The organism is Rhizobium sp. 01L419 (genome assembly GCF_056400025.1).
Genome location: NZ_JBFTSM010000001.1, coordinates 447320 through 501955, shown reverse-complemented (window position 1 = coordinate 501955; position 54636 = coordinate 447320). Strand labels below are relative to the sequence as shown.

60 protein-coding genes, 1 tRNA gene and 1 pseudogene (2 of these 62 only partly in view) are annotated in these 54636 nt (G+C 59.4%); 19 read left to right on the top strand and 43 right to left on the bottom strand.

Annotation, left to right across the window (positions count from 1 at the left end; all coding sequences use genetic code 11):
* Positions 1-785 carry the 3' portion of a DMT family transporter gene (locus AC1DUP_RS02520; protein WP_477831995.1) on the top strand. Its footprint begins 94 nt before the window's first position, so 785 of the gene's 879 nt are visible here — the last part of the coding sequence; its start codon lies off the left edge, out of view; the stop codon is at positions 783-785.
* 52 nt (positions 786-837) lie between these two features.
* Here the strand turns inward: AC1DUP_RS02520 and AC1DUP_RS02515 are convergent, their stop codons facing one another.
* From AC1DUP_RS02515 to AC1DUP_RS02495, 5 genes are all read right to left on the bottom strand, one after another.
* Positions 838-1839: an ABC transporter ATP-binding protein gene (locus AC1DUP_RS02515; protein ID WP_477831994.1), complete on the bottom strand. Its 1002-nt coding sequence runs from the start codon at positions 1837-1839 to the stop codon at positions 838-840.
* Between the two features lie 10 nt (positions 1840-1849).
* Positions 1850-2917 (bottom strand): Gfo/Idh/MocA family protein, encoded by a 1068-nt coding sequence (locus AC1DUP_RS02510; protein ID WP_113300058.1) that lies wholly within the window; start codon positions 2915-2917, stop codon positions 1850-1852.
* Complete coding sequence (locus AC1DUP_RS02505; RefSeq protein WP_113300057.1) at positions 2914-3756, bottom strand: carbohydrate ABC transporter permease; 843 nt, start codon at positions 3754-3756, stop codon at positions 2914-2916. The genes AC1DUP_RS02510 and AC1DUP_RS02505 overlap by 4 nt, the downstream gene beginning before the upstream one ends.
* Positions 3757-3769: 13 nt before the next feature.
* On the bottom strand, positions 3770-4714 hold the full coding sequence (locus AC1DUP_RS02500) for a carbohydrate ABC transporter permease (protein ID WP_477831993.1): 945 nt from the start codon (positions 4712-4714) through the stop codon (positions 3770-3772).
* Between the two features lie 189 nt (positions 4715-4903).
* The gene (locus AC1DUP_RS02495; protein WP_477831992.1) at positions 4904-6163 is read right to left on the bottom strand and encodes an ABC transporter substrate-binding protein; all 1260 of its coding nucleotides are present in this window, start codon (positions 6161-6163) and stop codon (positions 4904-4906) included.
* Between the two features lie 529 nt (positions 6164-6692).
* On the opposite strand from AC1DUP_RS02495, the gene AC1DUP_RS02490 reads away from it, so the two are divergent.
* A complete protein-coding gene (locus AC1DUP_RS02490) occupies positions 6693-7577 on the top strand; it encodes a glucosamine kinase nucleotide-binding domain-containing protein (RefSeq protein ID WP_477831991.1) in 885 nt (294 codons plus the stop codon).
* Positions 7574-8338 carry a GntR family transcriptional regulator gene (locus AC1DUP_RS02485; protein ID WP_113308039.1) on the top strand — a complete coding sequence of 255 codons (765 nt, stop codon included), beginning with the start codon at positions 7574-7576 and terminating at the stop codon, positions 8336-8338. Before AC1DUP_RS02490 ends, AC1DUP_RS02485 begins: the two co-directional genes overlap by 4 nt.
* Positions 8339-8465: 127 nt before the next feature.
* On the opposite strand, the gene metH is transcribed toward AC1DUP_RS02485, so the two are convergent.
* Positions 8466-12239: a methionine synthase gene (gene metH, locus AC1DUP_RS02480; protein ID WP_477831990.1), complete on the bottom strand. Its 3774-nt coding sequence runs from the start codon at positions 12237-12239 to the stop codon at positions 8466-8468.
* Between the two features lie 173 nt (positions 12240-12412).
* Here metH and AC1DUP_RS02475 point away from each other — a divergent pair, with 173 nt between their 5' ends.
* Positions 12413-13657, top strand: a complete 1245-nt coding sequence (locus tag AC1DUP_RS02475) for an AGE family epimerase/isomerase (protein WP_477831989.1) — start codon at positions 12413-12415, stop codon at positions 13655-13657.
* A gap of 9 nt (positions 13658-13666) precedes the next feature.
* Here the strand turns inward: AC1DUP_RS02475 and AC1DUP_RS02470 are convergent, their stop codons facing one another.
* The 8 genes from AC1DUP_RS02470 to AC1DUP_RS02435 form a co-directional block, all read right to left on the bottom strand.
* A complete protein-coding gene (locus AC1DUP_RS02470) occupies positions 13667-14290 on the bottom strand; it encodes a DUF2799 domain-containing protein (RefSeq protein WP_113300050.1) in 624 nt (207 codons plus the stop codon).
* 120 nt (positions 14291-14410) lie between these two features.
* Entirely contained in the window at positions 14411-14899 is a 489-nt protein-coding gene (locus AC1DUP_RS02465) for a heme-degrading domain-containing protein (RefSeq protein ID WP_113300049.1), read from the bottom strand.
* Between the two features lie 90 nt (positions 14900-14989).
* Positions 14990-15601, bottom strand: a complete 612-nt coding sequence (locus AC1DUP_RS02460) for a flavin reductase family protein (RefSeq protein WP_113300048.1) — start codon at positions 15599-15601, stop codon at positions 14990-14992.
* 2 nt (positions 15602-15603) lie between these two features.
* Positions 15604-16347, bottom strand: a complete 744-nt coding sequence (locus AC1DUP_RS02455) for an aspartate/glutamate racemase family protein (RefSeq protein WP_477831988.1) — start codon at positions 16345-16347, stop codon at positions 15604-15606.
* Between the two features lies 1 nt (position 16348).
* Entirely contained in the window at positions 16349-17170 is an 822-nt protein-coding gene (locus AC1DUP_RS02450) for an ABC transporter permease (RefSeq protein WP_115034366.1), read from the bottom strand.
* 1 nt (position 17171) lies between these two features.
* Positions 17172-18083, bottom strand: a complete 912-nt coding sequence (locus AC1DUP_RS02445) for an ABC transporter permease (RefSeq protein WP_113300045.1) — start codon at positions 18081-18083, stop codon at positions 17172-17174.
* A 162-nt stretch (positions 18084-18245) separates the two neighbouring features.
* Positions 18246-19544, bottom strand: coding sequence for an ABC transporter substrate-binding protein (locus tag AC1DUP_RS02440; RefSeq protein WP_113300044.1), 1299 nt, complete (start codon positions 19542-19544; stop codon positions 18246-18248).
* A 29-nt stretch (positions 19545-19573) separates the two neighbouring features.
* Complete coding sequence (locus tag AC1DUP_RS02435) at positions 19574-20662, bottom strand: ABC transporter ATP-binding protein (protein ID WP_113300043.1); 1089 nt, start codon at positions 20660-20662, stop codon at positions 19574-19576.
* 266 nt (positions 20663-20928) lie between these two features.
* Here AC1DUP_RS02435 and AC1DUP_RS02430 point away from each other — a divergent pair, with 266 nt between their 5' ends.
* Positions 20929-21639: a GntR family transcriptional regulator gene (locus tag AC1DUP_RS02430; protein WP_115034365.1), complete on the top strand. Its 711-nt coding sequence runs from the start codon at positions 20929-20931 to the stop codon at positions 21637-21639.
* Positions 21640-21643: 4 nt separating this feature from the next.
* On the opposite strand, the gene AC1DUP_RS02425 is transcribed toward AC1DUP_RS02430, so the two are convergent.
* Positions 21644-22051, bottom strand: coding sequence for a DUF4174 domain-containing protein (locus AC1DUP_RS02425; protein ID WP_115036416.1), 408 nt, complete (start codon positions 22049-22051; stop codon positions 21644-21646).
* A 96-nt stretch (positions 22052-22147) separates the two neighbouring features.
* On the bottom strand, positions 22148-22531 hold the full coding sequence (locus tag AC1DUP_RS02420; RefSeq protein WP_113300041.1) for a BRA0787 family protein: 384 nt from the start codon (positions 22529-22531) through the stop codon (positions 22148-22150).
* A gap of 320 nt (positions 22532-22851) precedes the next feature.
* Here AC1DUP_RS02420 and AC1DUP_RS02415 point away from each other — a divergent pair, with 320 nt between their 5' ends.
* From AC1DUP_RS02415 to AC1DUP_RS02405, 3 genes are all read left to right on the top strand, one after another.
* Complete coding sequence (locus AC1DUP_RS02415; RefSeq protein ID WP_115034364.1) at positions 22852-23058, top strand: hypothetical protein; 207 nt, start codon at positions 22852-22854, stop codon at positions 23056-23058.
* Positions 23059-23067: 9 nt separating this feature from the next.
* The gene (locus tag AC1DUP_RS02410; RefSeq protein ID WP_477831987.1) at positions 23068-23283 is read left to right on the top strand and encodes a hypothetical protein; all 216 of its coding nucleotides are present in this window, start codon (positions 23068-23070) and stop codon (positions 23281-23283) included.
* A 223-nt stretch (positions 23284-23506) separates the two neighbouring features.
* Positions 23507-23755 (top strand): DUF2934 domain-containing protein, encoded by a 249-nt coding sequence (locus AC1DUP_RS02405; protein WP_115034363.1) that lies wholly within the window; start codon positions 23507-23509, stop codon positions 23753-23755.
* 8 nt (positions 23756-23763) lie between these two features.
* On the opposite strand, the gene AC1DUP_RS02400 is transcribed toward AC1DUP_RS02405, so the two are convergent.
* A complete protein-coding gene (locus AC1DUP_RS02400; protein ID WP_477831986.1) occupies positions 23764-25695 on the bottom strand; it encodes a DUF5054 domain-containing protein in 1932 nt (643 codons plus the stop codon).
* Positions 25696-26080: 385 nt separating this feature from the next.
* Here AC1DUP_RS02400 and AC1DUP_RS02395 point away from each other — a divergent pair, with 385 nt between their 5' ends.
* Positions 26081-26263 carry a hypothetical protein gene (locus tag AC1DUP_RS02395; RefSeq protein ID WP_113300037.1) on the top strand — a complete coding sequence of 61 codons (183 nt, stop codon included), beginning with the start codon at positions 26081-26083 and terminating at the stop codon, positions 26261-26263.
* An 89-nt stretch (positions 26264-26352) separates the two neighbouring features.
* Here AC1DUP_RS02395 and AC1DUP_RS02390 read toward each other — a convergent pair whose 3' ends face one another.
* Complete coding sequence (locus AC1DUP_RS02390) at positions 26353-26538, bottom strand: hypothetical protein (protein ID WP_113300036.1); 186 nt, start codon at positions 26536-26538, stop codon at positions 26353-26355.
* A gap of 126 nt (positions 26539-26664) precedes the next feature.
* Between AC1DUP_RS02390 and AC1DUP_RS02385 the strand changes: the two genes are divergently transcribed.
* The 4 genes from AC1DUP_RS02385 to AC1DUP_RS02370 all read left to right on the top strand — a co-directional run bounded on the left by AC1DUP_RS02385 (position 26665) and on the right by AC1DUP_RS02370 (position 28678).
* Positions 26665-27390, top strand: a complete 726-nt coding sequence (locus tag AC1DUP_RS02385) for a LuxR family transcriptional regulator (RefSeq protein WP_113300035.1) — start codon at positions 26665-26667, stop codon at positions 27388-27390.
* 184 nt (positions 27391-27574) lie between these two features.
* Positions 27575-28240 carry an acyl-homoserine-lactone synthase gene (locus tag AC1DUP_RS02380; RefSeq protein ID WP_113308028.1) on the top strand — a complete coding sequence of 222 codons (666 nt, stop codon included), beginning with the start codon at positions 27575-27577 and terminating at the stop codon, positions 28238-28240.
* Positions 28237-28428, top strand: a complete 192-nt coding sequence (locus tag AC1DUP_RS02375) for a hypothetical protein (protein ID WP_007824152.1) — start codon at positions 28237-28239, stop codon at positions 28426-28428. The genes AC1DUP_RS02380 and AC1DUP_RS02375 overlap by 4 nt, the downstream gene beginning before the upstream one ends.
* Before the next feature lie 142 nt (positions 28429-28570).
* Positions 28571-28678, top strand: coding sequence for a DUF2934 domain-containing protein (locus tag AC1DUP_RS02370; RefSeq protein ID WP_477831985.1), 108 nt, complete (start codon positions 28571-28573; stop codon positions 28676-28678).
* A gap of 96 nt (positions 28679-28774) precedes the next feature.
* On the opposite strand, the gene AC1DUP_RS02365 is transcribed toward AC1DUP_RS02370, so the two are convergent.
* Positions 28775-29143 (bottom strand): response regulator, encoded by a 369-nt coding sequence (locus tag AC1DUP_RS02365; protein ID WP_113510742.1) that lies wholly within the window; start codon positions 29141-29143, stop codon positions 28775-28777.
* Positions 29144-29335: 192 nt separating this feature from the next.
* On the opposite strand from AC1DUP_RS02365, the gene AC1DUP_RS02360 reads away from it, so the two are divergent.
* The 4 genes from AC1DUP_RS02360 (at position 29336) to AC1DUP_RS02345 (ending at position 31231) form a co-directional block, all read left to right on the top strand.
* A tRNA-Ile gene (locus AC1DUP_RS02360) sits at positions 29336-29411 on the top strand.
* A gap of 267 nt (positions 29412-29678) precedes the next feature.
* A complete protein-coding gene (locus AC1DUP_RS02355; RefSeq protein WP_113300032.1) occupies positions 29679-29888 on the top strand; it encodes a hypothetical protein in 210 nt (69 codons plus the stop codon).
* Positions 29889-30097: 209 nt separating this feature from the next.
* The gene (locus tag AC1DUP_RS02350; protein WP_477831984.1) at positions 30098-30688 is read left to right on the top strand and encodes an ankyrin repeat domain-containing protein; all 591 of its coding nucleotides are present in this window, start codon (positions 30098-30100) and stop codon (positions 30686-30688) included.
* Positions 30689-30739: 51 nt separating this feature from the next.
* Positions 30740-31231, top strand: a complete 492-nt coding sequence (locus tag AC1DUP_RS02345) for a YHS domain-containing (seleno)protein (protein ID WP_477831983.1) — start codon at positions 30740-30742, stop codon at positions 31229-31231.
* Positions 31232-31271: 40 nt separating this feature from the next.
* On the opposite strand, the gene AC1DUP_RS02340 is transcribed toward AC1DUP_RS02345, so the two are convergent.
* The 4 genes from AC1DUP_RS02340 to AC1DUP_RS02325 all read right to left on the bottom strand — a co-directional run bounded on the left by AC1DUP_RS02340 (position 31272) and on the right by AC1DUP_RS02325 (position 35893).
* Positions 31272-33488 (bottom strand): adenylate/guanylate cyclase domain-containing protein, encoded by a 2217-nt coding sequence (locus AC1DUP_RS02340; protein ID WP_477831982.1) that lies wholly within the window; start codon positions 33486-33488, stop codon positions 31272-31274.
* 199 nt (positions 33489-33687) lie between these two features.
* Positions 33688-33834, bottom strand: a complete 147-nt coding sequence (locus AC1DUP_RS02335) for a hypothetical protein (protein WP_477831981.1) — start codon at positions 33832-33834, stop codon at positions 33688-33690.
* A 92-nt stretch (positions 33835-33926) separates the two neighbouring features.
* Positions 33927-35270, bottom strand: a complete 1344-nt coding sequence (locus AC1DUP_RS02330) for an O-antigen ligase family protein (RefSeq protein WP_477831980.1) — start codon at positions 35268-35270, stop codon at positions 33927-33929.
* Positions 35264-35893, bottom strand: a complete 630-nt coding sequence (locus AC1DUP_RS02325; protein ID WP_477831979.1) for a glycosyltransferase family 25 protein — start codon at positions 35891-35893, stop codon at positions 35264-35266. The genes AC1DUP_RS02330 and AC1DUP_RS02325 overlap by 7 nt, the downstream gene beginning before the upstream one ends.
* Before the next feature lie 336 nt (positions 35894-36229).
* On the opposite strand from AC1DUP_RS02325, the gene AC1DUP_RS02320 reads away from it, so the two are divergent.
* Positions 36230-36973 carry an SIMPL domain-containing protein gene (locus AC1DUP_RS02320; RefSeq protein WP_477831978.1) on the top strand — a complete coding sequence of 248 codons (744 nt, stop codon included), beginning with the start codon at positions 36230-36232 and terminating at the stop codon, positions 36971-36973.
* Between the two features lie 211 nt (positions 36974-37184).
* On the opposite strand, the gene AC1DUP_RS02315 is transcribed toward AC1DUP_RS02320, so the two are convergent.
* From AC1DUP_RS02315 to AC1DUP_RS02280, 8 genes and pseudogenes are all read right to left on the bottom strand, one after another.
* Complete coding sequence (locus AC1DUP_RS02315; protein WP_113300025.1) at positions 37185-37556, bottom strand: hypothetical protein; 372 nt, start codon at positions 37554-37556, stop codon at positions 37185-37187.
* A 183-nt stretch (positions 37557-37739) separates the two neighbouring features.
* On the bottom strand, positions 37740-38045 hold the full coding sequence (locus AC1DUP_RS02310) for a hypothetical protein (RefSeq protein WP_477831977.1): 306 nt from the start codon (positions 38043-38045) through the stop codon (positions 37740-37742).
* Positions 38046-38211: 166 nt separating this feature from the next.
* A complete protein-coding gene (locus tag AC1DUP_RS02305) occupies positions 38212-38634 on the bottom strand; it encodes a secondary thiamine-phosphate synthase enzyme YjbQ (RefSeq protein ID WP_477831976.1) in 423 nt (140 codons plus the stop codon).
* A 73-nt stretch (positions 38635-38707) separates the two neighbouring features.
* Positions 38708-39061, bottom strand: coding sequence for a DUF1428 family protein (locus tag AC1DUP_RS02300; protein ID WP_113300022.1), 354 nt, complete (start codon positions 39059-39061; stop codon positions 38708-38710).
* A gap of 106 nt (positions 39062-39167) precedes the next feature.
* Positions 39168-40391 (bottom strand): MFS transporter, encoded by a 1224-nt coding sequence (locus AC1DUP_RS02295; RefSeq protein WP_113311776.1) that lies wholly within the window; start codon positions 40389-40391, stop codon positions 39168-39170.
* Positions 40392-40514: 123 nt separating this feature from the next.
* Positions 40515-41171: a hypothetical protein gene (locus AC1DUP_RS02290; RefSeq protein WP_113510569.1), complete on the bottom strand. Its 657-nt coding sequence runs from the start codon at positions 41169-41171 to the stop codon at positions 40515-40517.
* A 137-nt stretch (positions 41172-41308) separates the two neighbouring features.
* Positions 41309-41706, bottom strand: a pseudogene (locus tag AC1DUP_RS02285) (DUF427 domain-containing protein).
* Positions 41707-41931: 225 nt separating this feature from the next.
* Positions 41932-42867: a phytanoyl-CoA dioxygenase family protein gene (locus AC1DUP_RS02280; protein WP_477831975.1), complete on the bottom strand. Its 936-nt coding sequence runs from the start codon at positions 42865-42867 to the stop codon at positions 41932-41934.
* A gap of 136 nt (positions 42868-43003) precedes the next feature.
* On the opposite strand from AC1DUP_RS02280, the gene AC1DUP_RS02275 reads away from it, so the two are divergent.
* Complete coding sequence (locus tag AC1DUP_RS02275) at positions 43004-43867, top strand: helix-turn-helix domain-containing protein (RefSeq protein WP_477831974.1); 864 nt, start codon at positions 43004-43006, stop codon at positions 43865-43867.
* Here AC1DUP_RS02275 and AC1DUP_RS02270 read toward each other — a convergent pair.
* The 12 genes from AC1DUP_RS02270 to AC1DUP_RS02215 form a co-directional block, all read right to left on the bottom strand.
* A complete protein-coding gene (locus AC1DUP_RS02270) occupies positions 43864-44751 on the bottom strand; it encodes a DMT family transporter (RefSeq protein ID WP_477831973.1) in 888 nt (295 codons plus the stop codon). The genes AC1DUP_RS02275 and AC1DUP_RS02270 overlap by 4 nt on opposite strands.
* Before the next feature lie 71 nt (positions 44752-44822).
* On the bottom strand, positions 44823-45623 hold the full coding sequence (locus tag AC1DUP_RS02265; RefSeq protein ID WP_477831972.1) for an AraC family transcriptional regulator: 801 nt from the start codon (positions 45621-45623) through the stop codon (positions 44823-44825).
* 53 nt (positions 45624-45676) lie between these two features.
* Entirely contained in the window at positions 45677-46474 is a 798-nt protein-coding gene (locus AC1DUP_RS02260; protein ID WP_477831971.1) for an APH(3')-II family aminoglycoside O-phosphotransferase, read from the bottom strand.
* A 49-nt stretch (positions 46475-46523) separates the two neighbouring features.
* Positions 46524-46685 (bottom strand): hypothetical protein, encoded by a 162-nt coding sequence (locus AC1DUP_RS02255; protein WP_477831970.1) that lies wholly within the window; start codon positions 46683-46685, stop codon positions 46524-46526.
* A 104-nt stretch (positions 46686-46789) separates the two neighbouring features.
* The gene (locus tag AC1DUP_RS02250; RefSeq protein ID WP_477831969.1) at positions 46790-47899 is read right to left on the bottom strand and encodes a DUF930 domain-containing protein; all 1110 of its coding nucleotides are present in this window, start codon (positions 47897-47899) and stop codon (positions 46790-46792) included.
* Positions 47900-47933: 34 nt separating this feature from the next.
* Positions 47934-48671, bottom strand: a complete 738-nt coding sequence (locus AC1DUP_RS02245) for a DUF930 domain-containing protein (protein ID WP_477831968.1) — start codon at positions 48669-48671, stop codon at positions 47934-47936.
* A 108-nt stretch (positions 48672-48779) separates the two neighbouring features.
* Entirely contained in the window at positions 48780-49073 is a 294-nt protein-coding gene (locus AC1DUP_RS02240; protein ID WP_113297635.1) for a GYD domain-containing protein, read from the bottom strand.
* Positions 49074-49349: 276 nt separating this feature from the next.
* On the bottom strand, positions 49350-51404 hold the full coding sequence (gene rpoD, locus AC1DUP_RS02235) for an RNA polymerase sigma factor RpoD (RefSeq protein WP_113297634.1): 2055 nt from the start codon (positions 51402-51404) through the stop codon (positions 49350-49352).
* Positions 51405-51849: 445 nt separating this feature from the next.
* On the bottom strand, positions 51850-52197 hold the full coding sequence (locus AC1DUP_RS02230) for a GFA family protein (RefSeq protein WP_477831967.1): 348 nt from the start codon (positions 52195-52197) through the stop codon (positions 51850-51852).
* A 10-nt stretch (positions 52198-52207) separates the two neighbouring features.
* The gene (gene tdh / locus AC1DUP_RS02225) at positions 52208-53245 is read right to left on the bottom strand and encodes an L-threonine 3-dehydrogenase (protein WP_113297632.1); all 1038 of its coding nucleotides are present in this window, start codon (positions 53243-53245) and stop codon (positions 52208-52210) included.
* Between the two features lie 21 nt (positions 53246-53266).
* On the bottom strand, positions 53267-54454 hold the full coding sequence (locus tag AC1DUP_RS02220) for a glycine C-acetyltransferase (protein ID WP_477831966.1): 1188 nt from the start codon (positions 54452-54454) through the stop codon (positions 53267-53269).
* Positions 54455-54520: 66 nt separating this feature from the next.
* Positions 54521-54636 carry the 3' portion of a class I SAM-dependent methyltransferase gene (locus AC1DUP_RS02215; RefSeq protein WP_477831965.1) on the bottom strand. The gene runs 613 nt beyond the window's last position, so the window shows 116 of its 729 coding nt (coding positions 614-729); its start codon lies beyond the right edge, outside the window; its stop codon occupies positions 54521-54523.

Sequence of the window (54636 nt, the reverse complement as noted above, 5' to 3'; positions counted from 1 at the left end):
CTTTGGCACTCGTGCTTTATCGCGTGGCGATTGCCGCGCTGGTCCTGCATCTCTGGTTAAGGTTGCGAGGCATTTCCTTCGCGCCCGTTCTTGCCCGGCCCGGCTCTTTCCTGTGTCTCGCCCTGCTCAACAACGTCATTCCGTTCTCGCTGATCTTCACTGGCCAAACGGAAATCGGCGCCGGCCTCGCCTCGGTGTTCTATGCAACAACACCTCTTTGGACGATCCTCGTAGCAAACGCGCTGACACAGGATGAAAAGATCTCAACCCCGAAGATCGCAGGCGTCGCGATCGGCATCGCAGGCGCCGCCGTCATGATCGGCCCTGGGCTTCTATCCAATCTTGGCGGCCCCACATGGGCAAAACTCGCAGTCATCGGAGCCGCCGTCTCCTACGCCTTAGCCGTGGTCTACGCCAAGCGCTTCAAAGGCATAAGCCCGACGGTGGTCGCGACCGGCCAACTGACAGGCTCCACCATCCTCATGCTGCCGATCGTTTTCTTTCTCTACAGCCCGGCCGACATCGTCACATCGTCTGTTCCGATATGGATGGCCGTGCTGGTTCTCGCGATCCTCACCACCGCCTTCGCCTTCATTCTGTATTTCAATCTTATCGCCTCGGCCGGAGCGACCAATGCTTCCCTAGTGACGCTGCTGGTGCCGATCAGCGCGATTTTACTGGGCACGGTCTTTCTCGGCGAAAAACTTGAGACGTTCGAGTTTGGCGGAATGATCCTGATCATGGCGAGCCTGATCATCATCGATGGCAGGCTTTTGCGGCGTTGACTCGAACGAAAAAGCCCCGCTCTCCAGCAGGGCTATTTCATTCCGGTTGCAATCAGCGGATTGCCTGATCGTTCGCATCGAAACGATGGACGTGACTTCCGTCAGGCGTAGCATAGACGATCTCATCCGGCTCATACTTGTGCTCGCCGAAGAGGCGCGCGGTCAGCAGGCCGCACTGCTCGGATTCCAGATAGACGATGGTGTCAGCGCCAAGATGCTCGACATGCACGGTCTTTGCCTTCCAGGTGCCGCTGTCGCGCGACAGCGTCAGATGCTCGGGACGAATGCCGACCGTCTTTGCCTCTGCATCGCTGACCTTGTCGCCAGGGATGAAATTCATCTGCGGCGAGCCGATGAAGCCCGCAACGAAGGTATTGGCCGGTCGATTGTAAAGCTCCATAGGCGAACCGATCTGCTCGATTGCGCCGGCATTCAGCACCACGATCTTGTCAGCAAGCGTCATGGCTTCGACCTGGTCATGGGTGACGTAGATCATCGTCGCCTTGAGACTGCGGTGCAGGCGGGCGATCTCAAGGCGGGTCTGCACGCGCAGCGCCGCATCAAGATTGGAGAGCGGCTCATCGAACAGGAAGAGTTCCGGTTCGCGCACGATCGCGCGGCCGATCGCCACGCGCTGGCGCTGGCCACCCGAAAGTTCGGCTGGGCGGCGGGCCAGATATTGTTCCAGCGACAGCATCGAGGACGCCTCGGAGACGCGCTTTTCGATTTCGTCCTTCGCAGTACCCGCCTGCTTGAGGCCAAGGCCCATATTGTCCTTCACCGTGAGGTGCGGATAAAGCGCATAGGACTGGAACACCATGGCAATACCGCGCTTGGCCGGCGGTGTCAGTGTCTCATCACGTCCGTTGATGATGACGGCACCCGAGGTCACATCTTCCAGACCGGCAATGCTGCGCAGCAGGGTCGATTTTCCGCAGCCGGAAGGGCCGACGAAGATGACGAATTCGCCGTCCTGGACCTCGAGGTCGATGCCCTTCAGCACTTCGTGCTTGCCATAGGCCTTGCGGATGGATTTGAGTTGAAGCGATCCCACTAGTCTTTCCTTATAGTCTAACCGGTCGGCCGGTGCGCACGCTTTCGTCAGCGGCAAGGCAGATGCGCAGCGAGGCCACGGCGTCATCCATATGGCGGTTAAGGTCCAGATCCTCGCGGATGGCGCGCAGCATGAAGGCCTGTTCCAAGTCGCACAGCGCCTGGTGACCGGGCTCGCCTTCCATCGTCATGTCCTGATCGGGACGGATGAACTTGCCGTCAGGCCCGGTCTCTGCCGTGTGCAGCCGGATGACGGAGGTCTTGGTATGCGTGTCGATATCATCCGACTTCGCCTTCGGATCCATGACGATGGAAACGGCGCCATTTGGCGACATCACATCCTTCACGAAGAAGGCGGTCTCGGAGATCATCGGTCCCCAGCCGGCCTCGTACCAGCCGACCGAACCGTCTTCATACAGCACCTGCAGGTGACCGTAATTATACATGTCGGGCGCGATCTCGTTCGACAGGCGCAGGCCCATGCCACGCACCTCGACCGCCTTGGCATCGGTGATCTGGCACATGACGTCGACATAGTGGACGCCGCAATCGACGATCGGCGAAGTCGTCTGCATCAGCGACTTGTGCGTCGCCCAGGTCGGCCCGCTGGACTGCTGATTGAGGTTCATGCGGAAGACATAGGGGCCGCCGAGCTTCCTTGCTTCCTCGATCAGCTTCTTCCAGGATGGATGATGGCGGAGGATATAGCCGATGACCAGCTTCTTGCCGGCCTTCTTCGCCGCAGCCACGACGCGTTCCGCATCGGCAACGGTTGTTGCCAGCGGCTTTTCAACGAACACGTCACAGCCTGCCTCGAAGGCGGCAACGGCGTAATCGGCGTGGCTGTCGGAATAGGTATTGATCGAGCAGAGATCCGGCTTCAATTCGACAAGTGCGCCCATGAAGTCAGGATGGATCGTGTACTGTTCGAGTTCCGGCGCAAGCTGCGACGGCTTGGAGCGGTTGACGAGACCGACGATCTCGAAGCCCGGATTGTTGTGATAGGCGAGTGCATGGCTGCGGCCCATATTGCCGAGGCCGGCGACGAGAACGCGGATCGGCTTTTCGGATTGGCTCACTTGACGGCTCCCGAGGTAATGCCGCGGATCAGCTGCCGCGAGAAGATGACATAAAGGACGAGGATCGGCAGGATCGCCAGCGACAGCGCCGCCAGAACCGCGTTCCAGTTGGTGACGAACTGGCCGATGAAAATCTGGGAGCCGAGTGTCACGGTCTTGGTGGCTTCCGACGGCGCCAGGATCAGCGGGAACCACAGGTCGTTCCAGATCGGGATCATCGTGAAGACGGCAACCGTCGCCATGGCCGGCCGCACCAGCGGCAGCACGAGGCGGAAGAAGATCGCATATTCCGAGAGGCCGTCGATGCGTCCGGCATTTTTCAGGTCGTCGGACACGGTGCGCATGAATTCTGACAGGATGAAGATAGCAAGCGGTATCCCCTGCGCCGTATAGACGAGGATCAGCGCCGTCAGCGTGTTGACGAGGCCGCTCGCGACCATGCCCTGCAGGATGGCGACCGTGCCAAGGCGGATCGGGATCATGATGCCGATCGCCATGTAGAGGCCCATCACCATATTACCGCGGAAACGGTATTCCGACAGCGCAAAGGCAGCCATCGCCCCGAACAGCAGCACGAGGAAGATCGCGACGATCGTCACGATGAAGCTGTTCTGGAAATAGGCGGCAAAATCGCCCTGCCCCAGCACCGTCTGATAGCCGACGAGGCTGAAAGTGGAAGGCGTCGGCACCTGCAGCGGCGACCGGAAGATCGCGTTGCGGTCCTTGAGCGAATTGATGATCGTCAGGAACACCGGGAAGATGGCGATCAGCGTGTAGCCGATCAGCGCCAGATGCACGAGGCCGGTGCGGATGGGGGATGTGCGCGCTCTGTTCGACATGGGCTCACACTCCTCAGAACTGGTAGCGGCGCATGCGCCGCTGGATAGCGAAAAGGTAGAAGGACACGCCGGCTAAGATGATGAGGAACATCACCGTCGCGATCGTCGCACCCATGGAGCGGTCGCCGAGCTGCAACTGGAACCCGAAGAAAGTGCGATAAAGCAGCGTCCCCAGAATATCCGTCGACATATCAGGGCCGGCAAGCGCACCCTGCACCGTATAGATCAAGTCGAAAGCATTGAAATTGCCGACGAAGGTCAGGATCGAGATGATACCGATTGCCGGCAGGATCAGCGGCAGCTTGATCTTCCAGAACTGCGCCCAGCCGGTAATGCCGTCGCATTCGGCAGCCTCGATAACTTCCTCGGGAATGCTGAGAAGAGCCGCATAGATCAGCATCATCGGAATGCCGATATATTGCCAATTGGAGATCAGCGACACCGCGACGAGCGCCGGACCGGACTGGCCGAGCCAGGGCGCAAAGGCCCATTTCATACCGACGAGGCTCATCAGCCAGGGCGCAACACCCCATATCGGAGAGAGGATCAGCTTCCAGATGAAGCCGACGATGACGAAGGACAGCAGCGTCGGCAGGAAGATCGCCGTTCGGTAAAAGGCAACGAAGCGCAGCTTCGGTGTCGAAAGGAGTGCCGCAAGCGCAATCCCGATCGGATTCTGCACGCACATATGAATGGCGAAGAAGATCAGGTTATTGCGGAGTGCGTTCCAGAAATCATGTGCCCAGCGCGCATCGCCGAAGAGAACCTTGTAATTGGCAAAGCCAACGAAGGCAGGGGCGCCATCGACCGTATTGTAGAAGGAGAGCCGGAGCGTTTCGATCAGCGGCAGGACCATGATCGCCGAATAGACGATGAATGCCGGAAGAAGGAAGATTCCGATATGCCGGCGTACGGGACGCTTGATCGGTTCAGGAATTGCCGATGTCTGATCGGTCATTACTTGGCTCGCTTTTGGCTTCGTTCTCTCCCTCATCCCTGCTTGTGACAGGGATCGAGCAGCACCGCTTCAGCGGTGCGGGAGACTCTTTCACGCGAAAGACTTTGCGTGGCTAGGTTCCTGCGGCATCCCACGAGGATACAGGAACGAGGGCGGCAACCGGATTGCCACCCTCCTTCATGCTTTGGCTTACTTGGCCGGCTTGTACCAGCTGTCGAGGCCCTTCTGGAGCTTTTCGGCAGCAACGGCCGGGGTGTCCGTGCCGTTGATGACGTTAGCCGATTCAACCCAGGTCTCGTTTTCGAGGTTCGGCGTGCCGCGCGACAGGATCTGGTAGGTCGAGCGAACGGTCGACTTGTACGGGCCGCGCCAGGAAACGAATTCCTGAGCGAGCGGGTCCGTCATCTTGACCGGGTTGGAGTTCAGGCTGAAGAAGCCCGGTAGCGCATTGGCGTAGATATCCGCGAACTCGGGCGAAGCAACCCAGGCAAGGAACTTCCTGGCTTCTTCCTGGTGCGTGCTCTTCGCGTTCAGGGCAACGCCGATATCCGGATGGTCGGAGATGTAGCCCTGATCGCCAGCCTTCGGAACCGGCGGCGGGAAGGCGCCCATCTTGAACTGCGCCTGCGTGTTGAACAACGCGATTTCCCACGAACCGGCCGGATAGATCGCAGCACGGCCGAGCGTGAAGAGGTTCTGGCTGTCCGAATAGGTCTGCGCTTCGAAACCATCGCCGAGATAGGGCTTCCACTTGGCTAGCTCTTCGTAAGGCTTGACCCAGTCGGCATCGGTCAGCTTCTGCTTGCCGGCGATGAGAGCTTCACGGCCGTCCTCGCCCTTCCAGTAGTTCGGGCCGATGTTCTGGTAGCCCATGGTGGCAGCTTCCCAGAGATCCTTCGTGCCCATGGCGAGCGGAATGTAGGTGCCGTCAGCCTTGATCTTGTCGAGGGCTGCGAAGAATTCGTCTTCCGTCTTCGGAATGGCGATTCCGAGCTTGTCGAAGGCATCCTTGTTGTAGATGAAGCCGTGGATGACCGAAGCCATCGGCACGCAGAAGGTCGACTTGCCGTCGTCGGTCGTCCAGGCGGCCTTCGCCACCGGCGAAAAGTTCTCCATCCCCGGCAGATCGTTCAAGCTTGTCAAATTACCGTTCTTAAACAGCGCCAGCGACTTGTCGAAGGGGCGGCAGGTGATGATGTCACCGGCGCTGCCCGCATCGATCTTGGCAGAGGTTGCAGCATCGTATTCTGTCGGCGCGGTCGGCGAGAAGACGAGCTTGATGCCCGGGTTCTTGGCTTCGAAAGCCGGGATGATCTTCTCCTGCCAGATCTGCAGGTCATCGTTACGCCAGCTTTCGATCGTCAGCGTGACATCGGCGGCATGAACGAGACCGGCTGACGACAGCAGGCTGGAGGCCAGCAGCAAGCTTTTCAGAGCAGTATTTTTCATTTCCCTCTCCTGTTTTAAGCGCCGCTAGGCGCTGTTTTCGATCTGAAACAAGCAATTGGGGTGTCTGAGGAAGCACCCAACGTCCCTTTTAGAGCCGCCAAGATTGCCGGCCCGAAGCTCTATCGACACGGAAGATGATCCCTTCCGGCCTGATGATGCGCCCTCCCGATACGCTGAACCGGGCGCCTGAAAAATAAGAGAAAAGCTAAAGATGCCTCGCATATCCGCAAGCCTTGCCGGCCCTGCGGATCGCTGTCTGCACCTTCCTCGAAACCTGGCCGGCGCTATTTTTCTTTGCCGGTTTTCACATGCCTCGATACGCTGTTCCCTTTTCCGGAATTAAGGCCAAAAAAATACCAATTGTCTAGCCGAAATTAACTTCTGGACGCGAGAAAATTCATAAAAAATTTTTATTGTTTAAAATCAACTGGATAAAAACAAAGAATTTCCCTGACCATTTCCGCTTGGTAAATGGTATTTTTTTGGTATTGTATGAAAAACACAAGGGAACAGCGTATCCGGAGGTCCGATGACGGAACTTGCAATCGGCATAGATGGCGGCGGAACAAGCTGCAGAGCCGCAGTCGCGGACAGAATGGGCAAGGTCATCGGCCACGGCAAAGCCGGGCCTGCCAATATCCTTTCCGATCTGGAAAACTCTCTCGTCAATATCGTCGAATCCGCCCGAGCGGCTCTCAGCAACGCAGGATTCGAAAGTGAAACCGTTTCCACCGTCTCGGCAGTGGTCGGCGTCGCTGGCGCCAATGTCGGCGATTACGCCAAGCGCATCGAAAAGGCCCTGCCCTTCAACAACGGCAAGGTCGTCACCGATGCGCTGATTTCTCTGCAGGGAGCGCTCGGTGACGCCGACGGCATTGTCGGTGCTTTAGGAACCGGCACAGTCTACAACGCGCGCCGTAACGGCAAACTGCATGGTATCGGCGGCTGGGGCTCGATCGTCGGCGATCAGGCAAGCGGCGCCCGCCTCGGCCGCGATCTCCTGGAAAAGTCCTTGCTCGCCTATGACAAGGTTCGCCCCGCCTCATCGCTGACGGACAAGCTCATGGCAGAATACGGCAACGATCCGGAACGCATCGTCGAATTTGCCCATACGGCCCGGCCGGCGGATTTCGCCCGTTACGCCCCCATGGTCTTCGAAGGCGCTCAGGCCGGCGATGCCACTGCAATCGAGATCGTCAAGGAGGCGGCCCGCGCCATCGACGGAAGCCTCGATGCACTGTCATGGGCGGAATGCCCCTCCATCTGCCTGCTTGGCGGACTGGCGAAAGCCTATCATTCCTGGCTTGGCGATCGGCACAAGGCGCTTCTCGCAGAGCCGAAGGCCGATGCGCAACAGGGCGCCGTCGACCTTGCCTTAAAACTTCTGAACGAACGGCAGAGAGGTGCGGCATGACCGACGATCTCGCCTCCATCCTTTCGCCGGAACGCTTGCAGGCCGGCGGCACCGGCCCGCTCTATGTGAAGCTGCGCCGCACGTTGGAAGACGCCGTCCGTACCGGCACGCTCGCCCATGGCGATGCCCTGCCCCCGGAACGCGACATCGCGGAATTTGCAGCCGTCAGCCGCGTTACTGTGCGCAAGGCGATCGATGAACTTGTTGCCGACGGCCTGCTGGTGCGCCGCCACGGCTCCGGCACCTTCGTCGCAAAACCGGTTTCGAAAGTCGAACAGCGCCTGTCGCAGTTGACCTCCTTCACCGAGGATATGGCCCGGCGCGGCATGACCGCCCGCTCCGAATGGCTGCACAAGGGCATCCACACGCCATCGCCCGACGAGATGATGATCCTCGGCCTCGGCACCGACATCAAGGTGTCGCGCCTGTCGCGCCTGCGTATTGCCGACGACGAACCGCTGGCGATCGAACATGCAAGCGTCTCCGGCGAATTCCTGCCCGATCCCTCCTCCGTCACCAACTCGCTCTATGCCGAGCTGGAGCGCCTCGGCGTGCGCCCCGTGCGCGCCGTGCAGCGGATTTCGGCGACCAACATGAAGGAAGCCGACGCCCATCTGCTCGGCGTCCCCGTCGGCCAGGCAGGGCTTTCCATCGAACGTATTTCCTATCTCGGCTCCGGCCGCGCGGTGGAATTCACCCGCTCGCTCTATCGCGGCGACGCCTATGATTTCGTGGCCGAGCTGACGATCGGCGCGACCTGATTTCCGGCCTGGAAATTGCTTCGTTTTCAAAAAGATAAAGCCGGAAAGTGAATCACTTTCCGGCTTTAGCATTCAACTCAATCGACGTTCAAACTGCCGCGCCTAACCGGCGGCGAAGACTCGGTTTTCAGGCCGCGTCTTCGATCTCCTCGTCCACCTTGCGCGGCACATAGTTGAGCACCGGCCCAAGCCAACGTTCGATCTCTGATATCCCCATGCCCTTTCGCTTGGCATAGTCTTCCACCTGATCGCGCTCCACCTTGGCGACGCCGAAGTAATAGGAGTCCGGGTGGCCGATATAGATGCCAGATACGGACGAGCCAGGCCACATCGCATAGCTTTCCGTCAGCTTCACGCCGGCGGCATTCTCCGCATCGAGAAGGGCAAACAGCGTTTTCTTCTCGGTGTGATCGGGCTGTGCCGGATAGCCGGGGGCCGGGCGGATACCGGCATAGGTTTCGGTGATGAGATCTTCGTTAGAGAGCGTCTCGTCCTTGGCATAACCCCAATATTCGCGCCGCACGCGCTCATGCATGCGTTCGGCGAAGGCTTCCGCGAAGCGGTCAGCAAGCGCCTTGACGAGGATCGAGGAATAGTCGTCGTTCGAACGCTCGAAGCGCTCGGCAATGGCGATCTCCTCAAAGCCGGCCGTCACCACGAAGCCGCCAACATAATCCTGCACGCCGCTATCGACAGGTGCCACGAAATCCGAAAGCGCTACGTTCGGGCGGCCATCACGCTTGGAAAGCTGCTGACGCAACGTATAGAAGGTTGCGAGATCCTCCTTGCGGGCTTCATCCTTGAAGAGGCGGATATCGTCGCCGACGGCGCCAGCCGGCCAGAAGCCGATGACGGCACGAGGCCGGAACCACTTCTCGTCGATGATCTTCTTCAGCATCGCTTGGGCGTCGGCCCAGAGAGCCCGCGCAGCTTCACCCTGCTTCTCGTCTTCGAGGATCGCCGGATAGCGGCCGCGCAACTCCCAGGTCTGGAAGAACGGCGTCCAGTCGATGTACTTTGCGAGCTCGGCCAGATCATAATCTTCGAACACCTTGGTGCCGAGGAAACCAGGCCTGGTCGGCTTGTAGGCAGCCCAATCGACCTTCTGCGCATTCTCGCGAGCCCGCGACAAAGGCAGGCGCACCTTTTCGGCTTCGCTGCGCGCATGGGCGGCAGCAACCTTGGCATATTCGGCTCTGATATCGTCGATGTAGCCCTGGCGGTTTTCCGGCGACAGCAGCGAGGAGACGACGCCTACGGCGCGGCTGGCATCCGTCACGTAAATCGTCTGGCCCTTGTTATAGCCCGGATGGATCTTGACGGCGGTGTGAACACGGCTGGTCGTCGCGCCGCCGATCAGCAGCGGGATGTTGAAGCCCTCCCGCTCCATTTCGGCTGCCACATGCACCATCTCGTCGAGCGACGGCGTGATGAGGCCGGAAAGACCGATGACATCGACCTTCTCGGCAACAGCCGTTTCGAGGATCTTCGTTGCCGGCACCATGACGCCGAGGTCGATGATCTCGTAATTGTTGCAGGCGAGCACGACGCCGACGATGTTCTTGCCGATATCGTGCACGTCGCCCTTGACGGTCGCCATCAGGATCTTGCCGGCAGACTTGCGCTCTTCACCACCATTCTGGCGCTTCTCCTCTTCCATGTAGGGGAGGAGAACGGCAACGGCCTGTTTCATGACGCGAGCGGACTTCACCACCTGCGGCAGGAACATTTTGCCCGAGCCGAAGAGATCGCCGACCACGTTCATGCCGGCCATCAGCGGGCCTTCGATCACGTGCAGTGGGCGCGCCGCCTGCTGGCGGGCTTCCTCGGTATCGGCCTCGATATATTCGGTAATGCCGTTGACCAGTGCGTGCTCGAGGCGCTTCTCGACGCTCCACTCGCGCCAGGAGAGATCCTGAACGCGGCCTTCGCGTGCCGCGCCGCCACGGAATTTCTCCGCAACTTCGAGCAGCCACTCGGTGCCATCGGGACGGCGGTTCAGCACCACGTCCTCGCAGGCCTCGCGCAGCTCCGGATCGATATTGTCGTAGACGGCAAGCTGACCGGCATTGACGATGCCCATGTCCATGCCCGCCTGGATGGCGTGGTACAGGAATACGGCATGCATCGCCTCGCGCACCGGCTCATTGCCGCGGAAGGAGAAAGAGAGGTTCGACACACCGCCCGAGATATGGACGAGCGGCATGGTCTTGCGGATCGTGCGCGTCGCCTCGATGAAGTCGACGCCGTAATTATTGTGCTCCTCGATACCGGTCGCGACCGCGAAGATGTTCGGGTCGAAGATGATATCTTCTGGCGGGAAACCGACCTTCTCGGTCAACAGCTTGTAGGCGCGGGTGCAGATGTCCACCTTGCGCTGATAGCTGTCCGCCTGCCCTGTTTCATCGAAGGCCATGACGACCACGGCCGCACCATAATTGTGCACCAGGCGCGCCTGGGCGAGGAAATTCTCCTCCCCTTCCTTAAGCGAGATAGAGTTGACGATCGCCTTGCCCTGCACCCGCTTCAGGCCGGATTCGATGATCGAGAATTTCGACGAGTCGATCATCACGGGCACACGGGCAATGTCCGGTTCGGCAGCGATGAGGTTCAGGAACTCGACCATCGCCTTCTCGGAATCGATCAGGCCTTCGTCCATGTTGATGTCGATCACCTGCGCGCCGTTCTCGACCTGGTCGCGGGCGACGTCGAGCGCTGCCGTAAAATCGGCATTGGTGATCAGCTTGCGGAAGCGGGCCGAACCCGTGACGTTGGTGCGCTCGCCGACATTGACGAAGGGAATGTCCTTGGTCAGCTCGAAGGGCTCGAGGCCCGACAGCGACATGAAGGGCCGGTGCTCGGGAATCGGCCGCGGCTTGTACTTGGCCACCGTCTCGGCGATCATCTTGATATGCTCGGGCGTCGAGCCGCAGCAGCCGCCGACGATATTGACCAGGCCTTCGCGGGCAAAGCTGTCGATCTGTGCCGCCATCAGTTCCGGCGTCTCGTCATACTGACCGAACTCGTTCGGCAGGCCGGCATTCGGGTAAGCGCAGATAAAAGTATCTGCAACGCCCGAAAGCTCCTGCAAATGCGGGCGCATCGCATTTGCGCCGAGCGCGCAGTTGAGGCCGATCGTGAACGGGTTGGCGTGCTGCACCGAGTTCCAGAAGGCCGTCGGTGTCTGGCCTGACAGTGTGCGGCCCGAGAGATCGGTGATCGTACCTGATATCATCACAGGCAGGCGAATGCCCTTGGCCTCGAAACGCTCCTCGCAGGCAAAGATCGCCGCCTTGGCATTCAGCGTATCGAAGATCGTCTCGATGAGGATGATATCGGCGCCGCCATCGATCAGGCCGTCGATCTGTTCGGCATAGGCATCGCGCAGATCGTCGAAGGTAACGGCGCGGAAGCCCGGATTGTTGACGTCGGGCGAAATCGAAGCGGTGCGGTTCGTCGGGCCGATGGCACCGGCGACGAAGCGGCGCTTGCCGTCCTCGCGCTCGGCGCGCTGCGCAGCCCGGCGCACGATTTCGGCGCCTTCCTTGTTCAGCGCATAGACCTCACCTTCCATCGCGTAGTCCGCCTGCGCGATGCGGGTTGAGGAGAAAGTATTGGTTTCCAAGATATCGGCGCCGGCCTTGGCGTATTTATAGTGGATTTCCTCGATCGCATCCGGCTGCGACAGGATCAAGAGGTCGTTATTGCCCTTCTGATGGCAGGCGCAGCCGATGAAACGGTCGCCGCGGAAATGGTCCTCATCGTAGCCCAGACCCTGGATCTGCGTGCCCATGGCCCCGTCAAGAACGAGGATGCGTTCGCTGGCTGCTTGCCTCAGCGCCGCAAACACTTCACTGCCATCACGCTTGCCCCCATCGGGACCAAAGAGATTGTCGAACACGGGAAGGCTCCTTGACGTCATAAGATCGGAAAAGACAAATCACATAAAGATATCTTTATGTCAACATATGCCTGTTGCTTTTAGCCATTACAAGCCTTGGCGGATGACAGACTCGCCCGACCCCTATATAGGCGTTTTCCTAAAGGCATTGTGCACGAATTCGGAGGAGTATCATGGCACCTGCACTCGGCAACTGGTCCACTCGCGCCTATCATCGCGGCTGGCTGCTTTCGCAGGCCAACGGCCTCTTCGATTTCTTCCAGCACAATTCCATCAATCCCAAGGGCGGTTTCTACGACCTTGACGATGCCGGCAAGCCGCTCAATGCCGCAGGCCAGGTGCGGCCGCTCCATATTGCCTCGCGCGCCGTGCACTGCTTCTCGATCGGCACGCTTATCGGCCGCCCGGGTGCCGCCGATGTGGTCGATCACGGCATGAACTACATCTGGAACCACCATCGCGACCGCAAGAACGGCGGTTATTTCTGGTCGCTGGATAACAACGGTCCTGTCGATTCCAACAAGCAGGGTTACGGCCACGCCTTCGTGCTGCTCGCAGCCTCCTCGGCAAAAACGATCGGCCATCCGCTCGCTGACGGCATGCTCGCCGATATCACCGAGGTCCTGAACACGAAGTTCTGGGAAGCCAAGCACGGCGCCATCGCCGAAGAATTCACCGCCGACTGGCAGCCGCTCGATGGCGGCACCTATCGCGGCCAGAACTCCAACATGCATCTGACCGAAGCGCTGATGGCCGCCTTCGAAGCGACCGGCGACCGGGACTACCTGGCCAAGGCCGAAAGCATCACCGACCTCGTTATCCGCCGCTCGGCAGGCTCCGTCGACTGGCGCGTCGCCGAGCATTTCGATGCCGAATGGAACCTCGACAAGGATTACTACCATCCGAACGAAATGTTCCGGCCGGCCGGCACGACACCCGGCCACTGGCTGGAATGGACACGCCTCATCCTGCAGCTCTGGGTACTCGGCGGCAAACGCCTCGAATGGATGCCGGATGCTGCCAAGGCCCTTTTCGAGCAATCCATGGCTCTCGGCTGGGACAATGACAAGGGCGGTTTCTTTTACACGCTCGACTGGGCAGACAAGCCTGCCAAGCGCAACAAGCTCTGGTGGCCGGCCTGTGAGGGTGCGGCTGCCGCGCACTTCCTGAACGAGCACCTGCCGAGTGATTATCACGAGGAAAGCTACCGCAAGATCTGGAATGTGATCGAGCGCAGCTTCATCGATCACGAGAACGGCGGCTGGCATGAGGAACTGACGGAAGACCTCGTGCCCTCGCACTCGCTCTTCCCCGGCAAGGGCGACATCTACCACGCCCTGCAGGCCTGCCTCATCCCGCTTTTCCCGGCGACGGGCAGCCTGACCAAGGGCATTAGCGAAGCCGGCGGCAAGCTCTGAGGCGAAGACTTAGTAGCCCGGCACGACCGGCGGCGCTGCGTTGGGGTTCTGCTGGAACCACTGCACCTCGGCGCTCGCGTCATCGAGTTCGTCCTCGACGTCGCGCTGCTCTCTGCGAATGCGGCGCATATCGTCTTCGAGATCGTCCATCCGCCGGCGGATATCATGCCGGTCTGCATCGGGTGCATCCTTGAGCTTGCGCGACAGCTCGTCGATCTCGGCTTCCTTCGATCCATAATCGCTCTGCAGCGAGCTTAGCCGTGATTGCACCGAATGCTGACGGTTCCCGAGCGTATAGCCTCGCAGGAAGCCTGCAGCCGTCTGCGGCGGGCAGACATTGGAGTAGCCGTGGCCCGCCTGCCCGTGCATCAGGCCGCTCATCGGCGTGCAGTAGCGCACCAGGCCTGCCTGAAAGCCCTGATACCAGATGGTCTGGTCGGGCACAATCTTCACCCGCTCGCAGGATTTGGCGTGCGCGGCAAAACGCTCCTGCGGCTCATAGCCGGCGGCCCCGTCGGATTCGCCGATCACCCGCCAATCGGCGGCGACGCATTCCTCTTTCGAGAGCGTATTGCAGGAGGCGAGGAAGAGGCTGAAACCAATGGCAGCAAAGGCAAAGAGCAAACGTAACATGGTGTCCCGGCGGCAAGTTACAAAACCGGGCGCACCTTATCGTCACGAAATATAATCGTCACCGGGAACGGATCGCGACCTTGCAGTTTTCGTGGCTTTTATTTGTCAAAAATGAGGCACTCAGGCGAGCCTCAGCGTATCCAGATCCTTCGCCAGCATCAGCGCCAGGGCCTCGACCGCGAGATTGTGGTCGTCCCGCTGCGGCAGGCCGGATACGGTGACGGCGCCGATGCAGCCCGTGCCCCTGACGTTGATCGGGAAACTGCCGCCATGCGGCGCATAGTCGGCGCCGGAAAGCCCGTTATCTTCCACCGTCTTGCCCTCCTTCTGCAGCTTCAGCCCGGAAGCGTAGCTGCTGCGGAAATAGCGGAACACCATGTTGCGCTTGCGACGGACCCAATGAACGTTGTCGGGCGTCACACCCGGAAGCGCCGCATAGAAGACCGGCATGGAATGCAGCGTGATATCGATGGCAATGCCGAGGCCGCGCTCTGTGGCAAGTTCCTGCAGGAGCTTGCCGAGCTGCCATGCAGTCGTCAGATCGAAGGCATCGAAGCTCAGCGCCTTTTCCTGTTCCGCGATACGGATCAGATCTTCTTCGATCGACATGGCACGGCTCTCCTCTCAGCGTGATGGTCGGCAGTGACCATTCTCACCCAAAGGGAAAAAGTAAAGCAGAAACTTGGCACTATGCACCGCTCAAAGTTTCGGCGTCAGCATCTCGAAACGGTCGCGGACCGTCGAGCACGTATCGCCACCGAGCCGCGCAATGGCATCGACCATGGCGGGATCCACATGCAATCGCTCGGGGTCGACCACCCCGTCGCGGTAATGCGCATAGACGATCTCGCCCATGATGATCTGCCGTGATTTGCCGAGTTCGAGCGTTATATGCCGGCGGCATTCGAAGGCGGCCGGCGCCTCCTCGACCCAGGGCGAAGCAACCTTCACGCCAGGCATCGCCGTCAGACCCGCCTCTTTCAGCTCATCGACACCACGCGGATATTTGGCGCCGCAGATATGCATGGCCTCGGCAATGGCGAAAGAGACGATGTTGACCGTAAAGACCTCGGTCACGCGGATATTGTGACCCGTATCCTTGAAGGCCATGTCCGGATGGTTTTCAACTCCGATGGCGAGGATCGGCGGATCGGCCGACAGGCAGTTGAAGAAGGAGAAAGGTGCGGCATTGATGCGCCCGTTTTCATCCACCGTCGTCACCAGCGCGATCGGTCGGGGAATGATCGTGCCGATCATCAGCTTGTAGCGCTCGCGCTCGGTCAGCGCGGTGAAATCAAAGGAAACGGACATGTTCAGCCGACCGCCAGAATTGGCGCAAAACCGCTCATCGCACCGGTAAAAGACTTCGGCAGCGGCGAGGCATAGGAGCCGCGCTTGCTGGTGGAGAGCCCCAGCGATACCAGCGCCTCCGCCTGCTTGACGGCAGCAGCCACGCCGTCGATGACGGGCACGCCGTAGAACTCCTGCAGTTCGCGCGCCAGATCCGTCATGCCGGCGCAGCCGAGCACGATCGCCTCTGCGCCATCTTCCGACAGCGCCCTCTCGATTTCCGCCTTCAGCTTGCCGATCGCTCCCGATGCCGCGTCTTCCAGTTCCAGTACCGGAATATCAGAGGCCCTGACCTTCGCCCGCCCGCCCATGCCGTAGCGGCGCACGAGATTGTCGATCAGCACCCGCGAGCGCTCCAGCGTCGTCACGACCGTGAAGCGCTGCGCAAGGAAGCCAGCGGTCGCAACGGCGGATTCGCAGAGACCGAGAACCGGCACATTGGCAAAGGTGCGTGCCGCATCAAGGCCGGTGTCATCGAAACACGCGACGATTGCCGCCTCATAGCCGGTCTGCTGACGCTCTTTCAGCTCCGTCAAGAGGCCGGGGATGGCAAGAGCCCCGTCATAATGCCCCTCGATGGAAACAGGCCCCATGCGCGAGGTCGCGACGATGATCTCGGTGCCGGCGGCGGCAACCGCGCGTGCAGCGGTCGCCGCCTTCTCCGTCATGGAAGCAGTGGTATTGGGATTGACGATCAATATGCGCATGTCAGCTTGTCTTTGCCTGCCGCCGGCCGAGCATCGTCATGATGCCGAGCGTGACGAGAATGATGGTGAAGGAGAAGAGCGTCGTGACCGTACCGAGCGCATAGAGCACCGGCGTCGTGACGTTCGTGGTCATGCCGTAGATTTCGAGCGGCAGCGTATTGTAGGTGCCAGACGTCATCAGCGTGCGGGCGAATTCGTCATAGGAAAGCGTGAAGCCGAACAGGCCGACGCCGATCAGACTTGGCGCGATCATCGGCAACACGACATGTCGGAAGGTCTGCCAGGAGGTCGCGCCAAGATCCCGCGCGGCCTCCTCATATGCCGGCGAGAAACGGTTGAAGACGGCAAACATGATCAGCACGCCGAAAGGCAATGTCCAGGTCAGATGCGCCCCGAAGGCCGAGGAATACCAGGCTGGTCGCAGGCCGCCCTGCTGGTAGACGACGCCAATGCCGAGCGAGATGATGATCGACGGCACGACGAGGCTCGCGACCGTCGCATAAAACAGCACGGAAGAACCGCGGAAACGCCGGCGGAAGGCAAGGCCGGCCATCAGCGAGACAACGACGGTCACGATCATCACCATCAGGCCGAGGATGAACGAGCGCCGGAAGGATGCACCGAAATCACCGACCGCCTGCTTCTCGAAAAGATTGAAGAACCAGTGCGTCGAAACGCCATTCAGCGGGAAGGTCAGGCCACCATCCGGCCCCTGAAACGAGAGGATGACGATCGCAGACAGCGGCCCGTAGAGGAAGAGCACGAAGACGGCGAAGAAGAGTGCGAGGAGGTAGAATTCGAAGGAGCGTTTTTCGCGATACATCCTAGAGCTCCTTGCGAATATCGACAACGCGCAGGATCGCAGCGACCATCAACAGCACGACGGCCAGCAGCACGACGGCGTTGGCGGCGGCCGCCGGATATTGCAACAGCGACATCTGGTTCTTCATCATCAGCGCTACGGAGGCGCTCTGCCCGCCGGACATGACCTGCACGGTGGAGAAATCGGCCATGACGAGCGTGACAACGAAGATTGTGCCGATCGCTATACCCGGCTTGGCAAGCGGGATCACCACGTTCCACAGCACCTGCCAACCGGAGGCGCCGGCATCACGCGCCGCTTCGAAAAGCGAGCGGTCGATTCGCATCAGCGTGTTGAAGATCGGCGTCACCATGAAGAGCGTGTAGAGATGCACCATAGCAAGCACCACGGCGAAATCCGAATAAAGCAGCCATTCCACCGGCTGCGGCACGATACCCATTTCCACCAGCGCCGAATTGACAAGCCCGTTGCGGCCGAGCACCGGGATCCACGAGATCATGCGGATGATGTTCGAGGTCATGAAAGGCACGGTGCAGACGAGGAAGAGGATCATCTGCGTCGAGGTCTTGCGGATATGGAAGGCCAGGAAATAGGCGACCCAGAAGCCGATGAAGAGCGTGAGCGCCCAGACGATGACGGTGAATTTCAACGTGTTGAGATAGGTCTTCCACGTCACCCATGAACCCAGCGTGTCGGTGTAGTTCATGGTCAGGAAGTCGGGATAGATACCGGCGAAATCATAGTCCCAGAAACTGACGACAGTGATCATCAGGATCGGCAGGACGAAGAAGAAGCCGAGGATGGCGATCAGCGGCGTGGCCTGCAGATAGGAGATCGCAGATGGCGCAAGCCGGAAGGCGCGTTTGGGCGCTTCTAGTGCCGGTATCGTCTGCTCTGAAGCGATCGTGGCCATCCTGGTCCTTCCTTCATTGAGGCGAAAGATGGAGAGGCCGCCAAAGACCCCTCCCCAACCCTCCCCACAAGGGGGAGGGAGTTTTCTGCCGCACCCTCTCGAGACTCCCTCCCCCTTGTGGGGAGGGTTGGGGAGGGGAAAAGCGGCAAACGCCGACCTGGCTTAAGCCGCGATGAACTCGTTCCATCGGCGAACCATGTAGCGGTCCTCGTCCATGACGGAGTTCCAGCAGGCGATGTGGCCGATACGCTCTTCGAAGGAGCCGCCATCGCGAACCGAGCCGGCCTTCTCCATCACCTTGCCTTCGGGCGAGAGGATATCGCCCTGTGCAGCCTTGCCTTCCATCCAGTAGCCCCACTCGTCGGCGGTCATGAACCCCTTGGCGGTTTCAAGGCAGGCCGAGTAGTAACCTTGGCGGTTGAGGTAGGCGCCGACCCAGCCGGACGTGTACCAGTTGATATACTCGTAGGCGGCATCAAGCTGTGCGCCCTTGAGATGCGCGGCAAGACCGAGACCGCCACCCCAGGCGCGGTAGCCTTCCTTGAGCGGCTGGAAGCGGCAGGCAATGCCCTTGCCGCGGACGGCGGCAACGGCCGGCGACCACATGGACTGGATGACCACTTCGCCCGATGCCATCAGGTTGACCGACTCGTCGAAGCTCTTCCAGAAAGCGCGGAACTGGCCGTCGCCCTTGGTCTTGATCAGGAAGTCGATCGTCTTGTCGATCTCTTCCTTGGTCATGTTGCCCTTGTCGGCATATTTGATCTTGCCGGAGGCTTCGGCGATCATCGCCGCATCCATGATGCCGATCGACGGCACGTTGATGATAGCCGTCTTGCCCTTGTAGGCCGGGTCGAGAATGTCGGCCCAGGAGGTGATTTCGCGGCCGGTCAGGTCAGGACGAATGCCGAGCGTATCGGCATTGTAGATCGTCGGCATCATCGTGAACCACTGGGTCTGTTCCTTGGCGAACTTCTTGGAATCCTGCGCCTCGACGAAGCCGACCGTGTGCGGCGCCGTCCCTTGCGCGATCGTGCTGTCCGCCTTCAGCTTGCCGCTCGTGAAGATCGGCACGACCTTGTCGAAATACTTGAGCTTCTTGACGTCCATCGGCTGCAACACGCCGGTCGGGAACACCTTCTTGCAGATCCAGTATTCGATATCGGCAATATCGTAGCTGTCCGGCTGCGTCACGGCGCGCTGGGCGGCGGCGTCGGAATCGGTCGCCGTCATCTCCAGCGTGATGCCGAGATCGGCTTTGCACTTTTCGGCGATTGCATTGATGTTCGAAACGCCGGTGCCGAACTGGCGGAGCGTGATGTTGGACTGCGCCCAGATGGTCGGAAAGCCGGTGATGGCGCCCGAACCCGCAATTGCGCCGACGGCAGCGGCACCCGTCTTCAGAAGCGAGCGGCGGGAAATTCCCTTTTCCGCTTTGGTGTTTTTCGTTTCAGTCGTCATGGCAGTTCCCCTTTTCTTGATATTGAAGGTTATGCAGACACGCGGCCAAGGAGGACGGCATCCTCCAGAGCCCAACTCAAAGACACCGCATCGCCGACCGAAACCGGCTTTGCGAAGTAATCGCTATCACTTGCGATGACGGTGAAGTCATCGCTGCCGGCTCCCAGAACGGTGATTTTTACCGAGGAGCCGCGATATTCGATGTTGGAGACGAGACCGTCGAAGCCGAGCGTCCACTCGCTCGCGACCTGAAGGCGCACGCGGTCGGTGCGGATGCCGATATCGACGGCTTCGCCAACTTCCCTGCCCGTTCCGCGGACTGAAAAGCTCTGCCCCTCCGGCACCCGCATGACGACAACGCCATTCTCGCTCGATGTCACCCGGCCGGAGAGCACGTTGTGATCGCCCATGAAGCGGGCCACGAAGGCAGTCGCCGGCTTCTCGAAGACCTGTCGCGGTGATGCGGCCTGCTCGATCTTCCCGTCATTCATGATGACGATGATGTCGGCGAGCGCCATCGCCTCTTCCTGGCTGTGGGTCACATGCACGAAGGTGATACCGAGCGTCTTCTGCAGCTTCTTCAGTTCCGCCCGCATGCGGATCTTCAGGAAGGGATCGAGTGCAGACAGCGGCTCGTCGAGCAGCAGTGCTTCCGGATCGGTAATCAGGGCACGCGCCAGCGCCACACGCTGCTGCTGGCCGCCGGAAAGCTGTGCCGGCCGGCGGGTGGCGTAGGCCTCCATCTGCATCAGCCTCAGCATATCAAGCGCTTTGGCCCGGCGCTCGTCCTTGTCGACACCCTTCATCTTCAGGCTGAAGGCAACGTTGTCGACAAGGTCGAGATGCGGAAACAGCGCATAGGACTGGAACATCATCGCCGTCCCGCGCTTTGCCGGCGGAAAATCGGTGACGACGACATTGCCAAGACGGATATCGCCTGATGAAATGCTCTCATGACCGGCGATCATGCGCAGCGTCGAGGTCTTCCCACAGCCGGATGGACCCAGGAAGCAGCAATAGGAACCAGCCGGGATCTTAAGGCTGATGGCATGGACCGCCGTGGTCGCGCCATAGACCTTGGAAACGGATGCTATATCGATCTCTGCCGCTTTCGACATCGTGTCTTCCCCTGTTCGAGAAAGACGATGCATCTGCCGTGCCAATTCGCAGGCCGCACTTCAAACCCTTACAATCCATGAATTTTTCATGACATAATGTTGCCTGGCGAAATCGCAGTCATTTTCGCACTGCACACAAAATGGGCTTTCGTGCTCAATTCGAGCAAAAAATCGTATACAATTTCGCCTGCATTATGCGCACAAATTCCATTTAACTTTTGCGACGAAGGCGGATATGGTTTGCAGACACTAGGGAAACCGATTTCATGAAATCCGCCGCCAGCGCTCTGCAATCAGGTGATGCCCAAGAAATCGGCGCCTCGCAGATCCGCGATGCCATCCGGGATGCGATCGTGGAGCGGCGTTTGTCGCCCGGCACGAAATTGTCTGAAAGCGATGTCGGCAATCTCTTCAATGTCAGCCGCACACTCGCCCGCGCCGCCTTGCAGGCGCTTTCCTATGAAGGTCTGGTCAGCGTCGAGAAGAACCGCGGCGCCTTCGTCGCCTACCCCTCGCCGGAAGAAGCGCGGCAAATTTTTGCCGCCCGCCGTCTCGTTGAGCCCGGCATCCTGCGGGACGCGGCAGCCCGCATCACCCCATCTGATATCCAGCATCTCAAGCAATTGCTTTTGGAGGAGGGCCGGCTGATGAGCGAGCGTGGCCAAACCGCAAGGCGGGCCGAAATCAAGGCCTCGGGCGATTTCCACCTGACGCTTGCTGCCATCTCCGGCAATGCCATCATGCAGCGCTTCATGGAAGAACTTGTCGCCCGCTCCTCGCTGGTGATTGCCCTCTACGGCCAATCGACGGTCTCCAGCTGCGGCCATTCCGAACATGGCGATATCATCGAAGCGATCGAGCGCAAGGAACTCGACCGCGCCTGCCACCTGATGCTCCACCACATCGCCCATATCGAGGCCGATCTCGATCTGCGCGAACGCAAGAGCCTCGGCCTCAAGGAAGCATTCGAACTCTGAGGGGTTAGTGGCCCGGCGGAACGATGGCTGCAGCGCGGCTGATCTCCTCCACACTCATCGGCTCGCTGGAACGCAGCTTCACCTGGCCATCCCGACCGATCAGCACCAGCCCGAATTCGCCGCTGAGCGGCCCCTGAAGCTCATCGCGCAATTCGTCGGCATCGAGGTCCCGCCCATCCTCGAAAAGCGAGAATGCGCCGCCGCCGGCGATCGTGAAGACCTCGATATCATCTTCGATAAGCCGCATCTGCGACTTGCGCAGCAATTCGTCCTGAACGATCGGCCTGTTGTCCTCGGCATCGGCGAAGACGATGAGGACATTCTTTTCGCCAAGGAACTGCTCCAGCGATCGCGGCAGATGAGCCTCGCGAACGCCCGTTCCCATGATTTCGTGTAAAATGGATCTCAACATGGTGCTCATTCCTTCTCTGCCTGTTTCAACGGCTGGAAATGAGCAGGGTTCCCCGCGAGGAATAGGATCGCGGCCAGTGCCGCGATCCTGAAAGGCCTATTCGCGGGATTCCGCTTCGGATGCGCGCGTCGAAAGCGCGACGATATCAGGCGTGCCATTGGCAAGAAGGCGCTTGCGCACCAGAACGCGCATGACGCGCGCCGCCGTGGAGAAAGTCATCTGATCCAGCGGTCCCTCGCCTTCCCAGGGTTTGGTCAGCCGTTCGGTGACGGCGCCGACGATATTGGCAGGGACGATATCGGTGCATTCACGCATGGCTTCGAAAACGAAGCTGATTGGAATGACCCTGCCTTCATGGGTGACAATCGGCTCCGTCAGTTCGCTGTCCCATTCCTCGTAGGCATAAAGCGCCTCGCGGAAGAGCTGTTGCAGGGTAAACGGTGCATGTCCGTTGTGAAGTGGCGGCAGTGCATTCATCATGTCTGTCTCCTCTGATGGATTAAGCCAGCTTCCTCAAGACCCGGTCCGGATCGACGCGGAAACAACAGCTCGGTTCCTCCTTCGGACCGGATACACGATTCATTTTATAGAGTAACACGGGCGTGATAAAGCCATTTCTGACCGCCCTGGCTGCCGCAACTTCTAACCGATTGAAATTCATTGAGAGTTGCCGGCATTTTTTTGCTGTCGAGACACGCTAAACCGGTATTTCGCCTGTAGGACGGCATCGGAAAGACCGGATTTGGAACCTTTAACGTGCTCACCGGTTGTGCCTCAGCAAGTAGTCTGGGGAGATCAGAATGACGCAAATTCACCAACCCGAACGACGCAGCCGCACCCTGCGTGGCCGCCCGTATAGTCTTCACGAATTCGCCGCCAAATACGGCCTCAAGAACGAACAGGCCGAAAGCCTGTTTACCCGCTTCGGTCCGTCTTCCGTCGAACTGGACTTGCTGATGGCCGCCAAGCGGCGCCCGCCTGTTCAGCCTGATAGCATGTGCGAGTAGGAGACGATCGTGAGCGGCAAAGACAAAATCCACAAAGACGCCGAAGGACAGTTCGCGCGTTCGCAAGAGGGTCGCCGCAACAGCGGCGTCTCCAGCGCCAAGCCGCGCGACATCACCCATTCTGATGATGCCACCATCCATCGCACCCCGCCCGGCCAGAAGTCTCGCAAGGACTGGAATGTCAAACACGACGAAGCCAACAGCGAGCGCTCACGCTCTGAATAATGCACCTCCCTCCGCGGCTCCCTGGAGGAAATTTCACAGAATATGTCGGGAACACATGTCAGGTGAAATCGTTCTTCCGGTAAGCATGGCGTAACGCCATGCCGCCCCATCGGAATGCCGGCAATGCCGGCTCATTCACAAGATCAGCTTGAGATATCCGCCTTTGGCGGGAGGCCAATCGTGTGGAATCGAGGGAAAAGATCGGCGCAAGAAGGACGAAACGATGAGCAACACCTCCCGGCATGAGTGGATATGCAAGCGAGCCTATGCGATCTGGGAAGCGGAAGGTAGGCCGAATGGCCGCGATTCCGAGCATTGGCTTCAGGCGACGGCCGAACGCGAGAGACTGGAGCGCACGCGTGCCTCGACGGATGGCAACGAAGTTCTCGTCAAATTTCGCCCGAAAACGCCGAAACCACACAAGCCGGCCGCTTTCAGCAACCAGCGCCAAAAGCTGTCACGGGCCGGTTAAACGCGCGGCTATTCCAAACTGATCCGGAAACGAGCGGAGAAATCACCTTCCCACCACATCGGGAAGTTGGTTCCCCATTTATTATTGTGCAGGTTGAAGCGGATTCCCTCTTGGAAATCCGGAAGGCCCCTGCAGAAACTCATGAAATCCCAGTTCTGCGGCGCGATCAGCGGCGTATCCAGAGGCGCGACGACGAGCGCGCCGTTGGACACGCCGAACTCGCCACGGACTGCAGTCACCGACTGAAGCTGGCCTCCACCGGATCTGGCGAAATTTCCGGACTGGTGCCAGAGACCCATTTTCCTGAAAGCCCAGTCCTTTGCGACCTCGGGCGTAAAAGACAGGAAACTTGCCTCCGGCATGCGGTTCGCCGCCTTGTCTCGCAGCGAAAGGCGCAGTTGCAAGGCCTCACCATCGGCCGAGAATTCAATCGCTAGCTGCCGCGGAGCGCCAAACCGTTCGACGGCTTCGGCCGGCATGGACAGCAACAGGCTTCCCTCGCCTGCACTCTCGAGATGAGGCACAAAAACCTTCGAGAGCGCAGCGCCCGAACGGCCAAGCCCCGGCTTGTCGTGATCCAGCACCGCCCATTCCTGCCGGTGAGTGAGATAGCTGTCCATATGCCTGGCAACGTCGGCAGCGTCATAGCTTTCATAGCGATAGGCGATCAGCGAGCCAGCACGGCCAGCCATCCGCCGCCCCCGCGGTGACGTGAGCGCTGTGACATCACCGGTTACCTCATCAAGCTCGATCGACCAGCCGCCGGCGCTCAGGCGGGTGTCGCGGCTCGCGCTGCCGACGAGCGCGGGCGCGAAAAGCTCTGAAAGCACGGCCTGCGCCTCATGCTGATCTTCGGCATCGAGTTCGGCGACGGCCTGATCGATATAGCCGCGCTGCTCGTCCCATGACGCCTCGGTATAGGCGAAACGGTAATCGGTTTTGCGCGCGGCGTTGAAATCGGCTTTTGCCCAGGCCTTGTCGTCGCGCAGATAGGATTTGATATCCACCCCGCATGTATGCTCCGCCACCATAGCGAGGCCGCGGCCGAAGGCGAGCCGACGCTTATCCAGTCCCTCGCCGGCAAAGCGGTCATAGAGCCGTTGCAGGGCCAGGAACTTCGCCGTCTTCAAGGGATCGGTGGCGCTGCCATGGATCCAGCTGTCGCCAAGCTCCAGCTCCAGCACCGGAAAACGCTCCCGCTCCTCCCAGAGGATCGCGCCATAATCCTCCAGCGTCGCCGCGCGGAGGATCGCCCCAGGCTCGAGGCGACGCAAGTCGCGATAGGCTTCCGCCGTCTGCGGCACGCTCTGCGGACCGATATTGTCCTGCGTGTGGGCAAAGCTCAGCCCGTCATCGAAACTTTCGGGGAAATAGGTCTCGCCATAGGAGCGCTGATACATGACGACGACTTCAGCGCCGTCAGGCGCGCGCCAGCGGAAAACGTCAGGCACCTCAGGCGTCGGCGAAGCCGTGTTGACCCCGAGATGCAGGAAGCGGATGCCGGCCTCGGCCAGCAAGGGCACCATGCCGAGCGTATGGCCGGGAACGTCGGTCATCTTCGCCGCAATCGTCTTTTTGCCGAAACGGCGGTCGAGCTCCTGCGAATAGGAAAGACCGGCACGGAACAGATCAGGAGACATCAGCTCCGTATGGGTGGTGAAAGGCAGCCCGTGCCAGCGGATGAGCCCGCGTTCGATCGCCTGCTCCAGTGCCGCGACCTCGGCAGGCGATCGTGAATTCAGATGATCCCAAATCAGCCACGCGCCTGTTGTCCAGATGAACTTCGGCTCTTCAGGGTTTTCGGCATAAAAATGCGCACCGGTCTCGATCGCCTGCGGGATGAAGCGTTCATGATATTGACGACGGACTTTTTCGGCATGGTCCGTAAAGCCGATGTCGAGATGGGTCTTGAAGACCAGATGCACGCGCTTTTCGGTCATTTGCATTCCATTGGGCCGATCTTCCCGCTATCGAGCGGCTTTCACGCGGTCTCAGCGCAAGGCGCTGTGCGTCCAACACGCAATACCGGCCATCCCTCCCAATATGATACAGCGGCACTTGTGTAACCGTTTCCACAAGCACCTTTGCGCTCCGCGCTAACGATCCGTCAAGCATATTTGGGCGATATGCTGGAATATGCTGGATATTTTGCGGGGTCAGGCTTCACATACCTTGCCTGTGGTGCGTGACCCCAATTAACTGGCGACAAATGTGAAGACGTGTTCATATGCCATCTGCTCTGATGGCCGGTGAGATACGTTCGCGATATGCCTGTCATCTTGCTGCTTTACACGACGTATCCGAACCTTCGCCGATGGCCGCTTCATGACCGAATTCACCGTCCATGCCACGCATTCCGATCAGGCGAACGATCCCTGTTTCTACGTGCCCTTCGGTATTCCCTCGGGCACTACACGCGTTGACGCGACGATGAGCTATGACAAGGCGAGGACTGCATCATCGATCTCGGCATCCTCGATGTCAGGGCAGCCGATTATCCCATGGTGAAACCGGCCCCAAAATGGTCGCGCCCATCGGGCGACCAGTGACGGTTCATCGAAGATGATTTCGTGACTGATTTAACTGTAAAGGAGCGATTATTTCTCTTCGCAGAGCGTCCGGTGAACCTCTGTCCAGAACAAGGCAAGCAACGTATCGCCATTGCGTTCGGCGACGAGCGCGCGGATCAACGCCTCGGAGCCGGCCATGTCCTGCCAGCTGGATTTCAGCCCTTTGGCTGCCTGATGGCATTCGGCGATGTCGAAAGTTCTCTTGCTGTCCATCTGGAGCCTCCCCGAAAAAGGCGCTAACAGACGGGTCTGGAAAAGTCATTCCCCGCATATGTGGGGATACCTTGTATTTTTGACATTCCTCGCGGTAGGATTGAACGGTTTGAGGCAGGCGGCACGATGACGGAAAATAGCTATTCGCAAAAGTTCGAATCCGTTTTCGAACAGATCAAGGCTGCAGCCAATGTCGATACTTCCATCCGCATTTTCCAGGCGGAGTACGCCGTCGACTACGTCACCTATCACCTGGCTCAGACCATTGCGGCAAAGATCGACGCCCCTTTCGTGCGCACTACCTATCCGGATGCCTGGGTGTCGCGCTATCTGCTCAACAGCTATGTAAAGGTCGATCCGATCGTCAAACAGGGCTTCGAGCGCCAACTGCCCTTCGACTGGAGCGAGGTGGAGCCGACACCGGAAGCCTATGCCATGCTGGTCGACGCCCAAAAGCACGGGATCGGCGGCAACGGCTACTCGATCCCCGTTGCCGACAAGGCGCAGCGCCGGGCGCTGCTGTCGATCAATGCCCGCATTCCGCTCGATGATTGGACCGCTATGGTCAAGCTCTATCGCAATGAGTGGATCGAGATCGCTCATATGGTTCATCGGAAGGCCATCTACGAACTTCACGGCGAGAACGACCCGGTGCCGGCACTTTCTCCGCGCGAAATCGAATGCCTGCATTGGACCGCGCTCGGCAAGGACTACAAGGACATCGCCGTCATCCTCGGCATTTCCGAGCACACGACCCGCGATTATCTGAAAACCGCCCGCTTCAAGCTCGGCTGCGCCACCATTTCCGCAGCCGCGTCGCGGGCCGTGCAGTTGCGCATCATCAATCCCTGACCTGCCCCAAAATTCGGCCTTAAGAGTTGCGCCCGGCAAGACCGGGTACAACCTGTTGATGTCCATCGTCCATGCGACCCCCACATATGCGGGGGTCCATCTGTGGGCACCCATATGTGGGAATTTCCGAGCCCGTCTTCCTGAACCATTCTGCCGTCACGAACCCAACACGCTGGAGGGAAAAATGTTCGTTATCATTCAGGCACATGAGTATCAGAAATACGCTTTCATACTCGACCAGATGTTCCGCCTGCGTAAGAAAGTCTTCGCAGACACCCTTGGCTGGAACGTTCCGGTAATCGGCCCCTTCGAGCGCGATAGCTACGACTCGCTCTGCCCGGCCTATCTCGTCTGGTGCAACGAAACCCGCACCCGCCTTTACGGCGGCATGCGCCTGATGCCGACGACCGGACCGACCCTCCTTTACGACGTCTTCCGCGCAACCTTCCCGCAGGCAGCCAATCTTGTCGCGCCCGGCATCTGGGAAGGCACCCGCATGTGCATCGACGAAGAGGCGATATCCGCCGATTTTCCCGATGTCGATGCCGGCCGCGCCTTCTCCATGCTCCTGCTTGCGCTCTGCGAATGCGCCCTCGATCACGGCATCCACACCATGATCTCCAACTACGAACCGCATCTGAAGCGCGTCTACAAACGTGCCGGCGCCGAGGTTGACGAACTTGGCCGCGCCGATGGCTACGGCAAATATCCGGTCTGCTGCGGCGCCTTCGAAGTTTCCGAGCGTGTGCAGGATAGGATGCGTGCATCCCTCGGCATCGATACCCCCCTCTATACCCGCTATGTCCCGACGCGTTCCGTCGTGACCCAATTCCTGGAGATGGCAGCATGAACCGCTTGAGCGAAACCACCGTGCAAAAAGATATCGGCGCGTTGGAACGACATATCCTCGCATCCCGCGATATCGCCACGCAGATGGGAGATCCCTTCCTCTCCTATCTGCTCTCGATGGCTCTCTTCACGATCTATGAGAAGAAGGCGCATCAGGAAAACGATCTGCTGAAGAGCAGCTATAATTGACGGTTTCCAGAGGCAGCGGCCGGGCCTGAAGCAGACCTCCCCTTCAGGTTCGGCTGCGCCGTTCAAATATCCGATCCCCAGCCGGTTTTATCGGTATTCGAAAAGCCACGCGAGGCACATCACGGACCGGAACGAGGACCGCGTGCGCGAGCGCGTTTATGCAATCTGGGAAGAGGAAGGCAGGCCGGAAGGCGAAGATTTGCGCCATTGGACCGATGCCGAAGCGCAACTGCGCTGCGACGAGACGTGAACAAGCTCGCAAACAGATCGAAGAAACCGCAACCAGGCAACGGGCGTTCCCATCCCGCCGCCGTCACGGGAGAGCCCTGACTGAGCCCTCAAGGTGCTATCGGATCATGGAAGCAATCGTCGAGATCAAGGCCTCATGCTGATAGGGTTTGGGCAGGAAAGCCGTGTTGGCCGGCAGCGACATGGGATCGAGGCGCACCATGCCTGAGGTGATGATGATGCCGATATTCGGCCGCATTGCCCTCACCCGCTTGGCAAGCTGAATGCCATCCATCGAACCGGCCATGTTGACGTCGGTGAAGAGGACATCGACATCGTTGCGGGTTTTCAGAAGCACCATTGCCTCATCGGCGTTCCCCGCCTCGAGCGCCACATGCCCCACTTCTTCAAGCACATCCAGAATATTGAACCTGATCAGCGGCTCATCTTCGACGATGAGCACCACGGCACCCTGGGAAGCTACCATTCTGCGATTGCCCTCTTCAGATCTAGCCTGATTGCAGTAAATGTAGCCCGCGCGCCAAGGTTCCAGAGGGCAAACCGGAAATATGCATCGTCCACAGAAGCTTGCGCTCATGGCTTGTGACTGTCCCGGATTTGCGTTAAGCGGACAAAAGCTGCGGGTACCATTGCCCCGGCTGACCGCACCATGGGTGCCGGGCCTGTAGCTCAATGGTTAGAGCCGGCGGCTCATAACCGCTTGGTTGGGGGTTCGAGTCCCTCCGGGCCCACCATTTATTTTTAATGATTTAGCGAGATTTCCGATATCAGCCAGACGATTCGGGCTACAAATTGGGCTACCGGATTCTGTTCTCCAGTCGCGTCTCGGCGAATTCGACAGGGTGCCATCGTCACCGAGCAGGAACTTGCCAAGCAGAGGATTCGTTAGGGGCTTTGGGAGCCCCTGCGCGCTTGATCAGCCCGATGATTCAGTCGCCTGCCTTTCGACGTGAATTGTGCTATCCATCAATGGATAACGTTGCTCTGGAGGAGACCATTTAATGATCGCGCGGCAGGATTTGACGAGTGACGAATGGAAATGGCTGGTGCGGCTCTGCCAGCACGAAGCGGACTCAATCCCGAAACAGATTGAAACGCGGTTTGTCGAACTTGGTCTTTCGAAAACGGGTAGTCTTACCGAAGATGCGCGAAGCTTGGTCCAACGCGAGTTGCTGGCTGAGCGACGAAACAGACTGCAAGGCCTTCACTGACCGGTCACCTTCGATGCAATGTAGCTCTCGGTAACCAGTTCATCACATTATCCCTGTTCCAAGCTGCGGTTTGCTACGGAGCCGCAAGTGGCCTCGCACGCGCCGCTCTCCAAACAGATTCGCCATTTATTGTCGATCGCTCATATTCATGATAGCTTAACCGCGCTTTCGCGCTTGTGAAGCCAGGGATGGCAAGACGGGGGTGCGCGATGAATATTTTTTGGATCGGCTTGTTCTGTTTAGGCTTGGGGGCTTCCGCCGCTTCGGCAGGCCCTCTTCATGACGCTGCGCGTGAGGGAAATGTCGATCACGTCAAACAGCTTGCGGATCAGGGGGCAAACCTCTCCGAGCCGGATGATACCGGCGAGCCGGCACTGCTGATTGCCGCCTTGTCGGGCAAGACTGATGTCGTCACCCTTCTGCTGGACCGGGGCTGCGATATCGAAATCCGCAACAAGGGCGGGCTGACGGCCCTGCATGCAGCAGCCTATGGCGGTCACCTCGATATCGTGGAATTGTTGGTGGCCAAAGGTGCCTCCGTCAACGACGACAAAAACTTCTACAGCATGACGCCCCTGCATGCGGCCGCCGAGGAAGGCCATGCCGAGGTCATCGCTTTCCTGCTCGCACAGAAGGCGAAGATCGAGCCGAAGGAAAGAAACGGCTACACGCCGGTGACGCAGGCCGGATGGCGGTCACACTGGGATTCCGTCACTCTGTTGTTGAAAGCGGGCGCAGCCTGTCAGGGAGCCGACCTCACCGGTCAGTGGCTCTATGACGAATGCACGAAGCGAAAATAACCGTGCGCGCCTGAAAACGGGAGCTTTGAAATGTCTCACTGGAATGGATTCATGAAGGCTGCTGCGATAGGCAGCCTTGCCGTCCTGCTCCTTGCAAGGGCCGCTCCGGCAGAGGACTTCGTCAATACGGGCTATTTCGGGGATGTGGCGATCAAGGGCTATGATCCGGTCGCCTATTTCACGGATGATAAAGCCGTGGAAGGATCGCCGCAATATTCTCATCACTGGCTGGGTGCGACCTGGTATTTCGCCAGTGCCGAACATCGTGACATGTTCGTCAAGGATCCGGGCAAATATGCCCCGCAATATGGCGGTTACTGCGCCGATGGCGTGTCCTTCGGAACGGTGACCACCAACATCGATCCGAATGCCTGGCGGATTATCGAAGGCAAGCTCTATATCAGCTACGATCCGGGTGCCGCCGACGGGCTGGTGAAGAACCCCACCAAGGTGGTCGATTCCCAGAAGCATTGGTCGCAGGTGCAGAATATCCTGATATCGGAGAAGGCGCAGAAAGACTGGCAGCATCCGTCCGCTCAATAGGCAATTGATTGCCGGTCTTTAAACGAACTCGCCATCGCCATCAGCGGGCGATGGAGAAGAATTTCAGAGCCTGCGGCGTGACATGCACATATGTCGCGCCGGGCTCGTCGGGAGCGCGGTTGCGATAAACGCTGCCGCAGACCATCCGGTCCAGGAAATAGCCTGAGAACTTCTCACAGAGCCAGTCGCCCTGAATTTCGACCGTGCCTGTTATGTTCGTATTGGCGCTGCGATAAGCGGTGTTGCCGGCCTTGTCGAAGAACTGCACGAACTGCGTGCCGTTGCGGTGTTTGCCGCTCCAGGTCTTGTCGCTGATGAGATCCTGCAACTGATCGCCGGTGACCTGATCGCCTTTCTCGCCCTGAAATCCGAAAGGCCAATCAGGAATTCCGGCCTTCTGCAGCCGGCTCAGATGCTTGTTCAAATCGTCCTTGCGCCAGTAGTCGTAGAGATAGCTGTAATAGGTCAGATTGCTTTCGGGAAAGAGCTCCAGCAGCCTCGTCTTCTCCTGCAGGCTGCGTTTCTTATCGCCGTCATCGATATAGGCTGCCGTCAGGAATTCGCGTGCGGCCTCCGCATTGGGCAAGGCGTTGCGGGCTGCCTCCATCAGCGAGATCGCCCGGTCTTCGTCTCCGACGATGTAGAAAACGATACCCGCCAACAACTGGAAGCCGGGCGATGGCGACGGATCGAAGCGCAGCGCCTTTTCCATTTCGCTGATCGCCTGACCATGATTGCCGATATGAGCGAGCACGAGGGCCAGATTGCCATAGGCTTCGGCGTCGCTCGGCTGCGCCTGCACGGCACGGTTCGCCGATATCAGTGCCTCCGTCTGGCGGCCATCGACCAGTTGCAGGAGTGCCAGCACGGTATGCGCTCGCGCATTGTTTGGATCGATCTTCAATGCCTGCCCTGCCGCATCATAGGCGATTTTGCGGGCGACGGCTGCCGACCAGAGGATATTGTAGTCGTTGCGCCAGACATCGACGGCGATCCGGGCAATCCCCGCATGGGCATCGGCAAAATTCGGATCGAGGTCGATTGCCTTCTGATAATAGGATAGTGCCTCGCGATAGGTCGCGACGTCCCCGTAGGTGAGACCCGCCTGCTCGGCGCGCATGTAATAATCATAGGCCTCGAGATTCTCCGTCGGGATCTGCGCCAGTTGCGTGCGTTCACCATCGCTGAGCCTGATGGCAAGAGCCGCGATGATCTTGCTGATGACATCATCCTGCACCGCGAAGAGGTCGACATATTCACGATCGTAACGCTCGGCCCAGAGGGAAAGCCCGGTCAGCGCATCGATCAGTTTGACATTGATGCGCAGTCGTGCGCCGGCGCGCTGCAACGTCCCCTCAAGCACATAGTGAACACCGAGTTCGGCCGCCACATCCTGTATTTTGCCGCTGTTGTCGCGCACCGCGAAGACGGAATGTCGCGCGATGACGAAGAGGCCGGAGACTTTCGAGAGTTCCGTAATCAGATCGTCGGTCAGGCCTTCGGCAAGATGATCGTGCTCCACGTCGCCGCTGACATTGATGAACGGCAGCACCGCAACAGAGGGCTTGTCCGGTAAAGGATAGGCAAAGCGCTCGGTAAGCGATGGGGCCTCAAGCAGCGCCCACGGCTGCCACCACAGCGCCGCTCCCGCCAGAATGAGAAGGACGGCAGCAGCTGATATCACCGCGACGCGCCAACGGCCAAGATATCGGCGAGCGTTGGCGGCTCTGTTGGGTGCCGCTGGACCGAGCACGACACGATAGACCCGCACGGGCTCGGCGATGTTTTTGACCCTTTGCTCGCCGAGCGAGACAAAACCAACGTCAAGCTTCGATTTCACCTGGTCGTAGGCTGGGCCGGAGATCGCAATTCCGCCGGGTTCGGCGAGCGACTGCATGCGGTCAGCGAGGTTGACCCCATCGCCGTGAATATCGTCACCCTCGACGATGATGTCACCGAGATTGATACCGATGCGGAAATCCAGGCGATGATCGGTCGGGATCTCCGCATTGTGCTTTGCCTTCAGCTTCTGCACGTCCACTGCACAGCGCATGGCATCGACGACGCTGTGAAATTCGACCAGCAGCCCGTCGCCCATGGTCTTGACCAGCCGTCCGCTATGCTCAGCTATCGAAGGCTCGACAATCTCTCTCAGGTTCGCCTGGAAACGAAGACGCGTCCCCTCCTCGTCGACCTGGCTTAAACGGCCATAGCCCACAACATCGGCAATCAGGATGGCTGCAAGGCGGCGCTCCATGTCAGTCTCTTCCCCCGAAAGGACGACAGCGGCATCTTACAGCACCGCTATGGCCGATACCATCGCGGCCGTCGATCGAACCTCGGACGCCTTATGCAGACCGCGATCCCTTCCGTGTCATGTCACTGTCATATTCTGCATAGGTGGCATGCCAAAATGCTCATTGCTACGGCATGCTGCGCAAATTATATGCTGCCGGCTAACAAAAATAAGAAAAAGCGAGCTTGCTATGCACTTGATTTTCAAACGCCGCAAAAGCGGTCTTATAAGACGGATCGTCAATGGCTTCGATTCCGCCCAGCAGCGCTATCGTGATGCGCGCGAGGCAAGGAAGACTGCGATCCATCCTTCGTTTCTGGACGATTTCGGTATGTGACAACGCGGGCGCTCCAGCCTAGGAGCGCTCGGCAACCCTTTGGGCCGGGTTCCATCGCCCTTTCAGGCAGCCTTCTGATCACGAGATACCATGCCGGTGTCCTGCCTGATCTCTTCCTTCTTCAACATGATCCCGCAGGCAAACGCGGCGGCGGCGAACACGAAGAAAAACGATTCGCCGATTGCCAGCCGGTTGTTGGAGTTGGACAGGATCGTTCCAAGGAAGAATAGCGTCACCATGCTATAGGCCAGTAGTGCGCTGAGGCTGATCAGCCTGGCTCTCCATGCGGCAAAAACCCGGCTGTACATGCCTGCTGCCAATATGGCGAAAACGACAATGCCGAACAGCCCGTGGCGGACAAGCATCTCGAAGTAGCCGTTATGGAGCAGCGTATAGGGCACGTCGGCATAGGTGGTCGAACTCCAGAGCGTCAGCCAGTGGTTGCCGGCACCAAAGAAAGGCGCCTGAGCTATCACTTCCGAAGCATTCGCCCAGAGCTGCAGCCGTTCACTCATCGACTCCGGCGTATCTTTTGACGCGATCGCAGCAGCGACAGCATCCCATGCGCCATGCGCAGAGATTTCGGTCTCGATCCGTGCGGTGGCCTCATAGGTCGGGCCGGCAAACTTCCAGATGTCATCGCCGCCGACAAAAAGCGCTGCTGCAATGAGAGCGACGACGACCGCCCCTACCAAGGCGGCCCGGCGTCTGTTTGCGTAAAGGAGCAGCGAGGCCAGCATGAGCGGTCCGACGAGGACGAGGCTCAGCCAGACGCCCTTCGCCTTGGAGCCATAAATATTGAAAAGGCAGAGTGCGATGATGAGGGTCGCGACGGCAACAATCCAGCTGCCGGAACGGCGCGCGAGCTTGCCGGTCTCCCAGGCGTGCAACAGCCAGTAGAAGGCGCCGATCATCAGGAAACCGCAGCCGATCGCGCCATGGATCAGGTTGTTATGGAAGAGCGGCGAAATACGCGCGTCGCCTTCAAGTATCAGCCGGTAGTCGGTGGAGATCAACAGGGCAGCAAGTGCAGCCGGGAAATAGATGGCAAAGACCGTTTCGACCTGTTTGCGGCTGGAATAAAGCGCGATGCCCACCGCCGGAAAAAACAGCGGGAAGGCGTAGAGCCAGTCGGACGCCCCCTTTTCACCGTAAACGATCAGGCCGAAGAGAAAGCGCAGCAGTGCGTAAGCACCCCAGGCAAGGCAGGCGTTCGCCAGCCAGTCACTCTTCAGCAGATTAAAATTCGGCTTGAACCGGACAAAGGTCGTCCCGATCAGCAGCAGCGCCGCGTAGCGATAGGTATCGCTTTCCACAATGGGAGCCGAAATCAATAGCAGCCATAGGAGGACAAGGACGGGCTTGAGGCGGGAGGGCGTGGCAATCGGCTCTTCGCTCGCTACCATAGAGAATATTGTACCCTTCTAGCATAATCAGCGGCGCGAAGCAGATGCGTGACCGAGCGGCGTATTCCCTTGAATTTCTGCCGTCTGTAGTCGAGCTTCGTCGCAATCGCCGTCTCGTGGCTGTTCGGCCCTAGCTCTATCAGATTGTTCTTGACCGTAAAGGTATTAACCTCGGTCGACCAGCCGCGCTCTAATGCCACATCGAAGGGATAGACCATGATGGCCATGGTCCGCAGAAGCTTCTCTGCGCCGGATCGGGTGACCAGATAGCAGGCGGCCGAACCTTGCGGCCCGTGGACGCAGCGGCCTATGACATCCCCGAATTTCGTCGTCGTCTTCTGCATGAAGCCTTTGGACCGGTGGTTCAGAAGCTTGACCAGTTCGGCTTTCGGAATCGCGGCAAGTACGGCCTCTGCACGTTCTATGAGATCGGCTTGCAGCTCGACGTCGTCTTCCATGATGATCGCCGCATCATTGCTGCTGTCGAGAAACTCGGTGAGCGCCTTGACATGGCTGCGATAGCAGCCGTGCTCGCCTGGCAGATAGTTCCTGCCGTTGCGAAGAAGGAATTGCCGCTTGTTGATGTCAGCCTTGTCGTGTGGCTGGATCTGCGCGCCATCCACTCCGGATATCCTGGCGACTCCGAGCGCCAGCGAATTGGCCTTCCGCGAAAGCCTTCCCACCGGGTAATGGAACGGTTCAGATTGATGACATAAGCACCGATTTTCATAAAGGCGAAACTTCAGCATGAGATAGAAACGCGGTTCTTTATAAGTCGAGGCTTAACCGCGGGCAACAGGCCACACGCCGCTTTACCTACCATGCGTTGATTGCCCCATACACCCATTAGTCGAAAATACTTCTCACAGTAAAGCAATTCTCATATCGGTTTCTGCCGTAATAGCTTCACAATCCGCAGACACAAAGCTCGCAGGGACGCAAACAGCCGAGGAACAAACATGGCGCCGAACTATACCAAGACTGCCCTTCTGACAGCCTTTCTGAGCCTGCCGCTCGCGGCATCCGCTCCGCTTCTGGCGCAGGAGAATCGGCCGCGCGAAGCGGTCATCAACGTATCCGCAGAAGGCGAATCGGCATTGGCTCCCGATATGGCCGTCGTCAATCTTGCCGTGGTCAAACAGGCAAAGACTGCTCGTGAAGCGCTCGACGAGAACAACAAGGCGATGAGCGAGGTGCTGGCAGCGCTGAAGAAGAGCGGCATTGCCGAGCGCGACCTGCAGACCTCGGGCTTTTCGATCCAGCCGCAATATAATTACCCGCAGCCGGTCGATAACCAGCCGCAGCCGCCGCAGTTGATCGGCTACCAGACCAGCAATTCGGTCACCGTTCGCGTCCGCGACCTGTCCAAACTGGGCGAGATCATCGACCAGTCTGTCACTCTCGGCATCAATCAGGGCGGCGATATCCAGTTCACCAACGACAAGCCTGAAGCGGCCTTGGAGGCAGCTCGCAAGAACGCTGTCGCCAACGCGATCACGAAGGCGAAGACACTGAGCGAAGCCGCCGGCGTGAAAGTCGGTCGCGTCATCGAGATCACCGAGAATGTCCTGCGCCCGATGCCACAGCCGGTCTACCGCGCTGCGATGATGAAGGAAGCCTCCGATGCCGCTGCCGTTCCGGTCCAGGGCGGCGAGAACAGCTACAATGTCACCGTCAGCATGACTTTCGCAATCGAGCAGTAAAACCCCACAGGGCGCTTCGGCGCCCTGCCCCCGACGGAAAAACCACTCAAAAGAAAACCGCCCTTGCTGTCTGCAAGGGCGGTTTTTTATACGGTGGACGATCGCGCCCTGGAGCGCCGTGGCCCATTAGAACTAAGGACGCTCTAAGTCTTTGAATCGGCGCATCAGGCGTTCCGACATCGATTCCAATTTTCAGACCGATGCTGTGGTATCAGCGGCGCATGAGCGGGCAACCGCGAACGTTGCCGAAGGTCATCTGGTCGGGGCCGCGACGGCTCCAGCCCTGCACGACGATACGGCGAGGCGAGACATCGACGACGCGGGTGCGGCGCAGGCCGTAATCCTCGGCGATGTTTTCCGCCATGCGCGGATCGCAGCCGCCACGCGGCGGACGGCCGTAGCCTGGCGGACGACCGTATCCCGGCGGTGGCGGTGGCGGGCGGCGCCAATCCGGCGGGGGCGGACGACGGTCCGGTTCGCCGATAATGATATTCACCTGTGCTGCAGCCGGCGCAACGGTGCCGGCCAGCGCAGCAGCGGAAAGAAGGGCAGCAAGCCCCGCTTTCGCCAGAAACTGCATCATGAAAAAGATCCTCGTGGTTGATAGCCGTGCGGGCAACTGCCGGAGCCTGTTTCGGAATCACTTACATACAGTTCCGAGAAAAGACGGTCGAAGGTGTCGCGGTCAAGGCAAAATGGGTCGAGCCTAAGTTTTCCGGGTCCAAGTCTTACCGGCCCCAAGTCTTCCTGGCTCTGGCCGAACGAATTAGCGATACATGAGCGGGCAGCCGCGCACATTGGCGAAGGTTATGCGGTCCCAGCCACGGCGATCGCGGCCGGCAACGACGACCCGGCGCGGCGTGATGTTGGAAATGCGTACGTCGCGCAGGCCGGAATAGCGGGCCTTGCGGATGGCCTCCATCGGCGAGCAGCCGCGAACCGGCGGGCGATGGTACTGCGCCTTGACGACGAGATCCGTCTGGGGCGCGGCGAAAGCAACGGAGCCGGCAAACGGGATGGAGCTCAGGGCGAGCAGTACGGCAAGCGAAGCCTTGGCAAGGAAATGCGACATCGGGTTGTCTCCTCGTGATGTGTCCTCGATCTCCCTTTTGGGATTGTTTCGAGACTAAACGCATGAAGCTGAATGCCGTTCGAACTGCCCATTCAGTCAGCGTTCACAAGGGTTAATGGCGTTAGAGCAACTCCAGCAAAAGTGTGCAGCGGGATTGCGTGATTAATTATGAGCTGAGATGCAGCACCACCTCGCGCCGGTGCGACCGGTCGCGATGTTCGAAAAGATAGATGCCCTGCCAGGTGCCGAGCACCAGCCGGCTGTTGCCGACGGGAATACCGATCGAAACCTGCGTCAGTGCCGCCTTGATATGGGCGGGCATGTCGTCTGGTCCCTCTGTCGTATGAACGACCCACCGCATCGACGGATCGGAAGATGGCGGCACGAGGCGGCGGAAGAAGCTGTTGAGGTCCGTCTTCACGTCGGGATCGGCATTTTCCTGGATGAGCAGCGAACAGGAGGCGTGGCGCACGAAGACCGTCAGCAGGCCCTCCAGCATACCGGAATGACGCACGAAGGCATTGGCCTGATCGGTGAATTCGTAGAGACCCTGGCCGCGGGTGGAAAGCGTAAGGATGGTCTGGGGCAAGGCGGTCTCCGTCGCAGATTGTCTCCGCGAGGTGGCGCGCCTTGCCTCTGAAGTCAATGGAGATGGGCCGAAACTAAAGCCGCAGCAACTCCTCGAAGCCGCCATAGATCATCCGCTTGCCGTCAAACGGCATTTTCCATTTGTCGCTGGAAAGGCGCGGATCGGCCATGACCTTGCTATTGATCTCGTCGCGATGCTGTCTGGATTTGTAGCGAATCCAGGAAAAGACGACCACCTCGTCATCCGCAGCCATGACAGCCCGTGGAAACGAGGTCAATTCGCCATAAGGCACGTCATTGCCGAGGCATTCGACATATTCGAGCGCGCCGTATTCCTTCCAGATCGATCCGGCGTGGGCAGAGAATTCCTTGTACGCATCGACATTCTCGCGGGGAACGGCGACGATGAAACCATCAACATAGGACATTGCACTTCTCCTCTTGCGTTAACGTCCGAAGGACGTGCGACGCCGGCCACATCCGACATTACCGCGTCAACTAATGCCTGCGGCCGATGCGGCTAGGAGATGAGAGCTAACCCTGAAGCGTCTTCACCTTGAGGAGATCAGGGAAGAATCGCGTCCACATGAGCACGACTGCGATTGTGCCTACCCCGCCGACAATACCGGCCGCGACCGGGCCAAGCACGCCGGCAAGCATGCCGGATTCGAATTCGCCGAGCTGGTTCGAGGTACCGATGAAGAGCGAATTCACCGCATTGACGCGCCCGCGCATTTCATCCGGCGTCAGAAGCTGCACCAGCGAGCTGCGAACGACGACGCTCACGGTGTCCGAGGCTCCGACGACGAACAGTGCGACGACGGAAAGCGCAACGTTGGTGGACAGTGCAAAGACGATGGTGGCCACGCCAAACACCGCGACTGCCAGCAACATCTTGCGACCGACATCCGATGTCAGCGGCCGCCGTGCAAGCACGATCGACATGGCAAGCGCACCGATCGCTGGTGCCGCGCGCAGCATACCGAGCCCCCATGGGCCGGCATGCAGGATATCACTGGCAAACATCGGCAGCAGCGCTGTGGCGCCGCCAAGCAGAACAGCGAAAAGATCGAGCGAGATGGTGCCGAGCATCACCGGCCGGCTGCGGATGAAGGAAACCCCGGCGAAGACGGACGACACGGTCACCGGCTCGCGTTTCGAAGGCGTCCACTCCATGCGAATGGAAATCACGTTGAAGCTTGCCACGGCGAAAAGGACGGCCGAGATCGCAAAGGGTGCTATGGGACTGACGCCATAGAGAAGACCGCCGAGCGACGGACCGATGATCAGAGCCGTCTGCATCATCGAGGTCGAGGTGGCAACCGCTCGCTGTAGCATCGAGGCCGGTACGATACTGGGCAAAAGGGCGGCCATAGTCGGCCTTTCAAAGGCGACAACTGCACCCATGATGGTGACCGCAACAAGCATTCCGACAGGCGAAAGCCACTGCTGCCAGGTCGCGATCGCCAGCACCAGCGAGGTAATCGCTTCGATAAGCTGGCAGGCAAGTCCAATCCGTCGGCGGTCGAACCGATCGGCGACATGGCCCACGACGAAGGTTAGCACTGCCATCGGCAGAAACTGGCAGAGGCCGACGAGCGCAAGCGCGAAGGCGCTATGAGTCTGTTCGTAAATCATCCATCCCATGGCGATCGCCACGGCCTGAAAGGAAAGCGAGGAGAAAACGCGGGAGGCGGCGAAGTTCAGATAGCCGGGATGGCGCAGAACGCTTTCCCGCTTGTCCACTGGTATGTCCATTGTTCAGTCACCGGCCTGCGGGCAAGCCACAGGCGCTTATAGGAATCTTATAAGAACGGAACGGTGTTCTGCTTGAAAATGATTTATGTCAATCGGAATAAGCTCCGGCGTGCAATTGCCGCATCACCTTGGGGGTGGACAGCAGCCGACCATCTGGCACGCGGCGGTATGGATCTGGTCCCGCATGTCGAGCAGCCACATGGTCTCCTCCATGACATCAAGGATTGCCGTACGCAAATCCGGATCGACAAGAGCGAGCAGTTCGTTCTGCGAACTGCCTGTCGTCTCCGTGCCAATGAGAAGCTGCCTCATCTGCTCGACAGAGGGAGTGCTGGAGATCTCCACCCTATCGAGAATGTCGGGAGACGGAATGCCCATCCAGGCAAGCGACGAAGCAACGAGCAGTTTGCAGAGCGCTCGGCAGAGCGGGAAGGACAGTTCCGCCGATGTGTCGACGATCTTTCTCTTGAAGCAGGCGATCGTCGCCCGGACCTTGCTGTTGACGGCCGCAAACATGCCGACGGCGATCCTGCGGTTGGCTTCGACCGGTCTCAATATATAAACACGCTGACGCCTCTGCAGTGAGGCTGCGGCGCTGTTTGCCTCGTCGAAACCCTGAACAAGAAAATCGCCCCTTCCTGCCAGTATTTCCAGAAGGATCAGAATATATCCGTCGCCGTACGAGACATCGAATTCAAAATTGAACGAACCATCGCCGATGCTCTCTACGATGCGGATATCCAATGCTTCGGAGCGAAGCTCCACTTGATCCAGTTTCATGGCCCCCAGCCTGCATGATACGCGCGCCCAGCGAGAATACTTCAACCTGAGGAGGCTTCATATTAATCCATTACGCTTAGCATGCGGGACTACTTGCGCCGGCCGCGATAGATCAGAAGTGGAAGTCAAGTTATCCCTTAGAACTGTCCCGCTTCCGGCGATGGCAGCTCTTCGATGGAATCGACCCTATCGGGGTAGAAGGCCATATAGTTCTTGATATTGGCAACGGCGGGATTGGCGTCTCATAGGTCCAGATCGCATTCTTCGAACGCTCACCGCCATCAGGAATGCTGTAGTAGGAAGCATCCCCCTTATAAGGGCAATGGCTTTCGTGGTCGGTGCGCTCCAGCAGTGACATATCCACATCCTTGCGTGGAATATACTGCACCGGCGGATAGGAAGCCTCGCGAAGCGTCAGCGCATCATGCGTATCGGCAATCACGCGGCCGCCCAGCTTGACGACGATATGGGAAGGATTGTGTTCGACGGTGATCGGGTGGTCCGGCCCGGGAATCTTGATCGGCTTGCCTGACATGGATGTCATCTCCGGATTGATATCTCTCTGAAAGAGATAGGGTAGACAAGCGGTCATCCCAAGGGGTCCGCAGCTCCCTTCTCATTCTCGGCGGATTTCATAAGCCCGTTGCTGTAGGAATGAGAGACAGCATCGGCGGTTTTATGCCGGACCGCGCGATCATGTCGCCGATGATGATGAAGAGCCGCGGAAACGTCACCTCCGCGGCTTTGATCTTCTAGCGTCTTACCAGCGGTCGAGACCGAGCAGCTTGCGGCCAAGYGGCGTCAGCTCGGCGGTCTTGGCATTATGCTTTTCCCATTCGCGCGGATCGCCGGGGAAAGCATCACGCTTCGGATGGTCGAGCTCCCGCCACAGGCGGATACGCTCGTCGCGCTCTTCCGCATTGTCGTATTCGGCCGGGTGCATGGAAATATATTGCGCCATGCGCACGCGGTTCTCCGCATGGTTCGGGCGAACGCCATGGGCGAGCAGCGAATTGAAGATCATCAGGTCACCCGGCTCCATATCGATATTCACAGTCGAAAGGCCGGTCATATCGGGATGCATCGGGTCGCGATCCTCCGGCTGCGTCTTCACCCATTCGTCGAAATGTTCGAAGAGATAGGGCACGCACTGGAAGCCGCCGACATCGCCGTCCTGCTTCTTGAGGCTCAGCACTGCCTGCACGCCGATCGGCATCGGCCGGATGGAAGTATCGACATCCCAGTGGATGAAACCGTTGGGATTGCCCTTGACCTTTTTCGGCGGGTTGAGATTGGCTCGGTCGATCGTCACCCACAGGTCTTCGCGGTCCCAGATATCGACGAAGACATCATAGACGCGCTTCTCCATCCGGTTATCCCACATGGCCTGATGATTATAGATCTCCAGCATGCCGGTATTGTTGAGCTCTTTCATCTTGTGGTCACGCCGCTGCGGCGCATACCAGGTGGAAGGATCGTTCGGATCCTTCTCGTCAAAACGCCAGAGCACCTCCGCAAGCCGCTCGACATTGGCTGCAGGAACGGCCTGACGAACGATGACATAGCCCTTCGTTGTCCAGTGCTTCCAGTCCGCTTCCGAGAGCACGCGCAGCGGCAGTCTCTTCTGGATATCCTTGAGCTGGGTGGTGACCGACGAGGCCGTCGGATGAGCGTCGCGTTTCACTGCCAGTTCCATGAGATCCTCCCATCATTATGTTCCATCCCTGTGGTTTCAGGCGATGATGAGAGTGTAGCTGCGTTGGGCGCACTATGTTGTGCAGCTTTGGCAAATTATGATACTATTCTGGCGTTAACAGCTATAAAGGCGCCTGATGAGGCCTTATCTCGAAATCCTGCCGCGACATGCCGATGCTTCCTGGAGCATGCTGAACCGGCAGCTGGATGACGCGATCCCCTTCCAGTGGCACCACCACCCCGAATTTGAGCTGACCCTGACGCTGAATTCCATCGGCCAGCGCTTCATCGGCGACCACACGGGAGAGTATGCGGACGGCGACCTGGTGCTCGTCGGCCCGAACCTGCCGCACACCTGGGTATCCCGCGCCAAATATGACGAGGCGAACCCGCATATTGCCCTCGTACTCTGGTTCCATCCGGACTGGATCCGACAGGTGACGGCAGGTGCCGTCGAGCTGCGCCCGATCGAGGCAATGCTGTCCCGCGCCGATCGGGGGCTGCAATTTTCGAGTGAAACGGCCGATGTCATACGCGGCGAGATCGAGGCAATCTTTTCAAAGCCGCCCGCCGAGCGGCTTCTTTCGCTCCTTAACATCCTCGGCCGGATTGCCGGCGACCGTCAGGCATCCATGCTGGCGAGCACGCCCGGCCAGGGCCGTGGATTACAGGAAAGCCGCGAGCGCATCGACCGGGTGCTGACCCATCTGCATGTGAACTACGCCCGTACGATCGCCCTGGAAGAACTCGCCGATATTGCGGCGCTGAGCGTCTCCGGCCTGCACCGGCTCTTTCGCCGCCACACCGGCACGACTGTCTCCGACTATCTGATCCGCATGCGCATCGGCGATGCCTGCGCCCGCCTTTCGGCCACTGGCCAACCCGTCGGCCATATCGCCGATGCCGTCGGCTATAGTTCGTTTGCCAATTTCAACAGGCAGTTCAGAGCGCAGACCGGCATGACGCCACGCCAATACCGCAACGTCTTCCGCCGCGCTTAAGCTTTGGCGGTTCGCCGCAGGCTGGCAAAGCCAAGGCCGATGACGGCTGCAAGCACGCAAGCGATGCCGAAAATCTGGTTGAGACCGATCGCTTCGCCCAGCACGAAGAAGGCGAAGATGACAGCCGAGACCGGCGCCACGGCAGTGAAAAGAGACGCCTCCGCACCGCTGACACGCTCCGCCCCCGCATACCAGAGCACGAAGCCGCCGACCGTCGGGACCAGCGCGTAATAGAGGACGGCAAGCAAAGCGGATTGTGAGCCGACACTGATATCATGATGCTCGAACAAGGCGGGCACGGCCGCGACCACGAAGCCGATCGCGGTCATCAGCGCCGACTGCGTCAACGGCGGAATGGCCGTAGCAAGCCTCTTGTTCAAGAGAATGAACAACCCCTCGCAGATGACGGCGCCGAAAATCAACGCATCGCCCACAAGAGACCCCTGCCCGGCTGCCGGCGAAAAGACGATGGAAAAAACACCTGCCGCCGCAAGCCCGATCGCCAGCAGCAGGAAACGATGTGGTCTCTCACCGAGCACGAGGATGGAGATTGCCGCAGAGACGACCGGCAGCGTGCCGATGATGACGCCTGCATTGGCTGCAGACGTCAGCGAAAGTCCTGAGATCAATAAGGTCGTATAGCCGACGCTTCCCGCCCCGGCCTGCGTCACGAGGATCAGCCAGTCCCGCCCGGAAAGCCGCGGCAGCCGCGATCCCGTCCAGCGCGCCAGGAAAAGGAAAAAAGGAAGGGCCACGGCAAAACGCAGCGCCGTCGCCGTAAACGGCGGCAGCCCCGAGGCAATGACCTTGCTGGCGATAACCGTGCTGCCGACCGTCACCATGGCCAGCGTGAGATAGATATAACCTCGAAATTCCCTGGTCATCTGCTGCTCCCTCGAAACGTCGGAAGAAAACAGCACGAGAGGTTTGGGGTCTTGAACGAAATTGCAGGGCGTCAGGAATGGCCGCGCGCATAGGCGCCGGGTGTCAGGCCATAGCGGGAAACGAAGGCACGCGTCATATGGCTCTGGTCGGCAAAGCCGCTTTCGAAAGCCACTTCCGCCAGGGGGGCACCGCTGACGATCAGCCGCCGGGCCAGATGTATGCGGGCCTGAACGAGATAGGCGTGCGGCGTAAAGCCCGTCACCCGCGCAAAGGTGCGCAGCACCTGAAACCGGCTGAGACCACTTTCCCGCGCCAGATCGGCGAGCGAAATCTCGGCCGCCGGATCGTCGTCGATCATGCTGCGGGCATGGACAATGGAGCGCGGCGTGAGTGCTGGCGCCTCCTGTATTGCCGTTTCGCGCATCGCATCGGCAATGACCGAGAGCAGTAGCTCCTCGCAGCGCATCCGTTCCTCGTCGCCGGTCACGGCAGAAAACAGTGTGCGAAACCGTTCCGCGAGTAGGCTGTCTTGAATGACAGGGCGAGGAATTTCCGACCTGCTCGTCCCGCCTTGCGAAACTTCACGCGCAAGGCCATCCATCACGGCGGGATCAAAATAGAGAATGCTCCAGGAACGCGCCTCGCCGATCGGCACACCGTCATGCACCTCATTCGGATTGACGGCGATGAGATCACCGGCCTCCGCCTCGACCATGCCGCGCCCGCTCAGAGATTTCTGCGCGCCGGAAAAGATCAGGCCAATGCCGAACTGTTCATGCGTGTGGCGCCCAAAACGATGACCTGATGTTGCCACCACGGCCTCGACGCCCGGCACGGACGAGCGCAGCATCCTGAATTGACTGGCTGCCATCGCAATCTCCCTCGCGGCCGACTGTGCCAGCCGGCGACGAGCCGGGCAAGCGATCAGAAAAATTCGTCGAGAAGCTGATAATACTCGACCCTCTCGGGATCGATGATGGAGAGCCCGTAGGCGTTGAGAAACAGCCGCACGAATTCCTCACCGAAATTATAGGAAACGCTGCGGCAGGCGAGCGCGATATCCTGATAGCGGTCGGCAACGCCAAGGCGGCAGCAGTCGATATAACCGGAAAACCGCCCATCCGCCGTCATGAGGTTCGGCAGGCAGGCATCGCCATGCGCGACGACGAGGTTTTCGGCTTCCGGCCGTAGCCGCTGCAATTCGTCGAAGAGGAAGAAGGCGCTTTTACCGAGCCGTGCCTCGTCGAAATCCGTCTCATCGACGAGACCTGCCCGCAGGCGCGCTTCGGCGGTTGCAAGGCGGTTGTCGAGACGATGATCGAAAGGGCAACTGCCGATATCGAGGCTGTGAAGGGTGCTCAGGGCGGAAGCGAGGATTTCGACGCGCTCTTCCGGCAGCAGCGTTGCGGCGGTTACGAGATCGTCTCCCGGCAACGCCGTCATCAGCAGGAAGCTGCGCTCGCCGTCGCTCTCATGGGCGACGACTTTGGGGCATGACAGGCCGCGGCCCGCAAGCCATGCGAGCCTCGCGGCCTCGTCGAACAATTCGGAAAAAGGCCCTGTCTCTTCGACCTTCAGGTAAAGCCCTGGACGCCCCTCGCCTTCAAGGCGGAAAACGCTGGCCGAGGAACGGCCAAGAGCGTCACGACGCCATTCATAACCGCCAAGATGGCTCCGGAGAGAGGCCGGAAGTCTGCCATCGTCCTGAAGCGGAACAACCATGATGACCCCTAGGGGAAGAAGCTCCATCAGGAGCTTCGGGATGGCAGGCTCAGTGGACGGTTCCGGCGGGTGCGCTTTCCAGGAGAATTTCGAGAGCTTCTTCCAGAGCAGCCACCAGAATATCGGTCAGCTCGTCTGCCTTGTTTTCGAGAAACCTCAGGCTGACAGCTTCGTCCTGGCGCTCAAAGAAGTGCTCGATCTCGTTCGACATATCATTTGTCCCTTCTCTACCGTACCATAACGGCCATGGGAAAACGATAGAGATGGTTCCTTGCGCGTGGCTTGTTCCAGGATGGGATTAACACCGCTGCTTTCTCAATCCCCGAGCCCGCGGCTTTTCCATTGGCTCCGAGGTATGGCATCCCCGACATCAAGGGCAAAGGAAACAACCTTTGTGGCATTCTCATCCACCGCGCAGCGGAAACGAACGTTGTACCACCCTTTGATCGTACGAAAGGCCCCAGCCCTGACATCGAGAACTGTCCCATTTGATAGGTCATAGGTCGGGACCAGCATAGGCCGAACACTGGGCGATGCATGGATCAGCTGTTGCTGGAGTTCGCTCGCGCAGAGCTTTCCGGCGCGCATGCCGCGTGGTACTCCCTCCATTGCTGTTCTTGCAACGGGATCGTCATCATCGTTCTGCGAAAACAAGGTCTTGGCTTCTGTTAGCTCATCCTTCACCGGCTCCGCCTTCGCTATTTCAAACAGCTTTGGTTCAGCCGGTTTCGTCTGCTCGATGCTCGTCTTGGCTTCTCCAGACAGTTCCGCAAGTGGTGCATTGCGCTCGTGGGACACATCAGCCGCCGCAGTCTCGGGCAACTTCACATCTTCAGGAACTGGCTTTGCGGGAGGCGTCTCCGTCTGTGGTTTTTCCGCTGCCGCCTCTGCTGGCGGCTGATTTGCCTGAGCATCATGGGGCGGCGCAGTCTCGGCAGGTTTCACTTCGCCCTGAGAAGAATTCCCGGTCATCGACTTTTGCGGACCAGTATCCTTGTCGCCATATTCGGCTATCGTCTGCAAAGCCGGCATAGGCATAGGCTTTGGCTGCTCCGGAGCCTTCTCAGCCGTCGGGGGTGGGGGTGGGGGTGGTGGCGGAGGTGGCGGCTCGGCCTTTGCATGCTCCTGCGGCTTCTCTTCCTCTTTCGGTTTTTCCTCCGCCTTCTTTTCCTCGGGCTTTTTTTCCTCCGGTGGCGGGACGAGCTCGACCTTCACGCTTTCGTCTTCGGCGGGTTTCGGCTGGATCTTCGGGAGGCCGAAAATGAGGAGTGCGACCAGGGGAACATGTACGAGCACCGACGCGATGACACCCCAGCGGGCCCGAGGCTCCTGGTGCTCCTTTTCGTGATCGGTATCTGCCGGCTCGACTTCTTCTTCTATCACAGCAGCGATGTGGCCTTTAAAACCGGCAGCATCAAGCCACAAATCAAAAAAACCTTGTGATCGCCAGGCCCAAAGCTCACTGGTCGGCTTCGCCGTCGTCTGCCACCAGATTGTGCTCTTGCCACTCGTCTTCCGGAATGGCATCGCCGATGGCAAAGGCGAAGGCCACCACCGCCTGGCCGGTGGGATCGACTTCGCAATTGAACCTGATGTTGAACCAGTTGCGCTTGCTTCGGAAAGCGCCACCGTCGACCTCGACGCTGTTGCCCCTCACCTTCTCCGCCTTCATGGCATAGGGCGCGACGAGATCGGGTGCCGAGCCCGGACGCAGACGGTTGATCTGCTCCAGTGCTTCGAGATTGCAGAGCTGTAGATTGCGCTCCCCGCCCGACAATGAACCGAGCATCTCACGCGCTTTCCTGCTGCGCGGGCTGGCAAGCGCCCTTTTCGAAAACAGTTCCTTCGCCTGCGTAAGCTGCAGCGGGCCCGATGTCGTCGGCCCCGGCAAAGTCGGCAATGAAGGAGGTACCTCCCTTGACGCCGTCTCCGGGGCAGCTGGTGCGGCTTCCCCCGCTGCTGCCTCAGCCTTCCCTTCGGGGCTATCCGGCGGGGCCTGGACGGCGGGCGCTGGGGGAGCGGCAATTGAAGGCGCTGTTACGACCTGGACGTCGATACTGTCTTCCGGCGGCGGCCTGACCGGCTCCACCTTCGGCAAAAAAGCAAGCAAGAACACGCCGACGACCAGATGGAATACGAGCGATGCCGGCCACGCCGGATCGAACTTTCCTCTTTGCAACAGGCCGGCATGTTCCATCGGCAGGGTAAATCCATGCTCTGGGTTCAAGGCGCAGCGACATTGCCAGCGCCGCAGAGCAACCGCAACGCCGCATCTGGCTCATCACCAGCTATCGGCCATTCTGACCTATGAGAGCGACGCGATGATGTCGCGATAATTCACTTCCGAAAATGCCTTTAGGGTTTTCGTACGCACATTGCCACCCGTGGCCAGAGAAAGCGTGAAGCGTGCCATCACGCGATCATCAGGCGCCTCGCAGGTCGCCACCATGTCGTACTCGCCCATGGTGAGATAAAACTTGTCGAAGGAACCGCCCATGCTGCCGAGCATGTTCCTTGCCGCATCCAGTCGCTTGGCAGAGTCTTTCACGTTCCGGATGCCCTGATCGGTCCAGTTTATCAGCAGAATGTAGGTGGTCATGCTGCACCTCCCGGCGGAGGCTACGATCACGCGGCGCATGATACCGCTCGCACGCCGCGACCGCTCCCTTCCCCCGCAACCGAAATTATAAGCCTGTCACCAGTGAGGGACAAGCAATGTGCAGCCATCAATCCGGCTTAGTAAAATAGCTGCGGATTAATCCGCGGCTTTCCGTTCAAAGAAAAACCCGGCCAACAGGGCTGGCCGGGTTCTGATTTCGATTGTTGTCGGAGCTTGAAACTTAGCTGTCGAGGAATGAACGCAGCTTGCGCGATCTTAGCTGTCCAGGAAGCTTCTGAGCTTCCTGGAGCGGCTCGGATGCTTGAGCTTGCGCAGCGCCTTCGCTTCGATCTGACGGATACGTTCGCGGGTAACCGAGAACTGCTGGCCGACTTCTTCGAGCGTGTGGTCCGTGTTCATGCCGATACCGAAGCGCATGCGCAGAACGCGCTCTTCGCGCGGCGTCAGCGATGCCAGAACACGTGTCGTCGTCTCGCGCAGGTTCGCCTGGATGGCGGCGTCGATCGGCAGCAGCGCATTCTTGTCTTCGATGAAATCGCCGAGATGCGAATCTTCTTCGTCGCCCACTGGGGTTTCGAGCGAGATCGGCTCCTTCGCGATCTTCAGGACCTTGCGGACCTTTTCGAGCGGCATGGCGAGCTTTTCGGCCAGTTCTTCCGGCGTCGGCTCGCGGCCGATTTCATGCAGCATCTGGCGCGAGGTACGAACGATCTTGTTGATCGTTTCGATCATGTGCACCGGAATACGGATCGTGCGGGCCTGGTCGGCGATCGAACGGGTGATCGCCTGACGGATCCACCACGTCGCATAGGTCGAGAACTTGTAACCACGGCGGTATTCGAACTTGTCGACCGCTTTCATCAGGCCGATATTGCCTTCCTGAATGAGGTCGAGGAACTGCAGACCGCGGTTCGTGTACTTCTTGGCGATGGAGATGACGAGACGAAGGTTCGCTTCGACCATTTCCTTCTTGGCGATGCGCGCTTCGCGCTCACCCTTCTGCACCATGTGCACGATGCGGCGGAATTCCGAGATCGAGATGCCGGTTTCCGTTGCGAGATTCTGGATCTCCTGGCGGATGTCGCGGATCGTCGTGTTCTCGCTCTTGGCGAATTCCTTCCAGCCGCGGGCGGCCAGATTGCCGATCGACTTCATCCAGTTCGGGTCGAGCTCGGCGCCCTGGTACTGTTCCAGGAACGAGTCACGCTTGACGCCGTAGGATTCGGCCAGACGCAGCAGGCGGCCTTCGTTGGAAACGAGGCGCTTGTTGATGTCATAGAGCTGTTCGACCAGCGCATCGATGCGGTTCTGGTTGAGCGACAGCGACTTGACGGCCTTGATCAGTTCGTCCTTGAGCTCCTTGTAGCGGCGCTCCTGGGCGGAAGACAGCGTGCCGGTGGCGGCAAGGCGCTGTTCGACCTGCTGGTCCTGCAGCTTGCGCAGCTTCTTGTAGGTCTCGGCAATGATGTCGAGCGTTTCCATGACCTGCGGGCGAAGCTCGGCTTCCATCGCGGCGAGAGAGAGGTTGGATTCGTCCTCGTCCTCTTCTTCCTCTTCCGGAGGCATGCCTTCGCCGCCGACATCGGTAATGTCGTCATCACCGGAACGCGCACGCCGCGTCTTTTCCTTTTCCTCGGCAGCCTTGCGGTCGGCCTCGATCTTCTCGGGGCTCTGGAACTGCGGGGCGGCCTTGGCTTCCGGACCGGAATAGGTTGTTTCGAGATCGATGATCTCACGCAGCAGCGTCGTGCCTTCGTTCAGTTCGTCGCGCCAGATGATGAGTGCCTGGAAGGTCAGCGGGCTCTCACAGAGGCCTGCGATCATCGTTTCGCGGCCGGCCTCGATGCGCTTTGCGATGGCGATTTCGCCTTCGCGAGACAGAAGCTCGACTGAACCCATTTCGCGCAGATACATACGCACCGGGTCGTCGGTACGGTCGGTCGGCTCTTTCTTCTTGGCGGTCGCAAGCGCGGTGCCGCTGGAAGGCGCAAGCTCCCCGCCCTCGCTCTCGTCATTATCGGAGCTGTCGTCATCGTCGCTGCTCGAAGCGCCGGCTTCCTCAGCCTCTTCGTCCTCGATGACATTGATGCCCATATCGGACAGCATCGACATCGTGTCTTCGATCTGTTCGGACGTCACTTCTTCGGAAGGCAGGACGGCGTTGAGCTCGTCCATCGTCACATAGCCGCGCTTCTTGGCGGCCTTGATCATCTTCTTGACCGCGTCATCGGAAAGATCGAGAAGAGGGCCGTCGCTTGCGCCGTCGCGTTCGACTTCCGCTTCTTCGTTCTCTTTGACCTTCGTTGCCATTTATATCGTCGCCTTCCTGACGCTATTCATACTCGCTGCGGTGAATGACCCTGTCGTGGCCTAGCACGTGCGCGCCGGCCTCGAATCACCTATACCCACCTAACGGGATGACATTTAAAGCCTGATTAACCACGATTGCCGGCATCGGACAGCAAATCTTCATTGCTATTGGATTTCCGGCCATGGTTGTGCGATCCGCCTTGACCCAGTTCACCGCTCAAGTCGAATGGTGATTCCCACAAAATTTGTTCTCGTCAAGCTTTTCCAGAAAAAAAGCCACCGAAAACCCGGAAAAAGCCTTATCCACAGGCTTTGAACCGCGCCAGCGATTGCTTCGCTTATTTAGTATGTCACCGGGGAAAGACAAGGGCGGAAAAATTCTGCACTTGACTTTGAGTGATTCCGACGCGGCAACGCCGCTGCTGCGTCGAACAAGAAAGCCGGCTTACCGCGACAGCCCGTCAAACGAATTCACCGTCAGGACAGACAGATCGAGCGCCGGAATGCAGCGCAGATTAACGGAGGCCATCTCGACGCCATTGGGCGCCGTCGCTTCCCCGAAGGGCGCGATGCCGCACTTGGCGCAGAAGCGATGCTTGATGGCATGGGTGTTGAACGTATAGGTCGACAGGTTTTCTTCCGGCACCGTCAGATGCAGCTTCTCGCGCGGCACGAAGCCGAGCAGGCCGCCGCGCCGGCGGCAGAGCGAGCAGTTGCAATCGACTGCTTCCGTAAACGTGCCTTCGACCGTAAAGGCGATATTGCCGCAGTGGCAGCTTCCCTCGTATTTCATGCCCGCCTCCTCACATCCAGTCCATCACGACCTTGCCGGAATTGCCCGAGCGCATCGCCTCGAAACCGTCGCGGAATTCGTCGATCTTGATGCGATGGGTGATGACAGGCGACAGGTCCAAGCCGCCCTGCACGAAGGCGATCATCTTGTACCAGGTCTCGAACATCTCGCGGCCATAGATGCCCTTGAGGTTCAGCATCTTGAAGATGACCTTGTTCCAGTCGATCTCGAAGCCGGCAGGCGCAATGCCGAGGATGGCGATCTTGCCGCCATTGTTCATCTTGTCGATCATGTCGCGGAAGGCCGGTGCCGCACCGGACATTTCGAGCCCCACATCGAAGCCTTCGGTCATGCCGATCGCCTTCATCACATCGGCAAGGTTTTCCTTTGAGGCGTCCACCACGTAGTCGATGCCGAGCTTGCGGGCGAGATCGAGCCGGTTCGGGTTGATGTCGGTTATGACGACTTTGCGCGCGCCGGAGCGCTTGGCGACGAGAGCGCCCATAATGCCGATCGGTCCGGCACCGGTGACCAACACGTCTTCGCCGACGAGATCGAAGGAAAGAGCCGTGTGGACGGCATTGCCGAACGGATCGAAGATCGCCGCAATCTCATCCGGAATATCATCCGGGATCGGCACGACATTGGCTTCCGGGATACAGACGAACTCACCGAACGAGCCCGGCCGGTTGACCCCGACGCCGAGCGTGTTGCGGCAAAGATGGCCCCTGCCCGCGCGGCAGTTGCGGCACTTGCCGCAGACGATATGCCCCTCGCCGGAGACACGCTCGCCGACATGGTACTTGGTGACGGACGAGCCGATTTCGGCAATCTCGCCGCAGAATTCATGGCCGACGACCATCGGCACCGGAATGGTCTTCTGCGCCCACTGGTCCCAGTTCCAGATATGCACGTCCGTGCCGCAGATCGCCGATTTCTTCACTCGGATCAGCACGTCGTTCGGGCCGACTTCCGGCACCGGCACGTTTTCCATCCAGAGGCCGACTTCGGGCTTCGCCTTGACCAGTGCCTTCATCATGTTGGACATGATCTTTTCTCCTCAAGGCCCTTAGATAACGCCGAGTTCACGGCCTGCTTCGGCAAAGACGGCAATTGCCCGCTCCACATCCGCCTTCGAATGCGCAGCCGACATCTGCGTGCGGATGCGCGCCTGATCCTTCGGCACGACGGGGAAGGAGAAGCCGACTACGTAGACGCCCTTTTTCAGCATCAGTGCCGCCATATCCTGCGCGAGCTTCGCGTCTCCCAGCATGACCGGGATGATCGCATGCCCCTCGCCTGCCAGCGTGAAGCCGAGCTTGGTCATCTCCGAGCGGAAGAGCGTCGCATTCGCCGTCAGGCGCTCGCGCAGCGCATCGCCGTTTTCGACGAGGTCGAAGACCTTCAGCGAGGCAGCGGCAATAACCGGCGCCAGCGTGTTGGAGAAGAGATAGGGGCGCGAACGCTGCCGCAGCCACTCGACGATCTCGGCCTTGGCCGAGGTATAGCCGCCGGACGCGCCGCCGAGCGCCTTGCCGAGCGTGCCGGTGATGATATCGACGCGGCCTTCGACGCCGCAATATTCCGGCGAGCCACGGCCATGTTTACCAACGAAGCCGACGGCGTGGCTGTCATCCACCATGACCATCGCGCCGTATTTCTCGGCGAGATCGCACACACCCTGCAGATTGGCAATGATGCCGTCCATGGAGAAGACGCCGTCGGTTGCGATCAGCTTGAAGCGGCGGCCTTCGGCCTTCTTCAGCTCTTCCTCAAGGGCCGCCATGTCATTGTTGGCGTAGCGGAAACGCTTGGCCTTGGAGAGGCGCACGCCGTCGATGATCGAGGCATGGTTCAGCGCGTCGGAAATGATCGCATCCTCTTCGGAGAGCAGCGTCTCGAACAGGCCGCCATTGGCATCGAAGCAGGAGGAATAGAGGATCGTGTCTTCCATGCCGAGGAAGGAGGAGATCCGCGCTTCGAGCTGCTTGTGTTCTTCCTGCGTGCCGCAGATGAAGCGCACCGAGGCCATCCCGTAGCCGTACCGGTCGAGCGCCTTCTTGCCGGCATCCGCCAGCTCTTCGTTATCGGCCAGGCCCAGATAGTTGTTGGCGCAGAAATTCAGCACCCGCTCACCGGAGGCAACGGCGATTTCGCCGGCCTGCTTGGAGGTGATGACGCGCTCGGATTTATAGAGACCGGCATCCTTGAGAGCGGCGAGTTCGCTGCGCAGATGCGAGAGGAAATTCGAGGTCATTATAGGCCCTTCTCTTGATGTTTCCCGTTGAGCGTCGGTTAGCACATCGCCATCGGCTTGTCTTGCTCAACGCTCTGCCGTGACAAGCAGAAAGGTAGGCCGGTCGAGCTCCTCGGCCCACTCAGGATGTTCGGCGAGATCCGGCTCGCTCGGCGCCCATTCCTCGACATAGCGGATGGTAA

Bases quoted from the DNA above. Each gene is read 5' to 3' on its own strand.
- AC1DUP_RS02505 (WP_113300057.1), bottom strand. From the start codon at position 3,756: ATGTCGAACAGAGCGCGCACATCCCCCATCCGCACCGGCCTCGTGCAT.
- AC1DUP_RS02500 (WP_477831993.1), bottom strand. From the start codon at position 4,714: ATGACCGATCAGACATCGGCAATTCCTGAACCGATCAAGCGTCCCGTA.
- AC1DUP_RS02495 (WP_477831992.1), bottom strand. From the start codon at position 6,163: ATGAAAAATACTGCTCTGAAAAGCTTGCTGCTGGCCTCCAGCCTGCTG.
- AC1DUP_RS02490 (WP_477831991.1), top strand. From the start codon at position 6,693: ATGACGGAACTTGCAATCGGCATAGATGGCGGCGGAACAAGCTGCAGA.
- AC1DUP_RS02485 (WP_113308039.1), top strand. From the start codon at position 7,574: ATGACCGACGATCTCGCCTCCATCCTTTCGCCGGAACGCTTGCAGGCC.
- AC1DUP_RS02475 (WP_477831989.1), top strand. From the start codon at position 12,413: ATGGCACCTGCACTCGGCAACTGGTCCACTCGCGCCTATCATCGCGGC.
- AC1DUP_RS02470 (WP_113300050.1), bottom strand. From the start codon at position 14,290: ATGTTACGTTTGCTCTTTGCCTTTGCTGCCATTGGTTTCAGCCTCTTC.
- AC1DUP_RS02465 (WP_113300049.1), bottom strand. From the start codon at position 14,899: ATGTCGATCGAAGAAGATCTGATCCGTATCGCGGAACAGGAAAAGGCG.
- AC1DUP_RS02460 (WP_113300048.1), bottom strand. From the start codon at position 15,601: ATGTCCGTTTCCTTTGATTTCACCGCGCTGACCGAGCGCGAGCGCTAC.
- AC1DUP_RS02455 (WP_477831988.1), bottom strand. From the start codon at position 16,347: ATGCGCATATTGATCGTCAATCCCAATACCACTGCTTCCATGACGGAG.
- AC1DUP_RS02450 (WP_115034366.1), bottom strand. From the start codon at position 17,170: ATGTATCGCGAAAAACGCTCCTTCGAATTCTACCTCCTCGCACTCTTC.
- AC1DUP_RS02445 (WP_113300045.1), bottom strand. From the start codon at position 18,083: ATGGCCACGATCGCTTCAGAGCAGACGATACCGGCACTAGAAGCGCCC.
- AC1DUP_RS02440 (WP_113300044.1), bottom strand. From the start codon at position 19,544: ATGACGACTGAAACGAAAAACACCAAAGCGGAAAAGGGAATTTCCCGC.
- AC1DUP_RS02435 (WP_113300043.1), bottom strand. From the start codon at position 20,662: ATGTCGAAAGCGGCAGAGATCGATATAGCATCCGTTTCCAAGGTCTAT.
- AC1DUP_RS02430 (WP_115034365.1), top strand. From the start codon at position 20,929: ATGAAATCCGCCGCCAGCGCTCTGCAATCAGGTGATGCCCAAGAAATC.
- AC1DUP_RS02425 (WP_115036416.1), bottom strand. From the start codon at position 22,051: ATGTTGAGATCCATTTTACACGAAATCATGGGAACGGGCGTTCGCGAG.
- AC1DUP_RS02420 (WP_113300041.1), bottom strand. From the start codon at position 22,531: ATGATGAATGCACTGCCGCCACTTCACAACGGACATGCACCGTTTACC.
- AC1DUP_RS02415 (WP_115034364.1), top strand. From the start codon at position 22,852: ATGACGCAAATTCACCAACCCGAACGACGCAGCCGCACCCTGCGTGGC.
- AC1DUP_RS02405 (WP_115034363.1), top strand. From the start codon at position 23,507: ATGAGCAACACCTCCCGGCATGAGTGGATATGCAAGCGAGCCTATGCG.
- AC1DUP_RS02400 (WP_477831986.1), bottom strand. From the start codon at position 25,695: ATGACCGAAAAGCGCGTGCATCTGGTCTTCAAGACCCATCTCGACATC.
- AC1DUP_RS02395 (WP_113300037.1), top strand. From the start codon at position 26,081: ATGACCGAATTCACCGTCCATGCCACGCATTCCGATCAGGCGAACGAT.
- AC1DUP_RS02390 (WP_113300036.1), bottom strand. From the start codon at position 26,538: ATGGACAGCAAGAGAACTTTCGACATCGCCGAATGCCATCAGGCAGCC.
- AC1DUP_RS02385 (WP_113300035.1), top strand. From the start codon at position 26,665: ATGACGGAAAATAGCTATTCGCAAAAGTTCGAATCCGTTTTCGAACAG.
- AC1DUP_RS02380 (WP_113308028.1), top strand. From the start codon at position 27,575: ATGTTCGTTATCATTCAGGCACATGAGTATCAGAAATACGCTTTCATA.
- AC1DUP_RS02375 (WP_007824152.1), top strand. From the start codon at position 28,237: ATGAACCGCTTGAGCGAAACCACCGTGCAAAAAGATATCGGCGCGTTG.
- AC1DUP_RS02365 (WP_113510742.1), bottom strand. From the start codon at position 29,143: ATGGTAGCTTCCCAGGGTGCCGTGGTGCTCATCGTCGAAGATGAGCCG.
- AC1DUP_RS02355 (WP_113300032.1), top strand. From the start codon at position 29,679: ATGATCGCGCGGCAGGATTTGACGAGTGACGAATGGAAATGGCTGGTG.
- AC1DUP_RS02350 (WP_477831984.1), top strand. From the start codon at position 30,098: ATGAATATTTTTTGGATCGGCTTGTTCTGTTTAGGCTTGGGGGCTTCC.
- AC1DUP_RS02345 (WP_477831983.1), top strand. From the start codon at position 30,740: ATGAAGGCTGCTGCGATAGGCAGCCTTGCCGTCCTGCTCCTTGCAAGG.
- AC1DUP_RS02340 (WP_477831982.1), bottom strand. From the start codon at position 33,488: ATGGAGCGCCGCCTTGCAGCCATCCTGATTGCCGATGTTGTGGGCTAT.
- AC1DUP_RS02335 (WP_477831981.1), bottom strand. From the start codon at position 33,834: ATGGATCGCAGTCTTCCTTGCCTCGCGCGCATCACGATAGCGCTGCTG.
- AC1DUP_RS02330 (WP_477831980.1), bottom strand. From the start codon at position 35,270: ATGGTAGCGAGCGAAGAGCCGATTGCCACGCCCTCCCGCCTCAAGCCC.
- AC1DUP_RS02320 (WP_477831978.1), top strand. From the start codon at position 36,230: ATGGCGCCGAACTATACCAAGACTGCCCTTCTGACAGCCTTTCTGAGC.
- AC1DUP_RS02315 (WP_113300025.1), bottom strand. From the start codon at position 37,556: ATGATGCAGTTTCTGGCGAAAGCGGGGCTTGCTGCCCTTCTTTCCGCT.
- AC1DUP_RS02310 (WP_477831977.1), bottom strand. From the start codon at position 38,045: ATGTCGCATTTCCTTGCCAAGGCTTCGCTTGCCGTACTGCTCGCCCTG.
- AC1DUP_RS02300 (WP_113300022.1), bottom strand. From the start codon at position 39,061: ATGTCCTATGTTGATGGTTTCATCGTCGCCGTTCCCCGCGAGAATGTC.
- AC1DUP_RS02295 (WP_113311776.1), bottom strand. From the start codon at position 40,391: ATGGACATACCAGTGGACAAGCGGGAAAGCGTTCTGCGCCATCCCGGC.
- AC1DUP_RS02290 (WP_113510569.1), bottom strand. From the start codon at position 41,171: ATGAAACTGGATCAAGTGGAGCTTCGCTCCGAAGCATTGGATATCCGC.
- AC1DUP_RS02275 (WP_477831974.1), top strand. From the start codon at position 43,004: ATGAGGCCTTATCTCGAAATCCTGCCGCGACATGCCGATGCTTCCTGG.
- AC1DUP_RS02270 (WP_477831973.1), bottom strand. From the start codon at position 44,751: ATGACCAGGGAATTTCGAGGTTATATCTATCTCACGCTGGCCATGGTG.
- AC1DUP_RS02265 (WP_477831972.1), bottom strand. From the start codon at position 45,623: ATGGCAGCCAGTCAATTCAGGATGCTGCGCTCGTCCGTGCCGGGCGTC.
- AC1DUP_RS02260 (WP_477831971.1), bottom strand. From the start codon at position 46,474: ATGGTTGTTCCGCTTCAGGACGATGGCAGACTTCCGGCCTCTCTCCGG.
- AC1DUP_RS02255 (WP_477831970.1), bottom strand. From the start codon at position 46,685: ATGTCGAACGAGATCGAGCACTTCTTTGAGCGCCAGGACGAAGCTGTC.
- AC1DUP_RS02245 (WP_477831968.1), bottom strand. From the start codon at position 48,671: ATGGAACATGCCGGCCTGTTGCAAAGAGGAAAGTTCGATCCGGCGTGG.
- AC1DUP_RS02240 (WP_113297635.1), bottom strand. From the start codon at position 49,073: ATGACCACCTACATTCTGCTGATAAACTGGACCGATCAGGGCATCCGG.
- rpoD (WP_113297634.1), bottom strand. From the start codon at position 51,404: ATGGCAACGAAGGTCAAAGAGAACGAAGAAGCGGAAGTCGAACGCGAC.
- AC1DUP_RS02230 (WP_477831967.1), bottom strand. From the start codon at position 52,197: ATGAAATACGAGGGAAGCTGCCACTGCGGCAATATCGCCTTTACGGTC.
- tdh (WP_113297632.1), bottom strand. From the start codon at position 53,245: ATGTCCAACATGATGAAGGCACTGGTCAAGGCGAAGCCCGAAGTCGGC.
- AC1DUP_RS02220 (WP_477831966.1), bottom strand. From the start codon at position 54,454: ATGACCTCGAATTTCCTCTCGCATCTGCGCAGCGAACTCGCCGCTCTC.